This window comes from Brevibacterium sp. S22 (assembly GCF_004745485.1).
In the GTDB taxonomy this organism is placed as follows: domain Bacteria; phylum Actinomycetota; class Actinomycetes; order Actinomycetales; family Brevibacteriaceae; genus Brevibacterium.
Genome location: NZ_RHFG01000012.1, coordinates 57,672 through 115,342 on the forward strand (window position 1 = coordinate 57,672; position 57,671 = coordinate 115,342).

The 57,671-nt window shown below is 60.8% G+C and carries 50 protein-coding genes and 1 pseudogene (2 of these 51 cut by a window edge); 35 read left to right on the plus strand and 16 right to left on the minus strand.

Annotation, left to right across the window (positions count from 1 at the left end):
* On the minus strand, positions 1-218 hold the beginning of the coding sequence (locus EB835_RS11450; protein ID WP_135809602.1) for an SLC13 family permease. It extends 874 nt beyond the left edge of the window; the window shows 218 of its 1,092 coding nt (coding positions 1-218); it begins with the start codon at positions 216-218; the stop codon falls past the left edge of the window.
* Between the two features lie 31 nt (positions 219-249).
* On the opposite strand from EB835_RS11450, the gene EB835_RS11455 reads away from it, so the two are divergent.
* Positions 250-1,647 (plus strand): IS1380 family transposase, encoded by a 1,398-nt coding sequence (locus EB835_RS11455; RefSeq protein ID WP_135809603.1) that lies wholly within the window; start codon positions 250-252, stop codon positions 1,645-1,647.
* Between the two features lie 105 nt (positions 1,648-1,752).
* Here EB835_RS11455 and EB835_RS11460 read toward each other — a convergent pair whose 3' ends face one another.
* A complete protein-coding gene (locus EB835_RS11460; protein WP_135809604.1) occupies positions 1,753-2,094 on the minus strand; it encodes a transporter permease in 342 nt (113 codons plus the stop codon).
* A gap of 13 nt (positions 2,095-2,107) precedes the next feature.
* A complete protein-coding gene (locus EB835_RS11465; protein WP_168216716.1) occupies positions 2,108-3,292 on the minus strand; it encodes a CaiB/BaiF CoA transferase family protein in 1,185 nt (394 codons plus the stop codon).
* Positions 3,293-3,427: 135 nt separating this feature from the next.
* On the opposite strand from EB835_RS11465, the gene EB835_RS11470 reads away from it, so the two are divergent.
* Positions 3,428-4,312, plus strand: a complete 885-nt coding sequence (locus tag EB835_RS11470) for a LysR family transcriptional regulator (protein WP_135809606.1) — start codon at positions 3,428-3,430, stop codon at positions 4,310-4,312.
* Between the two features lie 10 nt (positions 4,313-4,322).
* Here EB835_RS11470 and EB835_RS11475 read toward each other — a convergent pair whose 3' ends face one another.
* Positions 4,323-5,030: an aspartate/glutamate racemase family protein gene (locus EB835_RS11475; protein WP_135809607.1), complete on the minus strand. Its 708-nt coding sequence runs from the start codon at positions 5,028-5,030 to the stop codon at positions 4,323-4,325.
* A gap of 121 nt (positions 5,031-5,151) precedes the next feature.
* Between EB835_RS11475 and EB835_RS11480 the strand changes: the two genes are divergently transcribed.
* From EB835_RS11480 to dctP, 4 genes are all read left to right on the plus strand, one after another.
* Positions 5,152-6,120 (plus strand): LysR family transcriptional regulator, encoded by a 969-nt coding sequence (locus EB835_RS11480; protein WP_135809608.1) that lies wholly within the window; start codon positions 5,152-5,154, stop codon positions 6,118-6,120.
* Between the two features lie 6 nt (positions 6,121-6,126).
* Positions 6,127-6,663, plus strand: a complete 537-nt coding sequence (locus EB835_RS11485) for a TRAP transporter small permease (protein WP_135809609.1) — start codon at positions 6,127-6,129, stop codon at positions 6,661-6,663.
* Positions 6,663-8,252: a TRAP transporter large permease gene (locus EB835_RS11490; protein ID WP_135809610.1), complete on the plus strand. Its 1,590-nt coding sequence runs from the start codon at positions 6,663-6,665 to the stop codon at positions 8,250-8,252. The genes EB835_RS11485 and EB835_RS11490 overlap by 1 nt, the downstream gene beginning before the upstream one ends.
* 157 nt (positions 8,253-8,409) lie before the next feature.
* Positions 8,410-9,690, plus strand: coding sequence for a TRAP transporter substrate-binding protein DctP (dctP, locus tag EB835_RS11495; RefSeq protein WP_135809611.1), 1,281 nt, complete (start codon positions 8,410-8,412; stop codon positions 9,688-9,690).
* Positions 9,691-10,584: 894 nt separating this feature from the next.
* Here dctP and EB835_RS11500 read toward each other — a convergent pair.
* Positions 10,585-11,955 carry a hypothetical protein gene (locus EB835_RS11500; RefSeq protein WP_135809612.1) on the minus strand — a complete coding sequence of 457 codons (1,371 nt, stop codon included), beginning with the start codon at positions 11,953-11,955 and terminating at the stop codon, positions 10,585-10,587.
* 392 nt (positions 11,956-12,347) lie between these two features.
* On the opposite strand from EB835_RS11500, the gene EB835_RS11505 reads away from it, so the two are divergent.
* Entirely contained in the window at positions 12,348-14,363 is a 2,016-nt protein-coding gene (locus EB835_RS11505) for an ABC1 kinase family protein (RefSeq protein ID WP_135809613.1), read from the plus strand.
* Between the two features lie 122 nt (positions 14,364-14,485).
* Here the strand turns inward: EB835_RS11505 and EB835_RS11510 are convergent, their stop codons facing one another.
* On the minus strand, positions 14,486-15,373 hold the full coding sequence (locus EB835_RS11510; RefSeq protein ID WP_135809614.1) for a hypothetical protein: 888 nt from the start codon (positions 15,371-15,373) through the stop codon (positions 14,486-14,488).
* A gap of 219 nt (positions 15,374-15,592) precedes the next feature.
* On the opposite strand from EB835_RS11510, the gene EB835_RS11515 reads away from it, so the two are divergent.
* A complete protein-coding gene (locus EB835_RS11515) occupies positions 15,593-17,134 on the plus strand; it encodes a nuclease-related domain-containing protein (protein WP_135809615.1) in 1,542 nt (513 codons plus the stop codon).
* Positions 17,135-17,168: 34 nt separating this feature from the next.
* On the opposite strand, the gene EB835_RS11520 is transcribed toward EB835_RS11515, so the two are convergent.
* Entirely contained in the window at positions 17,169-18,035 is an 867-nt protein-coding gene (locus tag EB835_RS11520; RefSeq protein ID WP_135809616.1) for a hypothetical protein, read from the minus strand.
* 88 nt (positions 18,036-18,123) lie between these two features.
* On the opposite strand from EB835_RS11520, the gene EB835_RS11525 reads away from it, so the two are divergent.
* Both EB835_RS11525 and EB835_RS11530 read left to right on the plus strand, forming a co-directional pair.
* Positions 18,124-19,062, plus strand: a complete 939-nt coding sequence (locus EB835_RS11525; RefSeq protein ID WP_135809617.1) for a patatin-like phospholipase family protein — start codon at positions 18,124-18,126, stop codon at positions 19,060-19,062.
* A 109-nt stretch (positions 19,063-19,171) separates the two neighbouring features.
* Complete coding sequence (locus tag EB835_RS11530) at positions 19,172-21,235, plus strand: PQQ-binding-like beta-propeller repeat protein (RefSeq protein WP_135809618.1); 2,064 nt, start codon at positions 19,172-19,174, stop codon at positions 21,233-21,235.
* 218 nt (positions 21,236-21,453) lie between these two features.
* On the opposite strand, the gene EB835_RS11535 is transcribed toward EB835_RS11530, so the two are convergent.
* On the minus strand, positions 21,454-22,113 hold the full coding sequence (locus EB835_RS11535) for a TetR/AcrR family transcriptional regulator (protein ID WP_240688699.1): 660 nt from the start codon (positions 22,111-22,113) through the stop codon (positions 21,454-21,456).
* A 206-nt stretch (positions 22,114-22,319) separates the two neighbouring features.
* Here EB835_RS11535 and EB835_RS11540 point away from each other — a divergent pair.
* From EB835_RS11540 to EB835_RS20650, 4 genes and pseudogenes are all read left to right on the plus strand, one after another.
* Positions 22,320-23,687, plus strand: a pseudogene (locus EB835_RS11540) (cytosine permease); the annotation flags it as partial.
* On the plus strand, positions 23,684-25,297 hold the full coding sequence (locus tag EB835_RS11545) for an amidohydrolase (RefSeq protein WP_135809619.1): 1,614 nt from the start codon (positions 23,684-23,686) through the stop codon (positions 25,295-25,297). The pseudogene EB835_RS11540 and the gene EB835_RS11545, both read left to right, overlap by 4 nt.
* Positions 25,298-25,361: 64 nt before the next feature.
* Positions 25,362-25,781 (plus strand): patatin-like phospholipase family protein, encoded by a 420-nt coding sequence (locus tag EB835_RS20645; RefSeq protein ID WP_346763151.1) that lies wholly within the window; start codon positions 25,362-25,364, stop codon positions 25,779-25,781.
* On the plus strand, positions 25,782-26,063 hold the full coding sequence (locus tag EB835_RS20650; protein WP_346763150.1) for a DUF6363 domain-containing protein: 282 nt from the start codon (positions 25,782-25,784) through the stop codon (positions 26,061-26,063).
* Positions 26,064-26,139: 76 nt separating this feature from the next.
* On the opposite strand, the gene EB835_RS20655 is transcribed toward EB835_RS20650, so the two are convergent.
* A complete protein-coding gene (locus tag EB835_RS20655; protein WP_240688702.1) occupies positions 26,140-26,538 on the minus strand; it encodes a MaoC/PaaZ C-terminal domain-containing protein in 399 nt (132 codons plus the stop codon).
* A gap of 553 nt (positions 26,539-27,091) precedes the next feature.
* Between EB835_RS20655 and EB835_RS11560 the strand changes: the two genes are divergently transcribed.
* From EB835_RS11560 to EB835_RS11580, 5 genes are all read left to right on the plus strand, one after another.
* On the plus strand, positions 27,092-27,793 hold the full coding sequence (locus tag EB835_RS11560) for a TetR/AcrR family transcriptional regulator (protein ID WP_135809621.1): 702 nt from the start codon (positions 27,092-27,094) through the stop codon (positions 27,791-27,793).
* Between the two features lie 131 nt (positions 27,794-27,924).
* On the plus strand, positions 27,925-28,392 hold the full coding sequence (locus EB835_RS11565) for a hotdog family protein (RefSeq protein ID WP_135809622.1): 468 nt from the start codon (positions 27,925-27,927) through the stop codon (positions 28,390-28,392).
* Between the two features lie 34 nt (positions 28,393-28,426).
* Positions 28,427-30,067 carry a class I adenylate-forming enzyme family protein gene (locus EB835_RS11570; protein ID WP_168216717.1) on the plus strand — a complete coding sequence of 547 codons (1,641 nt, stop codon included), beginning with the start codon at positions 28,427-28,429 and terminating at the stop codon, positions 30,065-30,067.
* A gap of 2 nt (positions 30,068-30,069) precedes the next feature.
* Positions 30,070-31,563, plus strand: coding sequence for an APC family permease (locus EB835_RS11575; RefSeq protein WP_135809624.1), 1,494 nt, complete (start codon positions 30,070-30,072; stop codon positions 31,561-31,563).
* A gap of 127 nt (positions 31,564-31,690) precedes the next feature.
* Positions 31,691-33,019, plus strand: coding sequence for a hypothetical protein (locus tag EB835_RS11580; RefSeq protein ID WP_135809625.1), 1,329 nt, complete (start codon positions 31,691-31,693; stop codon positions 33,017-33,019).
* Between the two features lie 112 nt (positions 33,020-33,131).
* Here EB835_RS11580 and EB835_RS11585 read toward each other — a convergent pair whose 3' ends face one another.
* Positions 33,132-33,908 carry an IclR family transcriptional regulator gene (locus tag EB835_RS11585; protein WP_135809626.1) on the minus strand — a complete coding sequence of 259 codons (777 nt, stop codon included), beginning with the start codon at positions 33,906-33,908 and terminating at the stop codon, positions 33,132-33,134.
* Between the two features lie 76 nt (positions 33,909-33,984).
* Here EB835_RS11585 and EB835_RS11590 point away from each other — a divergent pair, with 76 nt between their 5' ends.
* From EB835_RS11590 to EB835_RS11610, 5 genes are all read left to right on the plus strand, one after another.
* Positions 33,985-34,965 (plus strand): 2-dehydro-3-deoxygalactonokinase, encoded by a 981-nt coding sequence (locus EB835_RS11590; RefSeq protein WP_168216718.1) that lies wholly within the window; start codon positions 33,985-33,987, stop codon positions 34,963-34,965.
* Positions 34,958-35,572 (plus strand): 2-dehydro-3-deoxy-6-phosphogalactonate aldolase, encoded by a 615-nt coding sequence (locus EB835_RS11595; protein ID WP_135809628.1) that lies wholly within the window; start codon positions 34,958-34,960, stop codon positions 35,570-35,572. Before EB835_RS11590 ends, EB835_RS11595 begins: the two co-directional genes overlap by 8 nt.
* Positions 35,554-36,765, plus strand: a complete 1,212-nt coding sequence (gene dgoD / locus EB835_RS11600; protein WP_276606001.1) for a galactonate dehydratase — start codon at positions 35,554-35,556, stop codon at positions 36,763-36,765. The genes EB835_RS11595 and dgoD overlap by 19 nt, the downstream gene beginning before the upstream one ends.
* 10 nt (positions 36,766-36,775) lie before the next feature.
* The gene (locus EB835_RS11605) at positions 36,776-38,080 is read left to right on the plus strand and encodes an MFS transporter (RefSeq protein WP_135809630.1); all 1,305 of its coding nucleotides are present in this window, start codon (positions 36,776-36,778) and stop codon (positions 38,078-38,080) included.
* 385 nt (positions 38,081-38,465) lie between these two features.
* Positions 38,466-38,984: a hypothetical protein gene (locus EB835_RS11610; RefSeq protein WP_135809631.1), complete on the plus strand. Its 519-nt coding sequence runs from the start codon at positions 38,466-38,468 to the stop codon at positions 38,982-38,984.
* A 689-nt stretch (positions 38,985-39,673) separates the two neighbouring features.
* Here EB835_RS11610 and EB835_RS11615 read toward each other — a convergent pair.
* The 3 genes from EB835_RS11615 to EB835_RS11625 all read right to left on the minus strand — a co-directional run bounded on the left by EB835_RS11615 (position 39,674) and on the right by EB835_RS11625 (position 42,843).
* A complete protein-coding gene (locus tag EB835_RS11615; protein WP_135809632.1) occupies positions 39,674-41,392 on the minus strand; it encodes a DUF2075 domain-containing protein in 1,719 nt (572 codons plus the stop codon).
* Positions 41,379-41,696, minus strand: coding sequence for a nucleotide pyrophosphohydrolase (locus tag EB835_RS11620; RefSeq protein ID WP_135809633.1), 318 nt, complete (start codon positions 41,694-41,696; stop codon positions 41,379-41,381). The genes EB835_RS11615 and EB835_RS11620 overlap by 14 nt, the downstream gene beginning before the upstream one ends.
* A 172-nt stretch (positions 41,697-41,868) precedes the next feature.
* Entirely contained in the window at positions 41,869-42,843 is a 975-nt protein-coding gene (locus tag EB835_RS11625; protein WP_135809634.1) for a quinone oxidoreductase family protein, read from the minus strand.
* 44 nt (positions 42,844-42,887) lie between these two features.
* Here EB835_RS11625 and argC point away from each other — a divergent pair, with 44 nt between their 5' ends.
* The 8 genes from argC (at position 42,888) to EB835_RS11665 (ending at position 50,839) form a co-directional block, all read left to right on the plus strand.
* Positions 42,888-43,997, plus strand: coding sequence for an N-acetyl-gamma-glutamyl-phosphate reductase (argC, locus tag EB835_RS11630; RefSeq protein ID WP_135809635.1), 1,110 nt, complete (start codon positions 42,888-42,890; stop codon positions 43,995-43,997).
* Positions 43,994-45,172 (plus strand): bifunctional glutamate N-acetyltransferase/amino-acid acetyltransferase ArgJ, encoded by a 1,179-nt coding sequence (gene argJ / locus EB835_RS11635; protein WP_135809636.1) that lies wholly within the window; start codon positions 43,994-43,996, stop codon positions 45,170-45,172. Before argC ends, argJ begins: the two co-directional genes overlap by 4 nt.
* A 17-nt stretch (positions 45,173-45,189) precedes the next feature.
* The gene (gene argB, locus EB835_RS11640) at positions 45,190-46,149 is read left to right on the plus strand and encodes an acetylglutamate kinase (RefSeq protein ID WP_135809652.1); all 960 of its coding nucleotides are present in this window, start codon (positions 45,190-45,192) and stop codon (positions 46,147-46,149) included.
* The gene (locus EB835_RS11645) at positions 46,142-47,446 is read left to right on the plus strand and encodes an acetylornithine transaminase (RefSeq protein ID WP_135809637.1); all 1,305 of its coding nucleotides are present in this window, start codon (positions 46,142-46,144) and stop codon (positions 47,444-47,446) included. The genes argB and EB835_RS11645 overlap by 8 nt, the downstream gene beginning before the upstream one ends.
* A gap of 26 nt (positions 47,447-47,472) precedes the next feature.
* Positions 47,473-48,396: an ornithine carbamoyltransferase gene (argF, locus tag EB835_RS11650; RefSeq protein WP_135809638.1), complete on the plus strand. Its 924-nt coding sequence runs from the start codon at positions 47,473-47,475 to the stop codon at positions 48,394-48,396.
* Complete coding sequence (locus EB835_RS11655) at positions 48,393-48,947, plus strand: arginine repressor (protein WP_135809639.1); 555 nt, start codon at positions 48,393-48,395, stop codon at positions 48,945-48,947. Before argF ends, EB835_RS11655 begins: the two co-directional genes overlap by 4 nt.
* 90 nt (positions 48,948-49,037) lie before the next feature.
* Entirely contained in the window at positions 49,038-50,459 is a 1,422-nt protein-coding gene (argH, locus tag EB835_RS11660; protein ID WP_135809640.1) for an argininosuccinate lyase, read from the plus strand.
* Between the two features lie 146 nt (positions 50,460-50,605).
* Positions 50,606-50,839, plus strand: coding sequence for a hypothetical protein (locus EB835_RS11665; RefSeq protein WP_135809641.1), 234 nt, complete (start codon positions 50,606-50,608; stop codon positions 50,837-50,839).
* Positions 50,840-50,853: 14 nt separating this feature from the next.
* Here the strand turns inward: EB835_RS11665 and EB835_RS11670 are convergent, their stop codons facing one another.
* The 3 genes from EB835_RS11670 to EB835_RS11680 form a co-directional block, all read right to left on the minus strand.
* On the minus strand, positions 50,854-51,339 hold the full coding sequence (locus EB835_RS11670; protein WP_135809642.1) for an RES domain-containing protein: 486 nt from the start codon (positions 51,337-51,339) through the stop codon (positions 50,854-50,856).
* Positions 51,340-51,584: 245 nt separating this feature from the next.
* Complete coding sequence (locus tag EB835_RS11675; RefSeq protein ID WP_135809643.1) at positions 51,585-52,193, minus strand: hypothetical protein; 609 nt, start codon at positions 52,191-52,193, stop codon at positions 51,585-51,587.
* Between the two features lie 633 nt (positions 52,194-52,826).
* Positions 52,827-53,570, minus strand: coding sequence for a LysR substrate-binding domain-containing protein (locus tag EB835_RS11680; RefSeq protein ID WP_240688703.1), 744 nt, complete (start codon positions 53,568-53,570; stop codon positions 52,827-52,829).
* Positions 53,571-53,880: 310 nt separating this feature from the next.
* Between EB835_RS11680 and EB835_RS11685 the strand changes: the two genes are divergently transcribed.
* The 3 genes from EB835_RS11685 to tyrS form a co-directional block, all read left to right on the plus strand.
* Positions 53,881-54,915 carry an MBL fold metallo-hydrolase gene (locus tag EB835_RS11685; RefSeq protein ID WP_135809645.1) on the plus strand — a complete coding sequence of 345 codons (1,035 nt, stop codon included), beginning with the start codon at positions 53,881-53,883 and terminating at the stop codon, positions 54,913-54,915.
* 7 nt (positions 54,916-54,922) lie between these two features.
* Positions 54,923-56,326: an MFS transporter gene (locus EB835_RS11690; protein ID WP_135809646.1), complete on the plus strand. Its 1,404-nt coding sequence runs from the start codon at positions 54,923-54,925 to the stop codon at positions 56,324-56,326.
* A 115-nt stretch (positions 56,327-56,441) separates the two neighbouring features.
* Positions 56,442-57,671, plus strand: the 5' portion of a protein-coding gene (tyrS, locus tag EB835_RS11695) for a tyrosine--tRNA ligase (protein ID WP_135809647.1). Its footprint extends 57 nt past the window's final position; the window shows 1,230 of its 1,287 coding nt (coding positions 1-1,230); it begins with the start codon at positions 56,442-56,444; its stop codon lies off the right edge, out of view.

Below are 57,671 nucleotides of genomic sequence, written 5' to 3' on the forward strand. Positions count from 1 at the left end.
AGTGGTGGCAGCGCGTAGCGGGCGGACAGACCTAAGGCGATTGGAGCTACGATGGCGGTGGCTGCTGCAGGCAACGTGCCGAAGGCAGTGAGGAGAGCGCCGGCGAAGAACGGCACTAGCGCCACTAACCTCGAGATTTCATGATTAGGATCGACCGGATGGTGGACTGACAGAAGAAAAGTGCTCCTGACCAGGGATAATGGTGTTTGCGAAGACATCAATATTCTCTGGAAAAGGAGCACTCTCAGAGTGAAGCCTACCCGCACCTACCCTCGCTTGCACATCGATGCCGCGCCCAGCAACGCCCTCGGGCAAGCCGGAGGCATGCTGCTCACCGAAACCGTGCACACCAGCGGGCTCGGCCATCACCTGAAGCAGGCTCTGGCGGCATGGAAGAGGCCCTTCTCCATTCACGACCCAGCCAAGATCCTCACCGATATCGCGATCACCCTCGCTCTCGGCGGCGACGCTCTTTCCGATAGCTCCGTCCTCCGCGACGAACCCGACCTCTACGGTCCAGTGGCATCGAACCCGACGATCACCCGCCTCATCCGCACCCTCGCCGACGACGCCGACCAAACCTTGGCCGCCATCAACACCGCTCGGGCAGCCGCCCGCGCCCACGTGTGGGAACTCGCCGGAGCTCACGCACCCAACCACGACACAGATGCTCGAACTCCGCTGATCGTCGATATCGATGCCACCCTCGTCACCTCCCACAGTGAAAAAGAGCACGCGTCACCGACCTACAAGAAGGGGTTCGGGTTCCACCCCCTGCTGGCGTTCATCGACCACGGAAGGCCAGGCTGCGGCGAACCTGCCGCCGGACTGCTGCGTCCCGGCAATGCCGGATCGAACACCGCCACCGACCACATCGGACTGGTCAAAGACGTTCTCGCTGGCCTGCCCGGCGGGAAGACTCGTCCGGGTAAGAATGTGCTCATCCGCACCGACACCGCTGGCGGCACCCATGACTTCCTGAACTTCCTCACCCGGAGGCGCCTGTCCTATTCGGTCGGGTTCATGCTGCCGACGACGATGCCTATTCTCTACCGCAAACTCACGAAGCTGAAAGCGTGGGAACCCGCCTACGACACCAGCGGCGACCCCCGCGACGGGGCCGACGTCGCCGAACTCACCGGAGTCCTCGACCCGGGCGACTGGCCGGCAGGGATGCGAGTCATCGTCCGTCGTGAACGCCCACATCCAGGCGCTCAACTGCGTTTTGATGATGTCGACGGATACCGTCTGACGGCATTCGCGACGAACACAGTCGGCGGACAGCTGGCTGACCTGGAAGTTCGCCACCGGTCGCGGGCCAGGTGCGAGGATCGGATCCGGATCGCCAAAGACACCGGGTTGGCCAACTTCCCACTCAAGGGGTTCGACCAAAACCGAATCTGGTTGGCCATCATCGCTCTTGCCGGGGATCTCCAGGCCTGGAGTGGGCTATTGGCCTTCGCCGATGATGAGATTCGACGGTGGGAGCCGAAGCGACTGCGCATGCACATCTACACGATCCCGGCCACGATCGCCAGAACGGCTCGCCGGGTGGTGGTGCACATGAAGAACACTGCCCGCTTTGCTCAAGACATCGTCGCCGGCCTCAACCGACTGCGCGCTCTACCAGGACCCGAACCCGGATGACGAGAACGTGTCCGTGTTCGTTCGAGTCGAGGAAACCAATTGGGGTCGGAGTCCCCGCCGAACCGTGGCGACACACGGTGGTCGCGTCATACCCGAGTGACAAAATCAGAAACGAATGCGCTCCGCAGCGCGAGAATCACGGGCACGAGCCACACCGTGAAAAATCGAGGCTAACGTCGCATTGCTGCGAACCAGACGCAGAATGCCGTCAAGCATCCAATCGAGTGTTCCATTGAGGTGGGCAACTCCAAAGAGTGCAGTCACCCCGACGATCATGATGAAGAAGTCACCTGGAAAAGCCTCGATGACCTTCTCCACGTCGATGCCGGCCAATACACTGACACCGAACGCCGCGGCGAATGCGCCCAACCCCAAATTGAACCCTTTGAGGGCGGTACCAGCAAACAGCAGAATGAGGACAAGAATTGAGATGTCTGCGAGAGTCATCGTCAGGCTCCCCTCAGATTACGTTTCGTGAACGGAGATCGGCGATATCGTCAGTGTCGAGACCGCCAAGCTCTTCGAAAACCGCATCGGTGTTCTCTCCCAGCATTGGGGGAGGCCCGCCGAGAGTGCTCGAAAATCCAGAGAACCGACCTGCCGGTGCCTGCACCAAGCGCGTACCGCCAACTCCATCGTCGACTTCGACGATCGAACCACGCGCTCTGATATGTGGATCGTTGCACACTTGCTCAGCAGAATTGATCGGACCTGCGGCTACCCGCGCCTTCGAAAGCTTCTCCAGGAGCTCCTCGCTGTCGTGAGCCCGAACGAAGTCTGCTACTCGGGCTTCGACTTCGTCACGATGTTCGAGCCGGCTCGACAGCGAGCCGTAGTCTTTCAGCTCCGGTTCTTCCATAACATCCACTAGTCGTTCCCACATGCGTTCTGTGGAGGCCGGAAGTGCTATCCACTCGGAATCCCGTGTCTGATACATACTATTGGGACTGATGTGCGGATTCTTGTTCCCCTGCCTCTCTACGCTGGCACCGGTCACCCCATAGTCGGTGACGAAGTCTTCCATCATTCTTAGAAGTGGTTCATATAATGGAATGTCTGCGAGTTGAGGTTCGCCGGTGAGATCCCGTTGACGCAACGCGAGGAGTGCGGCGAACGCCGCATATATCCCAGTCACTCCATCCGCTACTGGGTAGCCTGCAAACATCGGTGGTCCATCTGAGTCTCCCGTGCGGTAGGTGAGTCCAGCATATCCCTCCGCTACGCGTGCGAATCCGGGCCTATGGGCGTAGGGGCCGGAGCGGCCGAATGCGCTGATATGAACCATGACGAGGTCGCTCTTGTGCTTCACCAGATCTTCAAAGTCGATGCGAAATCTCTTGAGCGTGGCAGGACGAAAGTTCGTCACGACAACATCAGCTTTTTCTGCCAACCGTCCGACCAGGTTAGGCGCTTCGTCGTGACGAAGATCGAGCGTGACGCTCTTCTTGTTGCGGCCATGCATCGCCCAGGCTGCCGACAGATCGCGGATCAGGGGCGGGTAATGCCGCGCAGGATCTCCGTAGCCAGGCTGCTCGATCTTGATGACATCTGCACCGAAGTCTCCCAGCAGTGACGCTGTGAGCGGGCCTGCAATGATTGTCGATAGGTCGAGAACACGCACGCTCGACAGTGGCTGATCTGGCATAAGTGTTTTCCTTCCACACCGTTGTGAGGTCATTTCAGCGAACATTCGCCACATCACAGTTTCGACTCTGTGGACCCAGCCGGGAAGAAGTGCACACTTCGAGGGGGAGATAGGTAAAACCTTTATAGTTGGTCTATGAGAGTCCAACGTACGCGCTATTTTCTTGCTGCAGTCGACACCGGGTCGTTTCGTGCGGCGGCATCCCAGTGCGAAATCAGCCAGCCGGCTCTGCGCGAGCAAGTCACTCTTCTCGAAGAAGAACTCAACGTTGTCCTCCTTGTCCGGAGTCGGTTCGGTGTGCATCCGACGGCAGCTGCGGAAAGCCTCATCCCCTATTTCACCCGACTGATCGCCGCCGAAGAAGCAGTCCATCGGATGGCTGCAGAACTGAGCGATGTCTATCGAGGGCGTGTCACAATTGGTTCGATCGCCACCTTGGCTGAGGCACTGCTAGCTCCAGTCACATCGCGGCTCCTGTCCCAGCACCCGAAATTGCGATTCGAGATCTCGGAAACGAGTTCAACTGAGATTGAGACTGCTGTCCTTGCAGGAGATTTTGACATCGGGGTGATCACGTCGCCACGGACTCGCGCGATCGGTGGGGTCACTCGCACTCGAATTGCGAGCGCGAGTCTGGGAATCCTCGTTCCCGATCACCACGTTCTCGCCGAGCGTCGGACGGTCGAATGGCAGGATCTGGAAATGTGGCCAATCGTCACGATGCGGCCGGGGACCGTAGTCGGGCAAGAGGTTGCCGATCGACTCCCCAGCGCTGAAGTAGTCGTCAGAGCTGCATCCGGACGAACTGTGAAAGTCATGGTGCAGAAAGGTGCCGGAGTAGGTGTATTGGCGGCAGTTGATCTTCCTGGCCTCGACACGTCACTGCGATGGATTCCGCTTTTGGATACCCCTCCGCTTGAGATCTGCCTCGTGCATCGAAGCGACAGTCAGCCGTCTGCTTCCGCCCTCATCGTCCGGCGATTCCTTGAAGAGCAGAGTCTCGCCCTCTTTGCTTCCTGACCGTTCGAGCTCACACGGTTGTCAGCGCTTCCGCCATCATCCACTCGACGATCGCGGCCACATGCGCATCGACCGAGTCGACGGCGGGCAGGGGAGCGGTCTCCGGTGGGACCAGGAGGCCGATCTCCGTGCACGACAAAGCGACCGCGTCCGCGCCGCGCGCCTTGAGATCGTTCATGATCTCGACGTACCGCTCACGCGAAGCATCGGTGAAGAAGCCCTGGGTGAGCTCGTCGAAGATGATCTGATCGACCTCGACGCATGTCTCCTCGTCCGGAACTAGCGTATGGATACCCTGCGCCTCTAGGCGGTCGGTGTAGAAGCCGTCGAGCATCGTCCACTTCGTGCCGAGTACCGCCAGAGTCGAATACCCATGACGCTTCGCCATCGTCGCGATCGCATCGACGATGTGAATGAGTGGGGCTTCGACCGTAGTCTCAATCGCTGGTGCACACTTATGCATGAGGTTCGTCGCGATCGCCACCGCCTCCGCGCCTCCGTCAATCAGACGCTGCGCCGTCGCCGACAGTGCCGTGTCAGCCCCTGCCCAATCCTCCGCGAGCTGCAACTCCCTAATGTCGGCAAAGTCCGTGGAATCGAGGAGGATGCGCGCCGAATGATGGCCGCCGAGCTGCCTCGCCACCGCATCGTTGATCTTCGTGTAGTACTCGATGCTCGAATGCCAGCTCATGCCACCCAGCAGACCGATCCTGCGCATACTCTCACTCCTCATTCCGCCGACTTCCTCGACGTCCAAACCTGTCCTTGACCTCCAGTCTGACCCGATCCGACAATGCTCGGTAGACCCAGTTCTCTCTGCATTGGCATAAGCTGGGCTTATGTCCAATGTGTTCGAGCACGCCCTCGACCTCGGCGAGCCTAAACGCTTGCTTATCTTCGGTGCCATCGCCGAATCCGGTAGCATTGGCGCCGCCGCCCGCGAACTCGGCTGGTCCCAGCCGGCTCTCTCCCAACACATGAACGCGTTGGAAAAGGACCTCGGCGTCATCCTCTTCGACCGCACCCCACGCGGAATCCGACTGACCACTGCCGGCCAACTCGCTCGCATCCGTGCCAGCGAGATAGCCGCCTCGGTGACGGGACTGCGCGGCGACCTCGCGAAAGCCTTCGGCCTCGGCGGACGCAATGTCCGGCTCGCCGGATTCCCCAGCTTCGTCATCGGACCTTTGGCCGCAGCTCTCGGCAGGCTCGAAGCCAACGCCGGCACAGGAACCGAAACCCCACAACACCACTCCTACGAAGTCGCCGAGGCAGAACCACCCGAAGCCATCACGATGCTCGAGAGCGGCAACATCGACATCGCGTTCCTCTTCCACCACGAAGACGAAGCACCACCTGAACTTTCCGGCCACACCACCGTCGACCTCGGCGCCGACCACCTCGACCTCCTCGTCCCCGAACGCTGGAACCGAGCCGGACAGATCCAACACCTGAACGACGTCGCCGACCTGCCGTGGATCATGGGCTGCGTGCGCTGCCGCTCAACCGCCGAACGCCTCTGTCGCAATGCCGGCTTCGAACCGCGCACCCGCCACATCACCGACAACCCCGGCGCCATCCAATCACTCGTCTCCAACGGGCTCGGCGTCGCCCTATTGCCTCGCAGCGCCCGGCGCTACAACCGCGTGGCCGGCATCGACCCGATCGCCGTGGACGAAGCCGGTGCCCGCCGAGTCACCGCCATGATCCCCGACGGCCTGGCCGACGCCTCCGAGGTCGGCGACCTCCTCGACGCGCTGCGAGCGGTGGAAGTCACAGCCAACTCCACCGGGCGACGGCTACAGTGACTCGTGATGCTCACGTTCACGAAGGTCCTCGAAAAGTGCCTGACGGTCACCACCGCCGCGGCGATCATCATCATGATGCTCCACATCGTCCTTCACGCCCTGACCCGGTCACTCTTCGACGCACCGATCTACGGCACCAACGAGATCGTCGAATACTGGTATCTGCCCATCGTCGCTCTGCTCGGGATCCCGGCGGCTCAGCTGCAGAAAGAACACATCACCGTGACCATGGCCATCGAACGGGCCAAACCCGCGACCGCCTCGGCGTTCAAAATCTTCGCCTGCATCCTCGGAGCACTCGTCTCCGTCGGTTTCGCCTGGTTCGGCTTCACCCGCGCTCTGACCTACATGGACATCGGGCAGACCGCCGATGTCTCCTCGGTCATCACCTGGCCCGTGTATTTCCTCGTTCCTGTCGTGTTCCTGCTCCTGGCCGTGCTCTACGTGCTCGATGCGATCGTCATCATCCGCACCGGAGAACCCGACCTCGACCTCTCCACCGGCGAACCCGCCGAGACCGACCTGGAGAACCGAAGCTTCTAATGAGCGAGCCGAAGCCACCCGCGAAAACGTCCACTGACACGCTCGGTGCGAGCCTGCCCGTCGACGTCGCCCCGAACACGAACACCCTCTTCCCGACCGGCACCCGCCGCCAACGTCCCGGCGTCGTAGCCCTGACCATCGGCTTCGGCCTCGTCGTGGTCTGTCTTGTCGGCCTCTTCACGAGCCCGAACGCAGCCGTCGGTGGTGCCTGGTGCATCGCCATGATGCTCGTGCTCATCTTCCTCTCCGTGCCGGTGGCCATCGCCCTGTCCGTGCCCTCGATCGTCGGCGTCTACGCGATCAGCGGAGTACCCGCTTCGATGAACGTGCTGGCCACAGCCCCGTTCAACGCGGTTTCGGACTGGACGATGAGCGTGCTGCCGATGTTCATCTTCATGGGCATGCTGCTCACCCAATCCGGCCTGTCCGGCAAGATCTACCGCGTCGCCGACCACTGGTTCTCCTGGCTGCCCGGCGGCATCGGCATCGGCACTACCTTCGCCGGCGCGGGTCTGTCCGCGGTCACCGGATCGACCATCGGGATGACCTATGCGTTGGGTCGGGCAGGCATCCCCGAAATGCTCAAGGCCGGCTACGACCGCCGCATGGCCGTGGGCACGATCATGGTCGCCGGCATGACCGGCAACCTCATCCCACCCTCGATCCTCATGGTCATCTACGCCGGCATCGCCTCCGTGCCCGTCGGCCCCGCCCTCATGGCCGGAGCCCTGCCCGGCATCCTGCTCGCCGTATGTTTCGCAGCCTTCATCTTCGCTCTCGGTGTCATCGCCCCACGCCTCGTCGGCCGCACCCGCAACGCAGCTACTACAAGCAACACCACCGACCCAACCCCCGCCCGCCCCCGCACCACCTGGCGCGACCGCTTCACCTCACTGGCCGGGGTCTGGGGATTCGCGATCATCCTCATCGTCCTCTTCGGCGGCATGTTCTCCGGCATCTTCACCCCCACCGAGGCGGGAGCCGCCGCTGCACTCTGCTCGGTCCTGCTGTGCCTGTGGGAAAAACGGCACGAGACACCGTGGCGCAAGGTCGCGGAATCGGCCATGGATACGGTGGCGGCCACCTCGGCGATCTTCTTCATCATGATCGGCGCGACCATGCTCACCAGTCTGCTCGCCATCACGGGACTCGCCCCCATCCTCACCGGATTCATCACGAGCCTGGGCCTGTCCACGCTGGGATTCCTGCTCGTCCTCATCGTCCTCTACATCGTCATGGGCATGTTCTTCGACACCCTGTCGATGATGCTGCTGACCATCCCGATCCTCCTGCCCACGCTCGAGACGATGGGCGTGAGCGCGCTGTGGTTCGGGGTTTTCGTCGTCCTCCTCGGCGAGTTCGCCATGGTCACCCCGCCGGTCGGCATCATCCCCTACATCGTCCACAGCATCGTGAAGAACCCCGACGTCAACCTCGGCCACACCGTGACCTTGCGCGACATCTTCATCTCCCTGCTGTGGTTCCTGCCCGTCGTCGTGATCTTCCTCGTCCTCATGGTCACCGTGCCCGGCATGACCGAATGGCTGCCTGACCTCATCGAACGCACCAGCGGAGGCATGTCCGGCTGATACTCGCCGAGGTGGCCCTTTAGTTCACGTCAACGCCGCGATCCGTGGCTGCCGCCCTGGATTTGCGGGTGCGCGGTGTGAGGGGAGTCATGGTTAGGGTGACCTCATTCGGACATATGATTGGAGGGAATTCTCAGGCATTGTTCAAAGGAGTCCCATGAGTCGCATTCGTTCGGCGGCAGGCCGCCCCGTCAAAGCCGTCGCCATGGTCGCGTCGCTGGCATTGCTGGCCGGATGCGCCGGCTCCGTCGGTGGCAGCGGATCGGACTCCGGTGATGATGCGGGGGAGGGCTTCGCTTTCGATGCCTCGCAGGATGAGATCGATGAGGCTCTGGCTGACCTCGACCCGGTGACGCTGAAGTTCCAGCCGTCATCGATGTCGGAGAAGTCGATCCTCGCGCCGAACGGATTCGACGTGAAGAAGGCCATCGAGGAGCGCTCGGGCGGGAAGATCACCGTCGACATCGTGTGGGGTCAGGCGATCGCCAGCTACGCCGACGTCGATGACGCCCTGGCCGATGGCCGAGTCGACCTCGCCTTCACCCTGCCGTCCTACACTCCGGCCGAATACCCGGCCTTCGACGCGATCGGCACGGCCATGTCGACGCTGCCGTCCTCGCCGGTGGCCAGCGACCTGGCGGCGAACGCGGCCGGTGTCCAGGCGGCGTGGGAGACGCCCGAGGTGCTCGCCGAATTCGAGGACAAGAACCTCGTCCCACTGATCCCGATGCTCGCTGCTGGCGATTACGCGACGATGTGCTCGAAGCCGATGACTTCGGCTAAGGACTGGAAGGGCAAGCAGATCCGTGTCGGCTCGGCCGCTGCCGGCAAGCAGGTGACGGACCTGGGTGCGACTCCGGTGTCGCTGTCGTTCCCGGAGACCTATGAGGCGCTGCAGCGCGGAACTGTCGACTGCGACCTCGGTCAGCTGGCTCCGAACGTCGAGGCCGGCACTTTCGAGGTGGCCCCGAACATCGGTGTCGCTGCCGATGCGGGCATCGCGCGTTCGGCCGGTGCGATCACAGCGGGCAAGAAGTATTCGGAACTGCCGGTGGCTTACCAGCAGGTCATCTTCGACTCGATGTCGACGACGTTCTCCACGATGATGGAGGTCGTCATCGGGGCGAAGGCGCAGGCGGTTGAGCAGGCGAAGGACAACGACGGCAAGGTCGAGCCGTTTGACGATGACGTGCAGGAGCAGATTGCCACGTACGCGAAGACGCTGTCGGACAAGACCGCGAAGAAGGCTGAAGTGCCCGACGCTCCGGAGACGCTGAACGACGCGGCGAAGGAATGGCAGAAGGCTGTCACCGATCTCGGCTACGACGACAAGGGCGACTTCGCTGAACTCGACGAGTGGTACCCGGAGGACGCGAACTACGACAAGCTCGGCGACGAACTGTTCGAGAAGGTCATGAGCGAACACCGCCCGGAGTGATCGCTGAAGTTTAGAGTTCGACGGCCCGGTTGATTAGGTTGAGCCGGGCTGTTTTTGAACTCGACCCATCGTTCGCGGAGAGAGTGGCCGATATGAGGTGTGGGAATGCTGGCGGTCGGCCACTGATCCAAGTGGAATTATTCAGACGTCTCTTTGCAGCAAAAACTTCGCGAAATGAAGCAGTTGTTTCAGTTCTTATGGAACCGATGAATGCTGTCGGCGGCTGCTGTAGGGAAGTGGCTTCCGGTAGCGCGCGTGTACTGAAACGGTAGCGGCAATGTACGCCGGGTAGCAGCAACCAAACCTGATGAATCATGCATCAACCGGAGTTGTTCTGCGCTGCCATGCCCAGCTCCTGTATCCGCGACAACGGGAACGGACCGCCCATTGCACTCGTGACCCTCTCTTCGGGTCTCTCGCGCGCGGTGTGGGCGACGTCCAGGGAAGTAGAAAGAATGTCTAGATCGTCCGGTCCACCAGCAATTCCACCGAGGGGCTCCCGTGGAAAGTGCCTTCGCGATGCAGTTGAGCCTGAGCGCGAGCTGCCCCAAAGACTGCGGTACTTGTAGGTGGTGCGCAGCTGATGTTGGTTGGCAGACACTCGACCGCATACGGCAAGTGAGGTCGGCTATGGGGGCAGGGTCAGAACGCCGATTAAACGCTTTCACATAGCCGCACAACCGCTACCGCTTCATTGCACGCGCGCTACCGATTACCCGTTCTATACAGCTGCCAGCAGGAAAAACTCGAACTTTCCTCAGTTGTTGACGAACGCGGAATCTACCGCCCATCAGATGACTAGTTCGGCATTGTTATGAGCTCGAGTCATCTTGTATGTCTTAAGACTGGACCTCAAAGCAGTTCTAAAATTTGATCCGATCTGTTACTGACTGGTCATAGATGAAACCATCCTAATTTTGGGCCATAGAAAGCTATTAGCAGCATCGCTAAAGCTTCCAAGACGGCGACAATTATGGGAATTATCCATCCCGCAAAGTGCAATCCTCCCGACTGGTCGGAGGAGTACTTCCGATGCCAAGTGGCGCTTGCGGACAGAAATATTGCTACGAACGGAATGGGGCTGAATAGGATTGCCGATCCTGACAGAATTTTCCAGGTCTCGCTGTCCGAGTGATGGTGTTTCTTCTCCCGCTCATATCGTTCTATGAGAAGTCGAACTTGGTGACGTGCGAAGTCCAACATTGCTGCGGGGTAGTCTTTATTGATTCGCAGCGTGCAGAGAAGCGTCACTGTGGCAAATGACGGAACGGCAACCAGCATTCCGTAGGCAATGGGCGGTATGTAGTCCTCTGGTCCGGGGGACGACCTCACAAAGGGCAACGCGAGGGTTATAGCCTGCAGGGAGACGAGTGTAATTGCAAGCACTGGCAAGAGGGCCTGGAAGATTGCTTCCATGATCCGGCCCCGAAGGATTGTCGGTATTGCCTGGGCGCCGACAAAAATTAGACCTGTTGTGCATAGGCTCGACAACACTGCAAATGCAAATGTAAGCAATGGTTGCTCAATAAGCATCCACGCAACCCCAGTGCTAATTGCGACAAGTATTGAACCGAGAATAATACTGTTCCAGATGAGGGCTGCACGTGGCCTATTCCGTGCTGTTCCGTAAATCTTCTCCTCGGTGGCTCTCAGAGAATCGATTCTCGCTTGTCTAAGTTTCTGTGCGAGTTGTTCCTTGCGGGCTTCTTCTGAAACTATCGTTACTGCATCAGAAGCAAAGATCAGTGCAAGTACCGCCACAAGTGGAATCCCAATGGCTGAGGCAAGATTCAGGATCCCTGAGGATGTCGACGATATTATGCTGTCAATTAGCACGTAGGGGACTAGGAATGCCGAGCCGACTGCGATTAAAGTGGCGACGGGCCCCCAGAATTGGCGCTGGGAGACGGCATCGTCCTTTGTGAATCTCTCGGGGTCACGAGGAAGTCGTAGGAAGACTTGTACCGCAACGGCGGCAGTGATCAGAAGAGTTACAGCAACTCCTGCGGCTTCAAGATTTGCTGAAGGGTACTGGATTGTTGGCGTCGATGTGCTCGTATTTGTTTTGTTTGAAATCAGCGCAAGAAACCACTGGATGACATATAGCCCTCCAGCGGCCACACTTACGAATCGGAATGTTGAATACATCGATCTCGAGTACTGATCAATCTCATTATCTGGTACCTGAGACTCCTCCCCACCTGGGTTGGGAGGTTGTTTTGCGTTACGGCCTCTTCGCAAGATGTACCGGTGTCCTCTCGTCATCTAGTCAGCATATACAACGGAACTTGTGTTTTTGCTTGTCCGAGCGTTGAATGTCCTCGGTTCTGAGATGTTCTTTGAAGAGGATGCTTCGGTTTCGACACGTGTGTGGCCGCCTACATAGGTCGGGCGAAGTGTCTGGCCTAAGTTTGAACATCTGAGCCGAAGTGTGGGTGACAAACGGACTCTCGGTGGGGAAGACCTCCAGCATCGCTACGTCCGGCGAAGTTGGATGCGTACGTGGCATTAGAGATGTTCACGTCCACCGGTCAGCATGCTCCAATGCAAATTTCCGTTGGGTTGTTCTGGGATCTATTAGGCTGGTCACTGTGTCCAGCTTCGGTCCGCCTCCCGCGGACGGCGGCGCAGACCACAGACGACAGAAGGGCTGACGGGTGACGATCCTCTACACCATCGGACTGGGCGTCCTCAGCGCGCTCATCGTCGGATTCCTCGTCCGGCGGATGATGCTCACCGGCACCGGTGCCGCCCGCAACACCATCGTCTCCCTCATCATGGGCCTGTCGATCTGGCCGATCACCCTCCAGGCGTACAAACTGCTCGGAATCTCCGAATCCGATCAATACCCAAACCTGTCGATGAGCTTCCCGGCGATCATGGTCTTCCTGCTCCTCTTCGCCTGGTTCATCGTCATCCAAATGTTCGTCCTCCTCGCGATCGAACTCATCATGCCCTCGGGCACGCTCAGCTCACTCATCCGCAACGCGCCGAAGATCCCTACCTGGTACCGTCGCCTCAACCGACTCGCACAGATCCAGAAGATCCTCATCAAGTTCGGACTCGCCCGCTACCTCAAACCCCGGATCCCGACCCTGCGGGTGTCCTTGCGTGAGATCGCCGCGACCACCCGCGATGCCCTGGCCGCCTCGGGGGTCACGTTCATCAAGCTCGGCCAGTTCATCGCCACCCGCGGCGACATGATCCCGCACGAGTTCGTCGAAGAGTTCTCCACCCTCCAAGCCGGGGTGAAGCCCGTCCCGTTCTCCGAGGTCAAGGACCAGCTCGAGTCCGAATGGGGCAAGTCCGTCACCGAGGTGTTCGCCGAGTTCGACGAAATCCCCTTCGCGGGTGCCTCCGTTGCCCAGGTCCACCGTGCCGTGACCTGGGAAGGCCAAGCCGTGGCAGTGAAGGTGCAGCGACCGAAGATCCGCAAGCAGGTCCGCGCCGACTGCGATATCGTCCTCACTCTCGCCGACCGACTCGAGCGCACTACGGAATGGGCGAAGAAGATCGGCATCGGCAAGCTCGCCCGCAGCTTCGTCGACTCCCTCCAAGGTGAACTCGACTACCGCGGCGAGCTCGCCCACATCGAGGCCCTCCGGCTTGCCGATGAGACCGGTCGGTCGACGACGAAAACCGACTCCACCGTCCATATTCCGCACGTGTACAAGCACCTGTCCGGCGAGTTCGTCCTCGTCATGGACCTCGTCGAAGGTGTTCCCTTATCCCACGCCGCCGAGGTGGTCGACCACCTCTCGGACATCGCTCGCCGAGAGATCGCCCAAGACCTCTTCCTCATGGTCGTGCGACAGGTGCTCGGCAAGGGCATCTTCCACGCCGATCTGCACCCCGGCAACATCGTCATCTCGAATGCCGGCAGGGCGGGCCTTGTCGACTTCGGTGCCGTCGGGCGCATCGACAAACGTGACCGTCGCGCCATCGCTCTATTGCTTATGGCCTTCGACTCGCAGAACTCTCAGGCCGCGACGGCCGCGATCCTCGAACTCCTCGGCACACCGAGCGACGTGAATCTGCGTGAACTCCAGCGTGAGATCGGGCAGATCATGCTCAAGTACGGGGACGGTCTGCCGGGTTCCACCTCGGCGGCATTGTTCGGGGAGCTCATCGATTTCGTCGTCGACTTCGGGTTCCCGATGCCGGCCTCGGTGGCGACAGCATTCCGGGCGATCAGTACCCTCGAAGGTTCGATCACACGTCTTGTCCCCGAACTCAATCTGCTCTCACTGGTCACCCAGAACGGGAAGATGCTGCTGCGCGAGGTCGGGGGACTGGGCATCGACCGACAAGAGCTCGCACTGTATGCGGCGGCGACCGCCCCGCAGATCGCCGAGCTGCCTGGACAGCTCTCACGTATCGCCGGACACCTCCAGGACGGCACCCTCGACGTCGGCACCAGCGGTTTGAACATCTCGACGATCAAGAACCTGCTCGTCTCCACCGTCGAGCAATTCATTCAGGTGATCGTCTCGACGGCGCTCATCCTTGGCGGGGTGCTCCTCATGGCCGCCGACTTCGGTCCGGCACTGGCACCTGAACTCAAACTCTTCACCTACTTCGGTGCGTGGGTGTTGCTGGCAGGCAGCGTCATCGCCGCGCTGGTCCTCGCTCCCGCACTCAGGCAGCGAATGATGTGGGAAGGTTTGGGATAGTCCGACTCACAGTATGCTCGTGTAAGTTCAGTACCCAGCGTCTGGGCGTTTGCGAGACCACCAAACGCAATAAGTCCGGAGATCAGAACAAGCGAGTCAAGGCATCCGTTGGGTTGCGCGCGTTATCCCTGTTCGAGTTCTGGCTCCATGAGGTTGTACGAAGCCTGCATGACCGACCACGTGTTGGAGTTGGCTTCCTTAGAGCCCGTGACGACCACCGCCCGCTGACTATCCATGCGCAGGACCGTTACTTTCCAACTCGTGGATCGGCCAGTGGAATCTGAGTATTCGAGAAGCTCACCTTCAAATTGGGACGGCGCGGGCACTCGTGCGATCGCGGATGACCGGACGGCAGCTGGCAGCGCACCGAGAGCGCGGGAGGCATCAGGGAATTTCTCCGACACAGTACGTTCGGTACCGGAAGTGCTCTCCCCGTCGTTTCCGCTTGAGGTAACACGATTGGAATCGGCCGTTACGGATCCGGTTCTTTTCGCAGCTTTCCCGCTGACTTCCTTAAATGTACGTCGTAGCTCAATCAGCCACGGCCCTGCCGGTGAATATGTGCCGGTGGGATTCTTCCTCAACTCACGTTCTGCAACTGTAATGATGATGCGGTCGGGGGTTGCTCGCCACCCGATACGACGTTGCACTACTCTGCCAGATGAATTTCGTGGCTTGTCGAGTTGATTCACGCACGAAGCAATCTCGTCTCGCTCAATTCGCCGTACAGATGCTTCGTCCTGAGGTGCAAGGCTGGTGATGCTCGAGGCATCCGCGCGAACGACTTCGCCGCCGACATTTGCCTGGCCATTGCCCTTCTGTAGGGCCATTTGAGTTGACGCCTTCGCGCCCGGCCGAAAGGCCTTAGGCATGTCGGCAGAGTGTTCGAGAACCCGACCTTCGAAGGTCAACTCTGAAATTTCGGTCGCCTGTCCAGCATCAACGGTGTGGTTGCCTTTGCGAGCGATTCCACCAGTACCAGGTGCTCGACGTTCCAGATGATTAGACATCGTTTCCTCTTCAACAGAAGGTCGTCAACGGATTCAGGCTAGCAGTTCCCGGTTGCACAACGGCGGTTGTCGTGTGAAATCAAATTGCGGACCTCCGCTTCAAGTTCTGTTGCGATAGGGTGATACGGAAATCGAATCTGTTACGAGCGAGCAACTGTCGGCAGGTCGGCTCGCTCAGATCCGCAACCTCCTGAGTGAGGGTCGGGAGAAGAAGGTCACATGCCAGAACCTACGCATTACGAGATCCTCGGAGTGGCAGAGAACGCTCCCGACCACATCATCAAATCAGCATATCGCGCTCATGCGAAACACAGTCACCCTGATACTGGCAGGACCACGGATGCAGACTTCGGCAGCATCAACGAAGCATACGAGATTCTCAGTGACCCCGTGAAACGCGCCGCTTACGACAAGCAGCTAACCGGGGACTCGGGGAGCACCGCTGATAGACAGGAGGGCGCAGCCGATATCGGCTCTGATGACTTCGAAGATTCGTGGGGCAACGAGGATGCCTGGTCTCCGGAATACGAGTACGAACCGACTGACTTCGCTACTGAGGATCCACGCAAACTTGCCGGGTTTGACGCCTGGAAGACCATGCCGATTACGCCAGATCAAGTCGACTGGCTGCCGGATGCGCGACGCTCTCAGATGAACTACGTTCCTCTCGACCGGCCTTTGCAACCCATTCAGCAACCTCCGGAGGGTGCCGGAAACGATGGCTCGACGGGCAAACCTGGAATGAAATGGCTTGTGTGGAGCATCATCTGGTTTGTTGTCGCTATTGCCTACTCAATAATCACCGGAAGAGTCAACGCTGGACTCTTCGGGATGGGGGCATTCGTTGGTGCTGGCATCTTTGGTCTGCCCTATGTGTTCGGCGGGCGAAACGGATTCGTAAAGTGGCTGACTGTCGGATACTACGTTTTCGCAGTTATCGGACTGCTCATTGGTACTCTGCTGGCGACGGCGGCGCCGGATCTATCTTCAGACGGCGACACGACATCGTCAATTCCTCGAATCATTGCACTAGTAATTGCATCGGTCGCGATCAGCGTTTCTTTCGGTTTTGCAGCTCACGAGGGGAACAAGGCCTTGACCGCTCGATCGCTTCGTAACGTACAAGCACAATCGGCTCCAGCTACCGCCGCCCCGATCTACTCCGGGCCTTTGATTCCTCCAGCTCAGGCCGAACATACCAAGCAGTGGGGTACGCCTGGGAGAGGTCTCAATGACGCAAATGCGACTCCATTCACGGAACGGAATGCGGAGCTAGGATTCGGCGGGGAAGTGCTCACCAGTCAGCTCATGGACCCGATGATGGAAATTCCAGGAGTGCGACTCGTGCACGGAATCAATCTTCCGGGCTATGGCGAAGCAGATATCGATCATGTGATTCTCTGCGGTGATCTTCTCGTTGCAGTTGACTCCAAACATTGGCCCGGTGGGAACTATTACTGGCTGAGCGAACAGATCATGTGCTCCACTCCGCGTGGCAATGAACGACGAGGCAATCCCATGTCTTGGGGGCTTCCCACCTTGCAGCAGAACTTTCCCAACAAGCGTCTGATACCCGTCGTAGTGATACATTCCCATGATGGTGGTGCGGTCGCCACGAACAATCGCGACCGCGGCACCAATCCGGTTCTGATGACACCGTTGCAGTTCGTCCAGGAAGTGGGCCGGCTCTGTGTGGACCAGCATGCGAAGTCCGTCGATCCGGTGGCGTTGACGAAGCTAGTGAACATGATGGCCAAATGAGCATACGAGGGCTCTGAACCGACCTAGGTCCCGGTCAAGAAGGCTCGTTGCTTGCCCTCACCCTCGCGTCTTCGAGCCGCTTCTGCCGACGTTTCAGATTTGACCTACTGACCGAATAGGCGACGAACGCCAACAAGGCGATTCGCACAGTGGGCCACACCCAGTCGGGGACATCGAATGGCAGCTGGAAGCTCGGCACCCATCCGAACAGAAAGTCGATGACCCGACCGATGAACCGGCCGATCGCCGTCAACAATCGACCGACCGGCTCCAGCAGGTGACCAAGCCAGGCGAATATCGGTTCGAGTATCGGCGTCAGGTGCTTTGAGAACCATTTCTTGATCGGTTCGGTGATGAAGGCGAACAGTGCCCCGAGGCCAAGCAGAGGAACGATGAGCCGCGTCGCGGTCGTCAGCCCAGCGATCAGCGCAAAGGTGTTCGGTTTCGCGGAACGTTTGAGATCGCGCGCCTTTGAGCGACTCCCAGGCTCCGGGAGAAGCGGTGCGACACTGAGCCCTGAGTGGACTTCCACCTCGCCTGCACCGCCGAGGGCCGCCGTGCTGACATGGATGACTTCATCGTCGTTCAGCTCTCCTTCGTCATTCGGTCGCTTCACTGTGATGCGAACCGCGAGCCATCCGCCCACACGCACTTCGACGTTCGATTGCGCAGCTTCAGGGATGGCTTCGTCAATGGGACCTTCCGCTAGTGGGAGCTCTGTGTCTGTCTGATCGGAATAGGGCGGGTCTGGCTCAAGTTGCAGTTGCTCATTTCCATCGATGCTGAGCGCCACGACCTTCGTCCGCCAGGGGGAGTGGCGGACTGTGATCGTGTAGTCGTGTTGGCGTGTGTACCCTGTGTACGTGGTGGTGGAACTGAAGCGTAAGTGGGGATCGTTCATCGGCCCGAGTCTACAAGCCGTATTGCTGAAAAGGGGATATGGGGTCCACTCGACCGAAGCGCAGTGATCACTCGATAAGATAGTGACCATGACGAGCACGGAGCAGGGGACGAACACGGCACGAACGACACGCATCAGTGATACCGCACTGATCTTCGAAGGCGGTGGGATGCGTGCCTCGCTCACCAGTGCCATGGCCGTCACCCTGCTCAAGGCCGGTCTCGACTTCGACTGGGTCGCCGGCATCAGCGCCGGTGCCTCGAATGCTGTGAACTACCTGTCCCGTGATGCGTGGCGGGCCCGCCAGTCGTTTGTCGATTTCGCCGCAGACGAGCAGTTCGGCGGATGGCGCTACTTCGCCCGTGGACAGGGCATGTTCAACGCGGAGTACATCTACCAGCGGGCCGGTGCTCCTGATCAAGCGCTGCCGTTCGACTGGGAGACATTCAGCTCGAACCCCGGCGATATGCGTATCACCGCCTTCGATGCAGAGTCCGGCGAGGAGGTCGTGTGGTCGTGCAAAGACACCCCGCACATTGATGACCTCATGGTCCGAGTCCGTGCCTCGTCGACGATGCCCGGTCTCATGCCACCGGTGCACTTGGACGGACACGTCTACGTCGATGGCGCCATGGGGGAGGACGGCGGAATCGCTCTCAGCCAGGCCCAGCGCGAGGGTTTTGAGAAGTTCGTCATCGTCCTCACTCAGGAACGCGGGTATCGGAAGATGCCGCAGCGCTTTTCAGCTGTTTATCGCGGGATCTTTCGCAGGTACCCGGCTTTGGCGGAGGCGCTGTTGACGCGGTGGAAGCGGTACAACGAGACCCGTGAACGCATCTTTGCCCTCGAAGCCGAAGGCAAGGCCCATGTTTTCGTTCCCGAACGTATGCCCGTCGACAACGGCACCCGCGATCTCTCACGGCTCGCGGCTGCCCATCGGATGGGGCTGTCGCAGGCCCGCAGGGAACTGCCGGCGATCCGGGAATTCGTGAGTGTGTCAGGTAACGCAGTGTCATCGAGTCGATGACGACGTGGGTTCCTCGAAATCGTCGACAACAATTGCGATCTGACAACATTTCAGTCCTGCACTACTTTTCATGTAGTTGCGTCAGGGCTTCCTGCTAGATTTTCTGAGTATGAGCGACCACCCGAATTTCCGTGAATCACAGCCCCCGCCCGAGCAGGTTCTGACGAAGAAATCGAAATCCAAACCTGTCCTGCTCGGCGTTGCCGCGGTCGCGGTCGTGGTGCTCATCGCCGGAGCTTCGTTCGCCTTCTTCTCCGGGTACAACCCCTTCGGTGCCCCGGAGCCCAACTACGCGCAGACTCCCAGTCAGTCCGATGTCATGGACTTCAGCGGATTGAGTCAGGACATGCAACTCAACGGCGCGCCGCTGACCGCCTCAGCCGAACCGAGCGAGACCTCTTCTCAGATCCTGCGGTTCATCGGATCGACCACATCGATTCTCACCCGAGTTGGTGACGACGATACGCCTTCGTGGACGGTGTCCATCCCGCATCAGGACATCGACACCGGCGAGACCGAGCCGCTGGACGAGGCGATCGACCCTGACGCCTCCGAAGACACCTCCCACGAAGAGGAGGACAAACTGGCGGGCACTCCCGCCGCATGCCGAGTCACCGGCGGCGCTGTCCAATGCGGAAACCGAGAGGTCACACTCAGCGACGGGTCGATGACGAAGGCAGAGAGCAAGGCCGATGTCGACCCCGACCCCGCATCGTCGAGGGTTCCTCTCGACGTCGATGACGAAGGGGTAGTGACCGGGCCGACCGATCAGACCTATGATGGTCTGAAACTCGATCCTGAGGCTCATGTCTCGATGATCGTAGATCCGCAGGCGGGGGAGGCCGGACCGTGGGTGGTCTCCGATGGTCAGACCCTTGCCGGCGTCGATTCCGACAGCGTCCTGTGGACGCAGGGCCTCGATTCCTCCGCCGCCGAGGTGACCGGACTCGGTGATAAACGCGTCGCTCCGTCGTGGGTGGTCGTCGATGGTGTTCTCATCATCGGAACCTCGGACGGGGTCACAGGCCTCGACGTCTCGACCGGTGACCAATTGTGGGCAGTGTCCGCACCGACCGACGGGTTCGCGGTCACCGGCAGTCAGCTGCGCATCCAGCATGAAGGGGCAGTGAGCTCGTTCGACTTCACGGACTCTGCGGACGACGAATCAGTGGCGGCCGACAAAGGATTCGATGAGAGCATCTCAGCGCTGCCGTCACCGAAGCTTCCATCGGAGGACGACATCCGGAACGCGAACCTGGAGGTCCCTCCTGCCTGTGCAGACTTAACTATGGCCGAGGGAGCGAAGCAGGATTTCACGGACGGCAAGGCCGCAGAAGGAGAGTACGGGTCATCGATCGCCATCAATGACGTGACAACGTCGTTGGCCGCACCGAAGCCGATGGTCGCGATCGACTTCGTCTGCTATACGGGTGGGAACTGGGTGACGGATTCGGTCGGTGTCTATGACCAGAATCTTGACCTCGTCACCTCGATCGAGCCGTGGAGCGAGGACTCGGATTTCCAGCAGCTCGCCGATTTCAACCGGAGCATCGTCTCTTCGATCGATATGACCGGTCCCTATATGACAGCGAGGGTGAGCAATATCGCCGTGTTCGGGGACGAGGACTTCAACGCTGCAGAGCGCACGGCGGATGCGGAGCTTCGCTTCGTGTGGGCGAAGGGAGGGTACGAAGCTCAGGATGTGCTGTTCACCGCCGACGGAGCGACTGTTCGAGTCCCAAAGGTCGATGAGGTTCAGAAGTTCGTCGATGCGGCAGCCAAAGGCGACGATGACGCCGCCGGTGAGATGGCCACTGATGCGGTGATGAGAGACCTGGACACAGTCATCGGAGACGCGTCCGCGAACCCACCGATGACCTATCGCGAACTAGCTCTCCAGGACGGGACAGAAGTTGACACCTGCGAACTCATCGGAGTCGTGGACGAGGAATACGGTGACTACACAATGAGCAACGGCGTTGAACTGATGGAAGGAATCGGCGGTTTCGGCGCCGATTCCATCAAAGCCGGCGACGTCATCTGCGGACTGAAGGGGCCAGGCGAGACGATCGACCCAGACGAAGAAGGCAGCTGGTACGCGGCGCACCTGCTGCTGAAAGGCAATAAGGCGGGAGCGGTCAAAGTTTACTCGGTATCTTCGTACACCGGGTGACGACAAACTGACCCCCGATGCTAGATATCTCTGCTTAATCGTGCCGGTATGCAAGCATCACCAAGATCTCCTTTAAAGAATCCGCCGCATTGAGAAGACACTGCGAAGGGCAGCCGGCCCGGGGGCACGAACGATTTGATGCCTGCAACAAATGAGATTGCAGCGGCGCCAGTGAAGAGGACAACTCGATTCAGCGCGTCGGCGCAGCGTTTGAAGAGTCAGTTCGGATTGAATGCCCGTTCGTCGTTCGGATGTGTTCTCAGAGTTCCCGGCGCTAGGCCGAGAGCCCATTCGGCGACATCGGATACGAAGAATTCGTAGGCGTCGTGACCGAAGGGCAGCGGATTGTTGGCATAGACTCCGTAGCCATCTATGGCCATGTAGATACGCACACAGGCTGCTGTGGCATCGACTCCCTTGAACTCGCCGGTTCGAATTCCCTGTTCTATCAGATCGATCATTCGTGATCTTCCTGACTCCTCCAGCTCTTCGAGGGCCATTGCCATGGCAGCACTGGTCCGGCTGAAGTTTCGGGCTGATGACCACAGCCGGTACTGAGCTTGCGCTTTTGCTTCTCCCAGGCCCTCGATGATTGCTGCCAGCCGTGCGGCGGGTGATCCGGGAATTGTCTGCGTATCGAACTGTCCGTCTTTAGCCGCAATCGTAAATGCTTCGATAACCAGGCTATCGACGGCGGGGAAGTAATGGCTGACGAGCCCGGGCCGCACATCCAGTCGGGAGGCCACAGAGCGCACAGTAATTCGCTCCAATCCTTCATTAAGAGCGATCGAAGCTGCGGACGCAAGGATTTCGGCACGGCGTTCCGACGCGGGCTTGCGAACTCTGACGCGGTCTGAGCTTGACATCATGTTAGCCATGATATTGGATTAGTGACCAATAGGATATTGGTCAAGCGGCCAATAAAGGTTCGACGCAGGCAAAGATGCTTGTGACATCGAAAGGAACCTCCATGACCAACCGCGCTCCCTCCAGATTCGTTGATTCGGCGAAGACCCCGGAAGTCAGGGGCATCGAAATCGTTACCGAAGGCGAAAGACATGGCAGAGCATGAGATCTCTTCGCAGTTTGGGCCGCGCCGAACATCAGCGTTCTCAATTTCACTGTTGGTGCGAGTCTGACCATCATGGGGCTGGAGGTCTGGCAGTCTATTCTCATCAGCATCGCCGCAAGCCTGCTGTGGATTCTTCCGGGAATCGTGGCGATCAGCGGTCCTTCCGCTGGAACGTCAGGCTCGGTCATCCAGCGCGCAATATACGGAATCCGCGGGAACAAGGTCGTCATCGCGTTCTATGGATGGTTTATCTCGGGAGTCTTTCTCGCGCTGAATTGGGTCGCCTCATCGTTCATGGGCGCCGAGTTGCTCTCACGCTGGGGATGGTTGCCGAAACCGGCCGCCCTTGTCATGGTCACGATCGTGGTGGCTGGCATCACCCTTCTCGTGGCCATCTTTGGTCACGGACTGATTCTGCGGGCGTACGGCTTCATCACCATCGGCCTTTTCGTCATCTTCCTCGTCGTCTCTGGTTTCATCATCAGCGACATCGACTGGAGCTTCGTGCAGCCTGAGCCGCTGCATGGAGTCGCACTATGGTCGGCAGTGTCGATCGGCTTCGCCATTCAGGCGTCAAGCCCCCTCTCTTTCTCCAACAGTGCGGACATGGCACGATATCTGCCGAAAGACACCAAGCCGTGGGGAATCATCGCAGCAACCGCCTTGGGCGGTGCCCTTCCCGGAGCACCCTTCTACATCATCGGCGTCTTCATTGCCACGATCGTTCCTCCGGCCAGCCTGGACGCCGGTATCGAATTCGCTCTACTTGACATGATCCCGGTCTGGCTGGCTCCGGTCTTCGTCATCGGGGTGATCACCACAACGATCGCGTTGAACGGGATGACTACATATACGGCGTCGATGGCATTCCAGTCCATCGGCATTCCGATCCGGCGCATTCCATCTGCCATCGTCATCGGGGTTCTCGGTGCTGCCTTCACGCTCTATTTGGTCAATGCCACCAGTCTGCTCTCTGCCGTCAATCTCATGTTGCAAGTGCTGATCCTCATCTCTGCACCAACCATGGCGGTCTACGTTTCCGATATCTTGCTGCGCCGGAACCGTTATGACGGCCCGGGCCTGTTCATCGAGAATTCCTCGGGTCCGTTCTGGTTTCACGGCGGATGGTCATTGGCCGGTATGAGCGCGGCGATTGCCGGCGCGGTCACCGGCTCGCTGTTCATGGCCACAGAGATCTTCACTGGTCCGATTGCGGCGGCGACAGGATCTGTCGATCTCTCCGTGCCCGTATCGCTGATCATCAGCGCCGGGCTGTACATCGCTTTCGCTGGCAGAGGCGTGCAGCGACAGCTTGCCGCACGTTCGCAGTCAGAAAATTGCACCATGACAACCAACACCACTCAAGGAGTCACTTCATGAGCAAGAAGCTCTATGTTAACGCCTCATTCTTCACCGCAGACACCCGTGCGTGGGCGGATGCCCTGCTGATCCGCGATGACCGCATTCTTTATGTCGGCGACGAAGCAACAGCGCGCAGACTCGGCAACGATGCGCAGACCGTCGATTTGGGCGGGCGACTCGTCCTGCCCGGCTTCGTCGACGGACACGCCCACGTGATCGGGACAGGAGAAGCACTGGGGCAAGCCGACCTCAGCGGCGCTGCTGATCCCGACGAGATTCGGGCACGACTTTCCCAGTGGCACAGGGAACGCACCGACGCGCCTCGCATCCTGGCGATGGGGTGGCCGCATGGCGCGATTCCGGGTGGGCAACCCCACCGTGCCATGCTAGACGAGCAGTTTCCGGATATCCCTGTCTACGCGGTCGCGTACGACTATCACTCGATCTGGCTCAACACTGCCGCTCTGAACGAGGTCGGCATCACTGCGCAGACAGCCGACCCGTTGGGTGGGAGATTCCATCGGGACGCTGACGGGCAAGCGACCGGTTTTGTCGACGAGACTGCCTTCCACGGCATTGTCGGTCCGTTCCTCGACGAACTCGTCGATGCCTCCACTAGTGCGATCAATCTCGACCGTGTGCAGGCAGCTTACAGGAAGACAGGTGTGACGACTTCCTGCGATATGGGCTTCAACGAAACCGACCTCGAAACCTTCTTGGCGGCAGAACGAGCTGGGAGCCTTACGAGTCGGCTGAAAGCCTATTGGAGAATCAACAACACAGGCGATCGCGAACAGAACCTCGCTCAGGTCGCTCGAGCCGTTGAACTGGCTGAGAACGTCTCTTCTCCACTCCTGGACGTTGTCGGGGTCAAGGTGATCATTGATGGGACCGTCGACGGTTGCACAGCTGTTCTCGGAGTACCCTACGCCGACGGAAGCAACGCGGATCCCATCTGGCCGCTGGACGACCTCGCGCCTGTCGTGGCCGCTGCAGATGCTGCCGGGTTGAAAGTCGCCATGCACGCCATCGGCGATGAAGCGGTGCGAATCGCGATCTCCGCCGTTGAGCACGGAATCAGGGTCAATGGTGTCCGCTCTCGCAGGCATCGCATCGAACATCTCGAGGTCGTCGATCGAGCTGATGTCGAAAGGCTGGCTTCCCTGGGTATCACGCCGAGTATGCAGCCGGTCCACGTCGACCCGCTCAACGCTCCCTTCTGGCGTTCCCAATTGGGAGATGTCCGCGCCGATCAAGGATTCCCATGGCCTTGGATGACTGAAGCCGGTGCCCGACTCGCTTTCGGCACCGATTCGCCGACTGCGCCCCACCCTCCACTGCCCAACATGTACATGGCGGCTACTCGCAAATCCCCGTCCGCTCCTGCAGTAGTGCCGAACGTCTCCGAGTTCGCGGTTCCGCTGGCTGAGGCGGTTGTGCATGGGTCCTCCGACTCTGCATGGACGTGTGGCGCTGAAGACGAGATAGGGCGGTTGCGCGCCGGGTTGTACGCAGACTTCATCGTCCTTGACACCAACATCTTCGAGCGTCCGGTGGATGACTTGCTCACCACGTCTGTGCTGATGACAGTCCTGGGCGGACAGGTGGTACATCAAGCCGATCAATGACCGGCCCGGGCAGTTCGGGAGTGAGGGGCGGGACTCAGCATGAGGTATCAAGTCCTCACCACCAATCCCGAGTCACGCTCAGCACCCATCAAGCAGCGAGAACTGCCACGAATTCGCTCGTGGACAGGGCATGTTCAACGCGGAGTACATCTACCAGCGGGCCGGTGCTCCTGATCAAGCGCTGCCGTTCGACTGGGAGACATTCAACTCGAACCCCGGCGATATGCGTATCACCGCCTTCGATGCAGAATCAGGCGAGGAGGTCGTGTGGTCGTGCAAAGACACCCCGCACATTGATGACCTCATGATTCGAGTCCGTGCCTCGTCGACGATGCCCGGTCTCATGCCACCGGTGCATTTGGACGGTCACGTCTACGTCGACGGGGCCGTGGGTGAGGACGGCGGAATCGCTCTCAGCCAGGCCCAGCGTGAAGGCTTCGAGAAGTTCGTCATCGTCCTCACTCAGGAACGCGGGTACAAGTAGGTGCCACAATGCTTCCCTGCCGTCTTTCGTGGAATTTTCCGTCGCTATCCGGCGCTGGGGGAGGCGCTGTTGACGCGGTGGAAGCGGTACAACGAGACCCGTGAACGCATCTTTGCCCTCGAAGCCGAAAGCAAGGCCCATGTTTTCGTTCCCGAACGTATGCCCGTCGACAACGGCACCCGCGATCTCTCACGGCTCGCGGCTGCCCATCGGATGGGGCTGTCGCAGGCCCGCAGGGAACTGCCGGCGATGCTCGAGTTCCTTGAGGTGGATGCGGGGTAATCAGGCCGAGGACTCAGCCGCACCAGCGTTTGCACCTCGTTCGTTTGACCTTGATGGGCTACGGGTAGGCGACCTATTACCTGAACCAGACCATCCCATTGCGGATTGCCGCCTCGTCATCCTCGTTGCGCAACTCGAAACGGACTCCGTTGTCGGCCATGGCCGTCTTCAGCACGGTCGTCGAAGGACAGCACACCATCGCCGACAGGCTGCCGCTGAAACCGGCGATCCGGTCAGGCTCCCCATTGCCCTCGGCATTGACGATTGCTGAAAGTACTCGCGCAAAGGTGCCGGTCCCGTGCATGATCATCCCGGGAAGTCCGGCTGACTCGGCAACTTTTCGATCGGTGTGAATGGCCCCGTAGTCGCGCGCGCACTCGGAGAACACATAAGGCGCGAGCTTGTCGAAGACGATGTCCTCGTCCCGGGAGAAATCTCCCGCCGGTGCTTCGACGGGCTGCGGCAGATCCGGCACCACCTCGGGGCCGTTGACTCCAACCCCGCGGAAAACCGTCTGAGTGAAAGACGTTGCGACAACTGTCCCTTGCGAAGAGGTCTCGGTCCGATAGGTCAAGCGTGCCCCGGAGCGTCGCTGCTCGACACCGACGAGTGTTGCCGAGCATTCGAGTAGATCGCCAGACCTGATCGGCGCCCCGAGATCCGTCCGATTCCAGCTGTGCACTCCTCGTGAACGTTCCTCCTCGGACATATCGAGATGGGCCGTCAACGCGCCGATCGCATCCCATTCGAGGTGAGAGACGTACGCCGGGTGAACGGCTGGAGATCCATGACGATTTTCGAAATAGAGATCGTTGAGGTCGCCGACCGAGGCAGCGTAATTGCTCAGCCAACGGTCCTTGACCAGATCGGTGACGGCTTCGCCCTGTCGTCCTGCAGAATCAGAATGAAATACCATTCGTATGCTCACTTCCTATGCACCCAGGCCCCAATCGGAATCCAAGTGATCACTTGATATCGACTATTATCACGAGGAGCAACGGCGCCACAACCGCGAAGGAGAAGTCGAAATGACCATCGGACGCCCGACTGATGAAGCGGCACAGATCGACTATCTCACCGAAGGGGCACCCACCTATCTGGTCAAGGTTCCCACTCAGAAACGAGCCCGAGACACCTTCAATCGAATCGTCGCCGCGGCAGTCGACCTGCTGCTCGAGTCCGGTTTAGCGTGTCTCAACACCAATGCGGTGTCAGAGCGCGCAGGTGTGAACGTGGCCTCGGTCTACTCGTACTTTCGCAACAAGGAGTCGATCCTCTTCTTCCTCGCGGAATTCTACGAGAACTCTCGCGTGGCTCTGGTCGCAGCAGGTGCCGATCGCATGCTGTCCGCACCCGAATGGGCAAGCGCCTTGGCTGAGATCATCGACTCCTTAGTCGTGTTCCGCATCGAGCACCCAGGCTGCGTTGTGGTCCGCAGGGCGATCGAATCACTCCCTGATTCCCCTGATTTCGACGGCGCATCGACGCAGCAGGCGGCCGAGATTCTCACTCGTGCCTTCTCGCAGTTGAGTAGGTCGGTCTCGCCGGGGCAGCTGCAGAAGATCGCTCACTTCTACACGGATACGGTGACCGCCACCGTCGACCGCGCCTTCTCCGCGGAGCCGCACGATTCCGAGGCCATCGAATTCCTCAAAGAGATGTCGACCGCCTGGCTGGCTATCTTTCTGACGAGCGGGACAGGGCCTGACCTGATCCACGCCCAGAGGTGACGTCATATGAAGAAATTCGTTGACGGATCTGCCCCTCGACTCTAAGCTCCCAGATAAGCAAACTAAGTAATCACTTATATATCGGCGAATCAATCGTCGGTGATTGCTGTCGCACGCGAAGGAGCTGGAATATGCCGTCAAGTCTGTCGAGCGAACTGTCGTCATGGCCCGGAACATCGACGGTCACCGACCCCTTCGCTATCGACGCGGAGCACCTGGCCGAATTCGGCCATTCGACCTACTTGGATCCCGCCTACGTCGACCTGACCATCAGCAAGAACAATGTTCTCGGCCCCGACCTGATCGATGGATTCATGCTCCTGTCGATGCTCATGCACGTCGAATTCTCACAGCAGTCACTGAAACGAGAAGGCGTGTATGGCTTCAACTACGGACTCGACCGAGTTCGGTTCACCTACCCAGTGATGGTCGGGGAGCAGATCCGCTACCACCGCACCATCACCGAGGTGGACGAAAGAACACCTACCCGTTTCGTCATTTCTTCGCAGAACACGGTCGAGATATGCGAGTCAGGCGAAATCGCGATGTACGCCGAATGGAAGACGATGCTCATCGACGGGCATGCAGAAGACGAGTGATGACGACCCACCCACCAGCAAAGGACGGACGAGCATGACAGATCACGACCATCAGTGGTGGCTCTCGGGAGATACCAGCCGCTTTCGCCCCATCTTCGCCGACGTCGAAGAATGGTCGAAGACGAATCCCAATGACACCGCGGTGATCTTCGGCGACCGGACCTGGACATACGCCGAGCTGGCAGCAGACGTCGACGCTTTCGCCCGCGCGCTTCTCGCCGCAGGAATAGCCCCCGGCGACCGTGTTGCAACCATGAGCACTCCCCGCCCGGAGTTCCTCATCAGCTATCTTGCTGCGACATCGATCGGAGCCATCTGGCAGGGCCTCAACCCGAAGTACACCGAGCGCGAACTCGAGCACGTCGTGGGCGACGCCGGTCCGTCGATTCTGTTCGTGCTCGGTCCCGATCTCGAGGACGGATTGCTTGACAGGCTCGAATCCACAGTGGTCAGAGTCGGACTGAACTCTTCCGTCGTCATCTTCGGAGACGACCCCAACAGCCAGACCCATGACGGATCGCGTTCACTCATTGCATCATTTCTGGCGACCGGGAACGACCTGCCGAAAGAACGTCTCGACCAAGCACGCGCAGCAGTGTCGCCGGACGACGCGTCGATACTCGTGTACACCTCCGGGACCACCGGAGCGCCCAAAGGGGCGATGGTCCGCCACTCAGGACTGTCGCGACTGGCTCATATCCAGTCACGCAGGTGGGGGATTGAACGCCCACGCATCATCATCAACCAGCCGATCAACCACATCGGTTGCGTCGGGGACCTGTGCAGCGTCAGCCTGCACGCGCGCGGCACGCTCATCTTCACCGATCGATTCGACCCGGCGGAGACATTGGAACTGATCGGGACACACGAAGTGAGCACGCTGTTCCAGATCCCCACCCAGCTGCAGATGCTGGCCTCACACGAAGACTTCGCCACAGCCGATCTGTCGTCCCTGCGCGCAGTCGGATGGGGTGGAGGAGCGTTGAGCGAGAAACTGATTGACGAATTCCGCAGCCGTGGAATCGACGTGCAGAACACCTACGGTCTGACCGAAGTGACCTCCTCAGTGACCTACAGTCGGCAGGGAGCCTCGAACGAAGAGCTCAACACCACCGTCGGACAGCCAGACCCCCAGCTGCAGCTGCGGTTCCTCCGCGAAGACGGGGCCTGGGACTCGGAGAACGGCCCCGGCGAGGTGTGTGTCAAACACCCGACTCTGATGCTCAGCTACCTCAATTTGGAGGAGAAGACCGCCGAGGCGTTCACCCCGGACGGATGGCTGCGCACTGGCGACATCGGCGAGCTCGACTCGAACGGCAACCTCCGCCTCGTCGGTCGCACCCACGAGATGTTCAAGTCCGGTGGGTACAACATCTACCCGCGAGAGGTCGAGGCAGTGCTCGAAGCCCTGCCGGGAGTGCTCGCCGCTGCTGTCGTGGCACGACCAGATGAGAAGTTCGGCGAGGTCGGAGTCGCCTTCGTTCAGGGTGCACCTAGTCTCGATGCCAAAGTCCTCCGAAACGAGGCACGGAAGGAACTGGCGAACTTCAAGGTTCCGAAGGAGATCCACCTCGGAGATCTGCCACACCTGCCGAACCACAAGTTCGACAAGCAGCTCCTGAAAAGTCGTGCAGCGCAGCACCCGCTGAGAGACACCCCACGGACGGAGAAATAGTCATGGCCGAACTCAAGAAGACTCTCGGTGCAGGGACACTCATCGCAGTCGGAGCCGCAGGAGTCATCGGATCGAGCTTCCTCTACCTTTCCAGCGAATTCTTCACGGAATTCGGTGCCGGCGGTGTCATTCTGGGAATGATCGGCGCGACCTTCCTCGCGGCATGCGTCGCCCTGGCCATCAGCGAGCTGACGTCGGCGTTCCCACGCGCCGGGGGTGAGTTCGTCTACGCATTTGCGGCGTTCAACCGTCCTGTCGGCTTCCTCGTCGGGTGGACCGCGATCGCCATCTACGTAGGCATCGTCGCCTTCTACGTCACTGCCGCCGGCTTCCTCCTGGCTCAGGTCATTCCGAGTATGGAAACCATTCCTCTGTACACGATCGGCGGGGAAACCGTCTTCCTTCCCGTGCTTGCGCTCGGCGTGCTGCTGATGCTCATCATGCTGGGGCTGAACTGGTTCGGCGCTCAGCTTGCCTTCTCTGCTCAGCTGATTCTCTTCCTCGTCATGGTCGCACTGGGAGCAGTTATTGTGTTCGTCGGCTTCTCTCATGGAACCGCAGACAACTTCTTCCCGGCGTTCAAACCGGAGGATCAGAACATCCTCGGCGCACTGATCTCGTCGACGAAGTTCATTTTGCCGGCCCTGGGGTTCCTCACAGGGTTCAGCATCGTGGCAGTGATGGCCGAGGAAGCGAAGATCACCCCGAAGAAGGTCGGATCGATCGTCATCCTTGCTGTTGTCGTTGCCGGTGCCTTCTACGCGATCATCTTCGCTGCCACAGCATGGGTGATCCCGTGGACGAAGACGGCTGGACTGAGCGCGGGAACGATCGATGCTTTCCGAGAAGCAGGCTTCGGCCCCGTGGCGATGGTCGCCTTCGTGATCGGTGTCCTCGGGATCGTCACCACATTCTTGGCCGTGTTCTCCGCGGTGTCGCGTCTGCTCTTCTCGCTTTCGCGTGCTGGAATGCTCCCGCGATTCCTCAGTACAGTGGACTCAAAATACGGCGTGCCGCGCAATGCGCTTCTCTTCACCGCAGCGACAGGTCTGGCCATGGGCTGGATCGGTCCCGGGGGACTGACCTGGTTCCTCAACACCGGCGGAGTGAACCTTGCTTTCATGTGGATCTTCACAGTGGCAGCGTTCTATCGTCTGCGTCGCACTCATCCTCATCTCGACAGGCCGTACCGCGTTCGCCAGATGTGGATGCCGGCTCTCGGCGGCGCTGCCGGTGTGCTCCTCGTCGTTGTGAGCCTGATTCCGGGCACCCCGCTCTCGCTTGGGAGCATCGCCGAATACATCATCGTACTGGCGTGGCCCGTGCTCGGGTTCATTCTGTACGGTCTGACGAAGAAGCCCGCCGATCCAGAAGACAGCCTTCGGGAACTGTTGGGTGAGTACTACGGGGAGTTCCGGCCCGAAGCGAAGGTCACTCTTGCAGGAGCGGGGGATGACCGCCCCGAGGAGCTGAAGCACAATGATGAGCAAGCCTGACCCCGTGCTGCTGTGGCAGCGCCGCCAGATCGACAATCAGATCTTCCGAAGGTAGAAGCTCAGGTCCCGAGGACCTCTTCATCTGCCCCAATCCCCATGCAAAGCACTGACTGACGAAAGGCTGATCATGACCACATTCGACAACGGACTCGCTGCGATCGAACTGACAGGCAAGGAGCGTGAAGCGCTCAAGGAACTGTCTGAGTTCCCCTTCTACGAGGCGGTTCTCGGTCGCCGCTCACGACGGTTCCCCGTCGGCGGAGAGATACCGGACGGAGTCCTGGCATTCAAGAGTCGTAAGGACTCCCGCCCACTGACCGACCTGCAGCGTGCTCTTGTACTCGCTACAGTCACCGGACAGACCGGATGGCACTTCGGAATCACGCGCCACCCCGGGTACCAACCTCAGTTCCCCAACTACAGCGGATCGGCGATCGGTCGCACATTCCCCTCGGCTGCGGGCTTCCACACGACTCAGTTCTTCTTCACCGACGATTCGGGCACGTATTACCTCCCGACGAGGGACGGCGTGCTTGATGAACAGCTCGACATCAACACCTTCGACTCGGACGATGCCGTGGAGAACGCCCTCAATGCTGTTCTGGCACGTGCAGTGCGCATCAGCGACGAACGGCTCTACCTGCCGCGGGAACAGCCCTATTTCGAGGGGCACAATACGTGGATCGGCAATTGGCCAGGTTCGCTCCTCGTCATTCCTGTGGCTGATCTGGCCCAACAGACGCTGCTCAATATCGCCTTCTTCTCGCAGAACGGTTATGTCATCTACGACGACATCAACGATCGTCCGATCCCCGGCCTCGAGAAGTATCGGCATCGTCTAGACCATTTCGACGATCCCCAGCCGTTGAGCTTCGTCGAGCAGTACTCGCTGGCAGAAGCCAGCGCCGAACTCATGACCTCAAGCTATGTCGGCCACCTCGCTTTGGGTGCGATCGGTCTGGGCGGATGGAGCTTCGACGGCATCGACCGCAACTCTGTTCTCGGTGCCTCCGGCAATCCCGAAGTGCCAGGTCTGGGCTTCCGTTATGACACTGACGACCGGTGGTCCATCCCCAACCCGACGGGTCGCGACGGAGTCTTCGAGTCGTACACACGGCAGCACTTCGGATCGATGCGGAAAGTGGTCGAAGCGCTGGTCGAACGGAAGTTCGGCCCGGGCGGACCGTTCAATCCGAGCACGCCAGGACCGTGGAAGGACTCCAAGAAAGTCCGAAGTGCAGCGGCACCTTTCGACGATGAGTTCATCGAACTCCTCACAGCGCAGGCCGAATACGTCGATGAGACATTCGGAAAGTTCCCCGGCACTGTGCCCTCTGTGTGGATTATGAACTATCTTCAGGCTCAGCATCTCGATACAGACTTCTATGACGAGAAGTTCAACCCCGGCGCATACCTGGGCACTCATGCGCGCGAACAGGAACGGTGGAACAGCTGACGGAAGCGAGATCTGCTCTTCTGCTGAGCGGCGGCGTACACACCCAGACGGATGTGCGCCGCCGCTTGGGAGCTCTCACTCGCTAGGAAGGATCCGGCCGAAAGCGATCATCCTATCCCTGCCGGAACCCCAACTTCACCGAGATCTCCCGCGCTGCTGACTTCATCACAGGGACCAACGCCTGCATCCGGTCCTTCGGCATGAAGGGACGCGTCGCTGACAGCGAAATGCCGGCCACGATGTCTCCGCTGCCATCACGAATAGGAGCAGCCACACACCGGATCCCCGGCTCGTTCTCTTCGAGATCGAGCGAGGCTCCATCGTGCGTATAGCCCTTCATTCTCTCGATGAATGCGTTCACCGCGGCGGAGTCGGCACCGGGGTTCTCTGCAACGAACATACGCTCCCACCGGTCATCTTGCCCCAGCAGCAGCGCCTTGCCGACACCGGTGCGCGTCATCGGCATCCTATGGCCGATCCGGGACCGCATCTCGGCCCCACGGGTTCCTGGGATCTTATGGAGATAGAGCACCGACTCACCATCCTCGACCGAGAGATGGATCGTGTCCTGAGTCCGTTCAGCCAAAGCCTCCAAGTTCTCCCTGGCAACAACTGGCAGCGGATCCTGATTGAGCGCGGTAAAACCATACTCAATCAGCGTCGGCCCCAGCCGAAACTCTCCCGGCGAACCATGCCGCAGATACCCCATCTGAACCAACAGCTGAATCATCCTGTGCGCGCTCGACCGACCGATGCCCGTGGAATCGACGATCGACTTCAGTGTCGTCGAGCCATGAGCGACGGCGCTGACGATCTGCAACCCTCTGGCCAGGGTCTGAGTGCCCTGCGGAATGGCATCACTGACAACAGTTCCAGAATCCTCGATCATCACCCCATTATGTCATCTATCCCACATATAGGGACACCGGTGGCGTATGATGGAACACGTGCCCATAGTGGCTCTTATGGCAAAACTGGCACCACCCGAGGCCCCACAGATGATCGGCCTCGACTGGGGAACAAGCTCACTGCGAGCCTTCCTCATCGACAGCGACGGACAGGTCCTCGCCGAACGCAACGGTTCCGACGGCATCATGGCCGTCAGTTCGGACACCACAGACCTCCGGGGTGACTTCTCCCGAATCGCTGAAACCGCGGTCGGCGATTGGCTCACCACCCACGGGCCCCTGCCGATGCTCGCCTGCGGAATGATCGGCTCAACACAAGGCGTCGCCGAGGCGGGCTACCTCGAACTGCCCACCGACCTCAGCGACATGGGCGAGCAACTGACGACGGTCGAACTGACGACCGGTGACCTGCACATCGTCCCCGGCCTGAAGAAGACACCGACCGAAGCGACCGCACCCGATGTCATCCGCGGGGAAGAGACCCAACTGCTCGGCCTCCTCGGCGCGGACGAGAACGAACCCAACACGGTGATCCTCCCCGGCACGCACACCAAATGGGTGAGCTGCCACGGGCAACGCGTCACCGACTTCACCACCTCGATGAGCGGAGAGCTCTTCGGCCTGCTGAGCACCTCATCGATCCTCAGCCGCCTCGCCGAACCCACCAAGGGCTTTCACCCCGAGGCCTTCGACTGGGGACTGAGCGTCGGAGCAGACGACCCCGCCGCCGTGACGTCCTCAATCTTCTCCGCCCGAACTTGGGCTCTCGACGGACGTCTGCGTGCCGAAGAAGTCAACGACTACCTCTCGGGAATGCTCGTCGGCGCCGAGGTAGCCCACCAGCTCACCGTGGTCGCCGAGTCGAGTGCCCCTGTGATCGTCTGCGGAACCACAGACCTGACAAAACGCTACACCCGCGCACTGCACCGAGCCGGCCGAGAGACGATCAACGCGAATCCGCGTGCGGCCGCCACCGGTCTCTTCCGCATCGCCGAACAATCCGGTCTCGTACCGACCAAGGAGCACACTCATGCCTGACACCGTCCCCTCCAACCTCATCGCCATCCTCCGCGGGGTCCGCCCCGATGAAGTCCTCGACATCGCCGAAGGCATCGTCGCTGCTGGATTCTCCGCCATCGAAGTTCCGTTGAACTCGCCCGACCCGCTGACCTCGATCGCCGCGTTGATCGAGAAGTTCGGCGACAAAGTGGATATTGGCGCTGGCACAGTGCTCACTGCGGACCAGGTTCGTGACTGTGCACAGGCCGGTGCCCGCATCATCGTCGCTCCCAACACCGATTCCGAAGTCATCTCCACTGCGGTCGAGCTGGGACTCACTCCGTATCCGGGAGCCGCGACCCCGACCGAGGCGTTTGCAGCCGTCAAGGCAGGTGCCACCAAGGTCAAACTCTTCCCCTCCTCGGCGGTGGGGATCAACGGGATGAAGGCCTGGAGTGAGGTGTTGCCTGCCGGCACCGAACTCTTCCCTGTCGGGGGAGTAGGGGCCGACAACGCCGCCGAATGGCGCAACGCCGGAGCCGCAGGCCTGGGCCTGGGGTCCTCGCTCTATCGCCGAGGCGACCGCCCCGACGACGTACGCGTGCGTGCCGAGGCGATCGCCTCGGCGTGGGCGCACACCAACTGAACACCGCTCCATCAACGACAACACCCGAACGAAAGGCCAGACCAATGAAGATCACGTCGATGACGACGTACACAGTGCCGCCTCGGTGGCTGTTCCTCAAGATCGAAACCGATGATGGGATCGTGGGATGGGGCGAACCCATCATCGAAGGCAAGGCCGCGACCGTCGCCGCCGCCGTTGATGAGCTCTCCGACGTGCTCATCGGCAAGGATCCTGCGAACATCGAGGACCTGTGGACGATCATGTACCGCGGTGGCTTCTACCGCGGTGGCCCCATCCTCATGAGTGCGATCTCCGGAATCGATCAGGCACTGTGGGACATCAAGGGCAAGGCGCTCGGCCAGCCGGTGCATCAGCTGCTCGGCGGGAAGGTCCGGGATCGAATCCGCACGTACTCGTGGATCGGCGGAGACCGCCCAGGCGACACCGCGGCCGCCGCACTCGAGACGAAGAACCGCGGCTTCACCGCCGTGAAGATGAACGCGACCGAGGAACTGCAGTTCATCGACTCCTACACCAAGGTCGACCAGGTCATCGAAAACGTCCAGGCGATCCGGGAAGCCACCGGTGAGGACTTCGGCATCGGCGTCGACTTCCACGGCCGCGTGCACAAGCCGATGGCCAAGGTCCTCATCAAGGAACTCGAACCCTACCGTCTGCTCTTCATCGAAGAACCGGTGCTCTCCGAACACTTCGGCTCACTGCGCGACGTCATGGCGAACACCCCGACGCCGATCGCGCTGGGGGAGAGACTCTTCTCTCGGTGGGACTTCCGTGAGGTGATCGCCTCCGGCGCCGTCGACATCATCCAACCGGATGTCTCTCACGCCGGCGGCATCACCGAGACGCGGAAGATCGCGATGATGGCCGAAGCCTACGATGTGGCGCTCGCGCTTCATTGCCCCTTGGGGCCGATCGCGCTCGCATCCTGCTTGCAGGTCGACGCCGGCAGCTACAACGCCTTCATCCAGGAACAGAGCCTGGGCATCCACTACAACACGAGCAACGACCTGCTCGACTACGTCACCGACCCGTCGGTGTTCAATTACGACGACGGCATGATCGACATTCCGTCTGGCCCCGGACTCGGCATCAATGTCAACGAAGAGTACGTCATCGAACGCTCCGCCGAAGGCCACCGGTGGCGCAACCCGATCTGGCGCCACACCGACGGCTCCTTCGCGGAGTGGTGAGGAGAGACCAATGACGAAACTCGACACCGCGGTCACCACCCGCCCCACAAGGATCCGCTATATCATCGCGGTTCTGCTCTTCATCACCGTCGTCATTAACTACATGGACCGGGCCAACCTGTCCATCGCGATGCCGGCTCTGTCTCAGGAGTTCGACCTCACCACAGGACAGCAGGGACTGCTGCTCTCTGCTTTCGGCTGGACCTATGCGGCAATGCAGCTGCCCGGCGGGTGGCTCGTCGACCGCGTGCGACCACGCGTGCTCTACGCCTCGTGCCTGGTGCTGTGGTCCCTGGCCACACTGTTCATGGGAATGTCCGGCGGATTCGTCGCCCTCATCATCCTCAGGCTCATGGTCGGTGGGTTCGAAGCGCCGGCCTATCCCATCAACAACAAGGTCGCTACCGCGTGGTTCCCGGAGCGCGAACGCGGACGCGTCATCGCCTTCTACACCTCGGGCCAGTTCATCGGTCTCGCGCTGCTCACTCCGGTGCTGTCGTGGCTGCAGACGGTGCTCACCTGGCATTGGGTATTCATCCTCACCGGTGTCGTCGGCATCATCTGGGCCGCGATCTGGTGGTTCGTCTACCGCGAGCCGCGTGACAAGTCGGGAGTCAACCAGGCTGAGATCGACCTCATTGCTTCTGGTGGGGGATTGGTCGATGTCGAGTCCGGTGCATCGAAGGAGACGAAGCCGAAGCTCAAGTGGTCGGACGTGAAAGTCGTGCTCTCGCGCCGGAAGCTCTGGGGAATCTACCTCGGCCAGTTCTGTCTGACCTCGACACTGTGGTTCTTCCTCACCTGGTTCCCGACCTACCTCGTTGACTACCGCGGAATGGACTACATCGAGTCGGGATTCATGGCCTCGCTGCCGTTCATCGCAGCACTCGTCGGTGTGCTTATCTCCGGGTGGGTCTCCGATCTCATGGTGAAGAAGGGGCTGTCGCTGGGTACGGCCCGGAAGCTGCCGATCATCATCGGCCTGGCAATGACAGTGTTCATGCTCGGCGCCAACTACACGGACTCGTCGGCTCTGGTCATTGTGTTCATGTCGATCGCGTTCTTCGGCAACGGTTTCGCCTCGATCACCTGGTCGCTGGTATCTGCGTTGGCACCGGAGCGACTGTTGGGTCTGACCGGAGGCATGTTCAACTTCATCGGCAATCTGTCATCGATCGCCACTCCGATCGTCATCGGCTTCCTCGTCACCGACGTCGACTTCGCCCCGGCGTTCGTCTACATGGCCGCAGTCACCATCGTAGGTGTGCTGTCGTACGTGTTCCTCGTTGGGAAGGTTGAACGCGTGGAAGAGTGACGCGAAAAGTTTTGCTTGGCTGGAACGAAGGAGTGCCTCTTCATGATCGGAAACTGTATCCGACCACGGCGAGCCACTCCTTCGCGCTGTTACACGCTTCTGATGTCGAGACGACGGGTAGCATCGTCCATCTGCTTCTATAGAAGTTCCAGATCCGTCGACAAGCTTTTATACAGACGACTCTTCCAACATACTGTGATCGAGCGTCCGGCTTGCCAATCACCTATCACGCTGACCTTGGCGTCATTTCTCTGGCCCACTCGATTCGGACACCGCGGACGGGATGATCTCTCATGTAGCGAATGACCTCCGCGCTCGCATCGGAGTGATGTTTTGAGTTCCTCTATTCCAAGCTTCCAATCCCCTGATGACATAAGGTTGCGACATGAGCGATACGCCGAGTCGAAAGCCAGACGTCCCGCGCGAGATACTGGATGAATACGCAAAAGTTGATCCAGCGTTAGCACGTCGCATCAAAGTACTCACCACGCAAATGAGGAACGAGCAGGTGAGACGCGAACGCCGGATGGCAAAGCTGGAGAGGGCAGCTGAAAGTGTAGCTACATTCGTGGCACCTGTGCTCGTCATGGCCGGAACGCTCTTCGCGATGACTATTCTGCTGTTCCCCGAAGTTGGCACCTTTATAGGAATTTCCGTTTCAGCAGACGAGTCACCTTCAGAGGCAAGCGCAATTGTTTCTGTCCTGGGAGTGGTGACTAGTTTAACTGTTGCAATACATGCAACCATTATTTCGCGTCGAATGCGGAATTCTCATTATTTGAAGTTTCTCCCTCCGCAAATTCAACGATTTGGAATGGAACTCGATCGTCAGCGTTCAGAGCTCAGATATTATCTAAATTCTCGGGTAGCAACCCGGCGGGTGGGGAAACAATCTAGTGACTAGCGATAATCTGAACACGCCAAAAAGAAATGTTCCGAACAATCCCATTAAATCTAGTCCTTACGTAAATGATCCTGGTTTGCGGAAAGCTCTGGAGAACTTTGACCGTGCGGCGGGATCTAAAGGTGTTGCCGATCTGTCTGAAGACGCAGTCGAGAGGTTATTGGATCTGCATGCCAGCTACATAGATGATCTTCTTGTGGGTGCGGCGCAGTCATCTCGAAGGCAAAAATCTGACATCGTTTCTAAAATCGATGTTGAGTTCGCCGATAAGGCCCTTCGCCTTCCCCGGGGATCCTGGGTTGCCGAACTGTGCACGGGTACGGGGGGAGTATTCGCAGGAGGCGGATTGTCGTCTCTGTTGAGTCTGTGGTCCACCAACTACGAAGGCCTATCTGGTTATATTATTGCTATGTCCTCATTGGTTGTCGGTTGTAGCATGCTGGCATTCTCGTTCCGTCGTTAAATGCTGCTGTGTATTGTCCCGTCGCAATTGCCCGATAGCTTAATTGACGGCAATTAATATTGACCAGGCAGGCAAGAAAATATTGTGACTACTTCGTTCCTGTTGTCGACAGGAACTAGCGCGGAGCAACGCCGCTCGAATAATAGTCTTTCCGCGTCTCAAAACTGTATTGTCTCACATCTATTAGGTTGCGGAGTCGGCGTAACGGGTCGTGATGATTGACTCTTTAGAAGGTTGATTGGAGACGTTCTCGCAATGAGAGGTCGCTTACGTACACGTATGTTCCCCTAATTCCTCGCGTGAGAAGCACGCTGTAAATGTTCTTCACGTACTCGAGCAAGTCTTCGTCGGAGTATTGGATCCCTAACTTCGGATTGTTCTCCTTGCCCTTCTTGTCGTGATAGTTCGAGCGATCGAAGGTGAGCTTGCCCGCTACGGGGTCGTAACGGAGGTCGTTACCGATAATGACGCCAACATAGTTGAGGTCGTAGCCCTGAACGGTGTGGATCGAACCGACTTCTTCGACTGATTTTGGTGAGTTGATCCAATCTGTCGTGGTCGTGTTCCATCGCATCTGTTGACCGTCGAGCTCGATATCGTAGGCGCTCTTGTCGTTTTTGCTTTTCCATGGCCACGCATAGCCAGCTACCAATCGAGATAGCCCGTGCTCTTCCTCGCGTTTCTGAAGTTCCCGCCTCATCTCGCCGAGGTCAGTGAACATGTGCAGGTCGTAATCTCCGAAGTTTTCGCGTGATGCTGGTGGATGGTCGCTGAGCACCCGGCGAATGTATCCGACGTAATCTTTGTCAGCCGAGATCCGCATCTGAGTTCGAAGAGGATAGAGGCGGCCAGCGGCGTACGCTTGTGCTGAGAGTTCCTTAGTTTTGGCTGTAGGAAGATCTGCGGGACGAACCGTCTGCCCGACATCGAGCATGAGGATTGAATGTCGACTCTGCTGTCTGATCCAGTCCAACTGTGTCTTATACGGGTCGTCCCAGCCGAACAGTCTTTCGTTGATCTCAGTAAACTTCTTGTTGAGCGGTCCCGCTGCCTGATTTGCTCGCTGATTGAGTCGATGAGCTTCATCGACAACGAGAAGATCGAACGGTTCCGAGCTCTGACCGACCTGAAAAGGTGTCAGCACCATGTCTTTGTGCAGTCCAGGCGTTAACTTGAACACCTTCGCAATCGAATCACGCAATGATTGCTGAGGAACGACGATTGCGAACTTCAGTGTCTTCAGCAGCTCGGCATGTCCGGGAGTGAAGTAATCGCTGAAAATGGAGTCAATGTCCAGAGGCTCTTCCGGGTCATGACTGCGAATGTCTTCGAGAAGTTTGAGCAGGTAGATCGCGACCACTGTCTTGCCGGTGCCCGGGTTGCCCTCGACCACAACAGTGTTGTCGACTCCACTATCGAGATCGTCGAAGAATCCCTCAAGAACGTCATCAACAGCGACCGCCTGGTCGTGGTTGAGCGCCTTGAAAGGCGAGAGCTTGAAGAGGTCGCTGTTGATGATCTGAGGGATCGTGCGTTGGAAGAGCTCTTCTTTGGTCCGCAGCTCTTCGAAGATCCGGTGGAACGTCTTGTTGTAGTTGTCTCTGTCGTAGTAATCGGCGTCAGTGATGCCGGCGTTGAGATTGAGGACCTGTCTGCTAGCATCTCCATGGAACATGCGGATGAGAAATGATTCCAGGTCAAGGCATGCGGATTTATTGAAAGTGTCATCGAGAACGACTCTCACTGACTTGAGGCTTTGTTTTGAGTCAGACTCGAGGTGCTGCCGCATTCGTCCCTCGACATTGAGGGATTCGCCGACGTAGACCTCGTCTTCATTGTTCATGACATAGACGACGGGCCAGTTCCGATGACGCGGATCGACGGATCCCCACGCCCGGACCCCGTCTGCTTCGAATGGGAACTGTTCGACCTTAAAGCTGGTCATACTTCACGCTCGTCCCTTTAGCCTTTTCAACTGGGTACTTCTTGTCAGTTTTGGCGAGTTTCTCGAGCACGATTGTGTCGGGGTCGAGATCCAGCTTGTCCGCGAGCAACATGCAGTAGGTCAAGACATCGGCCAATTCGTCTTTCGCGGAGTCGAGGTCAGCACCACCCCATTGAAAACATTCGAGCAGCTCTGCGGCTTCAATGGAGACGCTCTTCGCGAGATTCTCGGGTGTGTGGAACTGTTGCCAGTCCCGCTCGGCCATGAAGCTTCGCAATGCATCGCGAACAGAGTTCTCATACATAACTTCAAGGTATCAGCGACTCACGACAGATGGTCTAAGCATTCGAAAGTTGGCGCGTCACTGGCGCCGATCAAATCCAGTACGACCGATCGAGTCGCGCCTTGACGCGCGAAATGGGGCTCAAGATCTCATCACATATTGAGAGTCTTGAGCCCCAGGCGCTACCAGTGAATCACACCGTCAGCACAACCTTGCCGGTCGTCTCCCGCCCTTCAAGCGCCCGATGCGCATCTGCGGCATCGGCCAGCGCGAACGTCGCGCCGACGCGGAAGTTCAGCCAGCCGTGTTCGATGCCGTTGAAGAGCATTGCCGAACGCTTCGCCAGCTCCTCCGAGCTGCGGACGAACCATGCCAGTGACGGGCGGGACAGGAAGATTCCGCCCGACGAGTTCAGACGCTGAATGTCGAACGGCGGTACCTGACCCGAGGCCCCACCGAAGAGCACCATCGAACCCAGCGGCTTGATTGACGCCAACGACGCATCGAACGTGTCCTTGCCGACGCCGTCATACGCGACATCGACACCCTCACCGTCGGTGAGCTCCTTGACCTTCACCGTGATGTCCACGCCCTCGCCATAGAGGAACACGTCATCCGCGCCGGCCTTACGCGACAACTCCGCCTTCTCCTCAGTGCTCACCGTCGAGATGACATTGCCGCCCAAGTGCTTGATGATCTGAGTCAGCAGCAGCCCGACACCACCGGCACCGGCGTGGACGAGTGCCGTCTGGCCCGGCTTGATCTCATGCGAGCTCGTCGCCAGGTACTGTGCCGTCAGACCCTGCAGCGGCATCGCCGCAGCCACCTCGGCGCTCACGCCCTCCGGCACCCGCAGCAGACTATTCGTGTTCACGACGACCTGCGTCGCATACGATCCGGGAGCCTCATGCCAGGCGACACGGTCACCGACCTGCCAGGACTCGACACCCTCGCCCACCTTGGCGATGCGACCCGTGCCCTCGGACCCGACGATATGCGGGTACTCCATCGGATACACGCCCGAACGACGATACGTATCGATGAAGTTCACGCCCGCCGCCTCGACATCGACGAGCACCTCACCGGCACCCGGCTTCGGGGTCGGAACCTCACCGAACTGGAGCACCTCGGGTCCACCAGCCTGCATCGCACGCACTGCCTGGGTCATCACGCCTCCTGCATATAAATTAATTGCCTGGTATGGTTATACATATGAACGATCTTACGGTTGCCGTCTCCGGTGCCACCGGATACGCCGGGGGAGAGGTCCTCCGGCTGCTGAGCACTCACCCTCACTTGAACGTCACGACGGTGTGCGGACATTCCACTGCTGGCGAGAAGCTCGGCCGACATCAACCCCATCTTGCCCGATATTCCGACTTCGTGGTCCAAGAGTCCACCGCCGAGGTGCTCGCCGGCCACGATGTCGTCGTCCTCGCGCTCCCGCACGGACAGTCCGGACAGATCGCCGCCGAGCTCGAATCCACGAGTCCGGACACCCTCATCGTCGACCTCGCCGCCGACCACCGCCTCATCAGCGCCGCCGCCTGGGAGAAGTTCTACGGCTCCGACCACCAGGGCACCTGGACCTACGGACTGCCCGAACTCCTCACCTCAGGCGGCACTAAGCAGCGTGAGGCCCTGAAGTCCACGAAGCGCATCGCCGTGCCCGGCTGCAACGTCACCGCCGTGACGCTCGGCCTCGCACCGCTCATCCAGGCGGACCTCGCCGCACCTGCTGGACTCAACGCCGTGCTTGCCAATGGTGTCTCCGGAGCCGGGAAGGCACTCAAGCCGCATCTCACCGCAGCCGAGATCCTCGGCAACGCCTCCCCATACGGAACGGGCGGCACCCACCGGCACGTGCCCGAGGTCGAACAGAACCTCAACGGAGTCCTCGGCGCCGACGCGGCCGAGGGCCCCACCCGGATCTCCTTCACCCCGACCCTCGTGCCCATGGCCCGTGGCATCCTCGCGACCATCACCGCCGATGTCGGTGAAGGCATACCTCGGACGGCCGATGGACTCCTCGATGCCGCCGCGCTCAAGGACCAGTTGGCCGCGGCCTTCGCTCAGGCTTACGGCGACGAACCGTTCGTCCGCGTGCTGCCCGAAGGCCAGTGGCCGCAGACCGCAGCGACGACCGGGTCGAACGTGGCCCAAGTCCAGTTCACCGTCGACGAACGCGCCGAGAAGATCCTCGTCGTCGTGGCCTTGGACAACCTCGTCCGCGGCACCGCCGGACAGGCACTCCAATCCATCCACCTGGCACTCGGCCTCGACGAGGCCACCGCACTTCCCCTCGAAGGAGTCGCCCCATGAGCGTGACCGCACCCCTCGGCTTCAGCGCCGCAGGACTGACCGCCGGACTCAAACCCTCCGGCACCAAAGACCTCTCCCTCGTGGTCAACACCGGGCCGTCGGACGCCGTCGCCGCCGTCTATACGTCGAATCGGTGCAAGGCCAACCCCGTCCTCTGGTCCCAGAAGGTCTCGGCAGACGGGCACGCCCGCGCCGTCGTCCTCAACTCCGGGGGAGCCAACTGCTACACCGGCGACTTCGGGTTTGAGACGACCACCCTCACCGCCCAGACCGCCGCCCAGCTGCTCACCGAGACCGGCACCGACACCAGCCCCGAGGACATCCTCGTCTGCTCGACCGGACTCATCGGCGTCGGCGGCCAGGACTTCCGCGACGCGATCGTCGACAACCTCGCCCCACTCGTCGCCGCCGCCGACACCAGCGTCGAAGCCGGCCAGGCCGCGGCAGAGGCGATCATGACCACCGACACCGTCGCCAAGACCGCCACCCGCGAAGGTGCCTCCGGGTTCACGATCGGCGGCATGGCCAAGGGAGCAGGCATGCTCGCACCCGGTTTGGCGACCATGCTCGTCGTCATCACCACCGACGCTGCCGTCGACCAAACTGTGCTCGATGCGGCACTGCGGTCAGCGACGAACCAGTCCTTCGACCGCCTCGACACCGACGGATGCATGTCGACGAACGACACCGTCATCCTCATGTCCTCGGCCGCCCACGACGCCACCGTCGACACCGGTGAGTTCACGACCCTGGTCAGAGAGGTCTGCCTCGACCTCATGCACCAACTGCACGTCGACGCCGAAGGCGCCCACCACGACATCGCCATCACCACCCAAGGCGCGGCCAGCGAAGACGACGCCGTCACTGTGTCTCGCTCCGTGTCCCGGTCGGCCCTGTTCAAGGCCGCGATCTTCGGGGAGGACCCGAACTGGGGCCGCGTCGTCGCACAGGTGGGAACCACCTCGGCGGAGTTCGATCCCACTCAGATCGACGTGATCATCAACGGCATCGAAGTCTGCCGCGCCTCGGGACCGTTCGAAGACCCCGAGAAGGTCGAGTTCCGACGACAGGTCGACGTCGTCATCGACCTCCACGCAGGCGATCACACCGCCACGGTCTGGACCTCGGACCTCACCCACGATTACGTCGAAGAGAACAGCGCCTACTCCACATGAGCAGCAACCCGCACGATATGTCCACGAAATCCACCGCCGCCCGGCTCGCGGCCGCCCAGGTCAAGGCCGAAGCGCTCACCGAAGCGCTGCCCTGGATCAAGACCTTCGCCGGCGCCACCATCGTCATCAAATACGGCGGCAACGCGATGATCTCCCCGGAGCTCCAGCAGTCCTTCGCCGACGACATCGCCTTCCTCCGCTTCGCCGGCATCCGCCCCGTCGTCGTCCACGGCGGCGGCCCCCAGATCTCCGCAATGCTGAAACGTCTCGACATCGAATCCGAGTTCAAGGCCGGGCAGCGCGTGACCACCGAGGAAGCCGCCGAGGTCATCCGCATGGTCCTGTCCGGCCAGGTCAACCGCGACATCGTCTCCCGCATCAACCAGAACGGTGACGCCGCGATCGGCCTGTCCGGTGAGGACGCCGACCTCATGCTCGCGCACAAGACCACCGCCGAGGTGGACGGGCAGACCGTTGATCTCGGCCGGGTGGGCGAGATCGCCCAGGTGAATACGACCGTCCTTACCGAACTCCTCGACGCCGGACGGGTGCCCGTCATCTGCTCGATCGCCTCGGAGATCGGGGGAGAAGCGGGAAAGCCGCTGAACATCAACGCTGACCTGGCCGCCTCGGCGGTGGCGAAGGCACTGAAGGCGGACAAACTCATCATGCTCACCGATGTGCCCGGCCTCTACGCGAACTGGCCGGACACGTCCTCGCTCATCTCCCGCATCGGCCCGGCCAAGCTGCGCGAACTCCTGCCCTCACTGGATGCGGGCATGATCCCGAAGATGACCGCCGCCCTCGAAGCGATCGAGGACGGCGTGCAGCAGGCCCACATCATCGACGGCCGGATGGCGCATTCGCTGTTGCTCGAGGTCTTCACCTCGGAGGGCATCGGCACCATGGTCGAGGACACCATCGTCGAACCCGCACCGCTGGGCGACGGACACACCACGGAGGTCAATCATGACTGACACGACAGAGACACAGGGACAGGACGTTGCCGGATCGGCTACTGGTCAGGCTGCGGGCGATCGGGTGCAGGCCGATCAGGTGTATGCGGATCAGGCGCAGACGTGGCGTGATGACTTCTCCCGCGTGCTGTCCCCGGTGTTCGGGGCCCCGCAGCTCGACCTCGTCCGCGGTGAGGGCTCCTATGTGTGGGATGCCGCGGGCAAGCAGTACCTCGACCTGCTCGCCGGCATCGCCGTCAACGCGCTCGGCCACTGCCACCCCACCTGGGTCCAGGCCATCACCGAGCAGGCCTCGACGCTTGGGCACATCTCGAACTTCTTCACCTCCCCGGCGCAGATCGGCCTGGCCGAGAAGCTCCACGACGTCCTCGACCTGCCCGCCGGGTCCGCCGTGTTCTTCTCGAACTCCGGCACCGAAGCCAACGAGGCGGCCTTCAAGATGGCCCGCCGCGCCGGGGGAGGGGGACGCCCCTTCATCATCGCCATCGAGGGTGCCTTCCACGGCCGCACCATGGGAGCCCTGGCGCTGACGGCGAAGGAAGCCTACCGGGAACCCTTCGCCCCCGGTGTGCCCGGAGTCGTCCACGTCCCCTACGGTGACCTCGACGCCCTCGAGGCCGCGATCAACGAGAACACGGCCGCCGTGTTCATCGAACCCGTCCAGGGCGAGGTCGGAGTGCGCACGCACCCGGCCGGCTACCTCACTGCCGTCCGCGAACTGACGACGAAGGTCGGGGCACTCATGATCCTCGACGAGGTGCAGTCGGGCATCGGCCGCACCGGCTCCTGGTTCGCCCACCAGGATCCCGAGATCGGCGAGGGAGTCGTCCCCGACATCATCACCTCGGCGAAGGGACTCGGCGGCGGCATGCCCATCGGCGCGACCATCACCGTCGGCGATGCGAACACGAAGCTGCTCGAAGCCGGTCAGCACGGCACGACCTTCGGTGGCAACCCGATCGCGTGTGCCGCCGGACTTGCTGTGCTCGAGACCATCGAGTCGGACAACCTGCTGACCCATGTCGCCGAGGTCAGCGACTGGCTCAAGGCCCAGCTGGCGGACGTCGACGGCGTCGGTGAGATCACCGGCAAGGGACTGCTGCTCGGCCTCGAACTCACTGCCGGTGCTGACGGGCAGGTGCCGGACTCGAAGGCCGTGGCCGCCCGGGCGCTCGAGGCCGGGTTCATTATCAACCCCGTCGCTCCCGGCCGTCTGCGCCTGGCCCCGCCGCTGACCATCACCACGGAGGAGCTCACTCCGTTCGTCGAGGCTCTGCCCGGGCTCATCGCGGGCTGAACTCACTCTTCACCGAAGGACACGTTATGACACGCCACTTCCTCAAGGACACGGATCTCACTCCGGCCGAGCAGGCGCAGGTCCTCGACCTCGCCGTCGAACTCAAGGCCGCCCCGTACTCGCGGACTCCGCTGGCCGGCCCGCAGACCGCCGCGGTCATCTTCGACAAGACCTCGACGCGGACCCGCGTGTCCTTTGCCGCCGGGATCGCCGCGCTCGGGGGACAGCCGCTCATCATCAACCCCGGTGAGGCGCAGCTCGGGCACAAGGAATCCATCGCCGACACCGCCCGCGTGATGTCGCGAATGGTCTCGGCGATCATCTGGCGCACCTACGCCCAGTCCGGGCTCGAGGAAATGGCCGAGTACGCCACCGTGCCTGTCATCAACTCCCTGTCCGATGACTTCCACCCCTGCCAGATCCTCGCCGACCTGCTCACCATCCGCGAACACCGCGGCGACGTGGCCGGACAGACCATGACGTATTACGGGGACGGGGCGAACAACATGGCGAACTCGTACGCCCTCGGCGGAGTCACCGCCGGAATGCACGTGCGTATCGCAGCTCCGGCCGACTACCAGCCCGCCGAAGCGATCGTCGCCGAAGCCAACGCCCTGGCCCAGACGACCGGGGGATCGCTGACCGTCACCGACGATCCAGTAGCCGCCGCCCACGGTGCCGACGTGCTCGTCACCGACACCTGGGTGTCCATGGGCCAGGACTCTGCTGGCCGTGACGACGAGGCCTCCCCGTTCACGAAGTACCAGGTCAGCCAGGAACTCATGGAACTCGGCAACGACCCGATCTTCCTCCACTGCCTGCCCGCCTACCGCGGCAAAGAGGTCACGGCCGAGGTCATCGACGGCCCCGCCTCGGTGGTCTTCGACGAGGCCGAGAACCGCCTCCACGCGCAGAAGGCGCTGCTGACCTTCCTCCTGGAGAACCGATGAGCGAAAACGTGAGCGGCGGGACCGGCGGGGCGAGTGGCGGATCGAATTCGGCACCGCTGACGAAGACGGCCCGCCAGCAGAAGATCATCGACCTCATCACCCGCCAGTCCGTAAGGTCCCAGATCGAACTCGCCGAGGCGCTCGCCACCGACGGCATCACCGTCACCCAGGCGACGCTGTCGCGCGACCTCGCCGAGGTGGGGGCCGTGAAGATCCGATCAACCGCCGGATCCGTGTACGCCGTTCCCGGTGAGGGCGGGGACCGATCCCTGCAGCAGTCGACGGGAGAGTCCCTCGATGCGAAGCTGCCGCGGATCCTCGAAGAACTCCTCGTCTCCGCGGTCGCGCAGGACAATATGGTCGTGCTGCGCACCCCGCCGGGGGCGGCACAGTATCTGGCCTCGGCGATCGACCGGTCCTCAATGACCGGGATCTTCGGCACGCTGGCCGGCGACGACACGGTGCTCGTCATCGCCGACTCCTCGGTCGGGGGAGAGACCGTGGCCGAGACATTCCTCGAGTACGCGGCCGGCGGGCTGGCCGAGGGCTGAGCGCCACGGCAAACCTGGAACAATGACTAACGAATTTCATGACAATGATCGGACCGGCGCGGGAGCGTGTCGGTTGAGAAAGGACGAGCTGTGAGCGAACGACTGAGCCTGTGGGGCGGACGATTCTCCGACGGTCCGGCCGATGCCCTGGCCGCGCTGAGCAAGTCCACGGACTTCGACTGGCGCCTGGCGAAGTACGATATCGCCGGCTCCAAGGCCCACGCGAAGGTTCTCCACCACGCGGGCCTGCTCAGCGAGGATGAACTTGCCGGCATGACCGATGCGCTCGATGAGCTGCTGCGCCGCGTCGAGACCGGCGAATACGTGGCTGCGGAATCCGACGAGGACGTGCACTCCTCGCTCGAGCGCGGACTCATCGAGATCGCCGGACCCGAACTCGGCGGCAAACTGCGGGCCGGACGTTCACGCAATGACCAGATCGCGACGATGGGGCGGATGTACCTGCGCGATCATGCCCGTGAGGTCGCCGGCCTTGTCCTTGATGCCGTCGAGGTGCTCATTGCTCAGGCGGAAGCTCATCCCGAGGCACCGATGCCGGGACGCACCCACCTCCAGCACGCCCAGCCGGTGTTGCTGGCTCACCATCTGCTTGCTCATGCGTGGCCGCTGCTGCGCGACGTCGACCGGTTCGTCGACTTCGACTCACGGGCCGGGGTCTCCGCTTATGGTTCGGGTGCTCTGGCCGGGTCGTCGCTCGGGCTCGATCCGCAGGCCGTGGCCGCGGACCTCGGGTTCAACGATTCGGTGGAGAACTCGATCGACGGGACGGCCTCGCGCGACGTCTTTGCCGAGTACCAGTTCATCACGGCGATGATCGGCATCAACCTCTCGCGTCTGTCCGAGGAGGTCATCGCGTGGGCAACGAAGGAGTTCTCGTTCGTCACCCTCCACGACTCGTACTCGACCGGGTCGTCGATCATGCCGCAGAAGAAGAACCCGGACATCGCCGAGCTCACGCGTGGCAAGTCCGGTCGCCTGATCGGCGATCTGACCGGTCTGCTGTCGACGCTCAAGGCGCTGCCGCTGGCGTACAACCGGGACCTGCAGGAGGACAAGGAACCGGTTTTCGATGCCACGGACACGCTCGAACTGCTACTGCCGGCGTTCACCGGGATGATCGCGACGCTGACGTTCAACACCGAACGCATGGCCTACCTGGCACCGCGAGGGTTCGCGCTGGCCACAGACATCGCCGAGTGGCTCGTGCGTGAGGGCGTGCCGTTCCGTGTCGCCCATGAGCTCTCGGGCGCCTGCGTGCAGCTGGCCGAATCGCGTGACGTCGAACTGTGGGACCTGACCGACGAGGACTTTGCGGGGATCTCCGAGCATCTGACCCCGGCTGTGCGCGAGGTGCTCACGACGCTCGGGTCGATCGATTCCCGCAATGCGAAGGGCGGGACCGCCCGGTCGGCCGTCGACGCGCAGATCGCCAACGCCAAGGCCGAGGTCGCTCGCCTGCGCGAATTCGCTGGGTCTGCCCGGAGCGTGTGAGGACCGGTCGCATTGGAGCTTCCCCATTGAGGGAAGACTCATTGTGATAATGTGCGGACCGGTGTCCCGTGGGCAGCTGAGTTTGTCCTCAGCTTCTCCCGTGGCACCGGTTCTGCATATCGACGGTTTCTCGGGGAGGTCCCGACATGCGAAAGTTCCTGCTCACCAGCGGCTTTGCCCTGATCGTCGGCGGTGCGGCGATGTACGCGATGGGACTTTACGACAACACCAAACCGACCGGAGGCGGCGCCAACATCGGAGCCGGCATGCTGGCGGTGCTCGGTGAGGCCCTCGGAATCATCGGCGTCTGCGCTGTTGTCGCCTCAGGCATTACGACGTTGGTCGTCTGGTTGAGGAAGCGCGCTTCTGCGCACCGGTGAGTCGGGATACGGCCTCAGCTGAGAGGCGAGATTACGGTAACGCCGAGGTCCTCGAGCAGCTCGTCTAAGACGATGCGTCCGGCGCCTTCGCCGATCGATCCGACCGCTGTCAGCGACTGAGTGAGAGCCAGAGCATCGCGGCCTTTGGCCAATCGGTCGGCGAACAGGACGAGGGTTTCGGCATCGGGGCGGTGGCTGATCTCAGTCTGGCGAGAGTGCCAGACGATTCCCGCAAGATTCTGCGCAGACGCATGGATGGCCTTGGCAATGGTGCGCGTGCACGGGTAGTGCTCTTGCGCTGAGGACGCGATTGCGGGACGTGGGATATTCAGCTTCGTCAACGTCGAATTGCGCAAGTCGGCCACATCTAGGGTCTCGGTCGTCTCCAATCCGACGTGAAGCTGCCCATAGAATCGGGCCTCGGAGACCTCGCGCACGACCCAATCGCCGACGTCGCGCAGCACCGTCTCCAGTAGGGCGGCGTGGGGAGTCTTCGCCAAGCAGACAGTCGGAACTCGGATATCAGTTCCTGCCTCGTTGAAGGGCGAGAACCTTGCGTCACCGTACCCGGGGTTGGCCTCGGTATGACCGAACCGTGAGCTGTAGACCCGATGCCATGTGCTGCCTTCGCTGATTGTGCACGTCGGCAATTGCCCTGAGCGCGCGAGTTCAGTCAGGGCATCGGTGGCGACGGGGCAGTGGTCTGGTGCTGGGCACTCGAGGTCTTCGGGTGCGAAGACAAGTCTCATGCGCCGACAGGAAAGGTGAGGTCGGCAACCTGACGCTCGACGGCACGAATGACTCGTTTCCGGTCCGTGACGATCGCGTCGGCGGGGATCTCCCCGCTGAGCAGTCCGGTAGGACTGGTCAACCACGACCACAAGGACCACGGTTCCATACCTGCAGCCAACAGCGGTTTGACGAGCTGCTCGCTGACGAGCTCGTCGAGCTGCCCGTCCGCGGAGAGCTGGATGGAGGGGATGAGCGTCTTCCCCTTGACCTCGACGGTGAACAGCAGATTGTCTCTCCGAAGCCGATTGACCCACGACCGTGCACCGCTTTCTCTGGTTCCACGGAGCTCTGCAAGAGTCTTGTAGGTGGCTGCGCCTTCGACTTCGATGAGTCGGACACGTGCGTCGGCGGTGCGAACTGCCTGCTTCTGTGTGGCCTCAGAAATCAGAGGGAGGTCGTTGACATAGGCCCGGTCCACTGTGGCGCGGAGCTCGGCTCGCGCTTGGATCCGGAGCTGGACGTGTTTGGCATGAGCTTTGATCACGTCCTGAGCCTCAGCCTGAGTCAGCCCATATAGATCGAGCTTGGCCGTCTGCTCCGATTCGTGCGCTTGAGCGGTCATTGTTGCCTCCTCGAATACATTCAGTCTAACAGTTGCAACATGCCACAATCTAGTGTTGCGTGGAATTTGGATCCGGAGAAGCGGGCTCTACGAGACACCAAACCGACCTGAGGAAACGAACTTCGTGCAGCTTGTCGTGAGCGGCGCCGTTCTGGCGGTGCATGACGGTCCGCGGTCGGTGATGAAGAGCGGACGCATCTGGCTCTTCGGCACGACGAGTCCGATCGTCAGCTCGCAGGGCGGCGAAGATCAGCTCCGGAAGGAACCGGATCTCCCGCTCGGTGATCAATGACCTTGAAGTATGGAAGCTGCGATCAGCACATAAATCGCGAAGACAGCGTGTACTTGCGAGGTTGCCGACAGCGTTCTGCGGAAAGGCAATCAGCGTGATCTCCATCGTACGGATCGACTCACCGTTCTCTTGAACCGGACTGTGGACGTGTCTGGGATGTGGGCGCCTCTCGGTTCGATGCAACGGTGCGCTCGACACAATGACCCGGACTCAGGCGCCTGATATATTTCGATTCGTGAATGCGCTTGAGGTCTAGCTGCATTCATCGTGATGATCGGGACGGAGAGAACTGCACGGACCGAATGGCGTAACTGATGCCCCGTGGACTAGTGAGTATCTCCTCAGCTGCTCTTGATTTGTTCCTGTACTTTCCACCGATGGGGATCGGTATCGGCAGCGATCCGCCGAAGGACGTCCAAAGCTGCAACCAGCTTCTTCGACAATCTGGCACCGGACATCGTCACTCCAACGATCGTGTTCGCGAATTCCGGATTCGTGACCGGCAAGTACCGTACCGGCATGCCCTGAAAGGTCAAAGTGTCAGGGTGAGGAACTGCGTTGGCGAGGGAGAATCCGAGACCCCAGCCCACCATCGACCGGATTGTCTCTGCGTTGGGGATCAGCCAACGCACGGATGGCTCATGGCCGACTCCGCGGATCTGACTGACCAGCAGATCTGCTGTCGGCGGAGAATCAAGCAATATCAGCGGATCGTCGATGAGTTCGGCAATATCGACCCCATCTTTGTCCGCTACAGGATGATCGGCCGAGACTACGGCGTGGAGTTGCACTTCGGCGAGGTCGTGCCTGGTGACCCCCTCGATCTGAATCTGTTTGCGGTACATGACTGCGACATCGACCTCTCCGTTGAGAACCATCTGCTGGATGGTCATGGGGTGGGCCTCGATGAAACTGAGGTCGATCTTCGGGTGATGCTTGGCTATCTCAGATGCGGTGGCGGGCAGCATGCGAGGTGCCGCCGTCGGTATGCAGCCGATCCGCAGTGGCCCCTGCAGGAGAGACGACTCGTCATTGAGTGATTCGACAGCTTCCGAGACGGTGGACAGGATCTCCCTGGCACGCATTCCGAACTCTCGGCCGGCACTCGTCGGGCGGGCTCGCCGAGCCGGACCACGTGCGATGAGCGTGACCTTCAACCTCTTCTCCAGCTGCGCCAGGGCTGCAGAGACCGTTGCCTGTGACACGCGACAATCCTTCGCTGCGTCGCTCACCGATCCGCGATCGAGGACAGCGAGAAAGTACTCGAGCTGGCGAAGCGTGATGTCAGTCATAGTCAGAGTCTATATTCAAGCCAGTAAAATTTTGCTTTTCTTTTTAATCCCGAGAAGAAAGACTGAGAGGGTCAAAGACGCAGCAACTCGAAAGTGGCAGTTCATGAACGATTCGAAGATGAAGGTAGTCACCCTGGGTACCGCCGGGGGCCCGCGCTGGTGGAAGGGAGATCGCAAGGACAGGGCGGGGATCTCGACGGCGATCGTCGTCAAGGATCGCTTCTACCTTGTCGATGCGGGTCATGGCGTCGGCCGCAGAGTCCGGCAGGCGGGCCTCGAACTCGAGAACCTCGGCGGAGTCTTCATCACCCATCTGCACTCTGATCACACCATCGACGTGCCATCGCTCATCGTCTTCGGCATGCACGAACTGCAGGAGCGGGTCGACGATCCCGTCGCGCTCGTCGGCCCCGGGCCCCGCGGTGCGCTTCCCCCGATCTCCTCCCGGGCCGAGGTGATGCCGCAGCCCGTCGCCCCGGACAACCCCACCCCCGGGATCGCTGGCATGTTCAGCAACATCGTGGCCGCCTATGCGACGGACCTCAACGATCGCGTGCTCGACTCGCTCCGTCCATCTCCCGAGCTGCTCTTCGACCCTCGTGAGATCGCCGTCCCCGACTCCGCCGGATACCATCCGAACGACGCGCCGACGCCGGACATGGAACCCTTCGTCGTTTTCGAAGACGACCTCGTCACCGTGACAGCCATTCTCGTCGAGCATCCTCCGATCGCCCCGGCCTTCGCCTTCCGCTTCGACAGCGCCTACGGTTCGGTGACGATCTCCGGCGACACCTGCGAAACCCCGAACCTCGTCCGACTGGCCCAGGAAACTGACCTCCTCCTCCACGAAGCCATCGATTTCGAGTGGGTCGACTCGATGTACGCGCACCGCACCGACGACGAAGGACGGGCCTCCCGCGACCACCACTACAAATCCCATACCTCGGTCGAAGGGGCCATCCGCATGGCCGCGGCGGCCGGGGCACGCACGCTCGCGCTACACCACCTCGTCCCCGGCTCCGCAGACGACGCAGTCTGGGCACAGGGAGCCGACTTCTTCGACGGGGCTTTCCTGGTCCCCGAAGACCTCGACACCATCGACATCTCGACACCCGCCTACTCGATGACCAGGAGCTGAGAAGACCATGCAGGACAACAAGGGCGTTGCTGACGGGGACGGTCTCCAGACCTCCCTGAGAACACCGGAGATGCGACGAATCCTCACATCGAGCTTCGTCGGATCGGCTATCGAATTCTACGATTTCATCCTCTATGCGACAGCTTCGTCGATCGTCTTCGCGAACCTCTTCTTCGCAAGCCTCGGACCCGGACTGTCGTTGTTCGCCTCCTTCAGCACCCTGGCCGCAGGCTATCTGGCCCGACCGCTGGGCGGAATCGTCTTCGGACATTTCGGTGACCGAGTCGGCCGGAAGAAGGCGCTCATCGTCTCCATGGTGATGATGGGAAGCGTGACGGTGATCATCGGACTCATGCCTGCGACCGCCTCGATCGGCATCATCGCACCGATCTCCCTCTTCACTCTGCGCATTATCCAGGGCATCGCAGTTGGCGGCGAGTGGGGCGGTGCGGCGCTGATGGCGCTCGAGCATGCGCCGAAGTCCCGGCGCGGACTGGCCGCGGCCTTTGCGAACGCAGGAGGGCCGGCAGGAGCCATTCTCGCGACCCTTGTCCTTTCGCTCACGGCGGCGCTGACCGGGGATGGCTTCGCGACGTGGGGATGGCGTCTGCCGTTCCTCCTGTCGGCGGTGCTCATCGTCATCGGTCTCGTGATCCGCCTCAAGGTCAGCGAGACGCCCGCATTCAGGCAGCTCGAAGTCGAGAGCGAAGAGAGAAAGGTGCCGCTTCTGACAGTGTTCAAGAGCTATAAGCGACAGGTTCTCATCGCCCGCTTCGCGACGATGACGATCTATGTCACGCAGGGCCTGACCACCGTGTGGGGAGTCTCTGTGGCCGTCGCGGCCGGAGAGGATAAGTCCGAGGTCCTCAATTGGAAAGCAGTCGGCGCGCTGACGACGCTCATCGTGACGTTCATCATCGCTCGACTCAGTGATCGCATCGGTCGCAAGCGGACCCTCATCGCCGCGCACGTCGTGGCGGCAGTCCTTGCCCTTCCGCTCGTCCTGCTCATCATCAGCGGCGATATCAACCAGTACGCCCTTGCGATCATCGTCGGCAACGGCATCGTCCAGGGCCTGTGTTTCGGTCCGATCGCCGCCTATGTCTCTGAACTGTTTCCGGCGGCCGTGCGCTACACGGGAGCCTCAGTCGGATACCAGCTCGCAGCCGCCCTTGGTGCCGGTTTGTCCCCGATGATCGCCTCGGTGCTCATCATGGTCCCAGGGGCCGGCCCTTACCTCATCGGCGGCGTGTGGGCTCTCGTCGCACTCGCTGGAATCGCTGCTGTCGCACTGGGACGCCCATTCGATGAGACCAGCTCGACTGCGGAGACCAGCTCGGATCAGGTGCCCGACCACGGGCATGAGGTGGAGGAAAGCGCTGCGCCGCAGACTCTCGGTGCTGAGCGCTGAGGAAGAGCATCATCCTCCCTCCTTTCAGGCGCGGCACCGACCACGGACGTCCACCCCGTAGAATTGACCGCGTCGGCCCTGAGCCGACACACCACACAGATTCGAAAGGACCGAAGTGACCGACATCTTCAGCGAACTCAAGGCCCGCGGGCTCGTCGCAGTTTCCACCGACGAGGCCGCCCTGCAGAAAGCCCTGGCCGAGGAGTCGCTGACCTATTATGTCGGTTTCGATCCCACCGCCCCGAGCCTGCACATGGGCAATCTCGTCCAGCTGCTCACCGCCGCCCGCCTCCAGCGGGCCGGGCACAATCCGCTTGCGCTCGTCGGTGGTGCCACCGGACTCATCGGCGATCCGCGCATGTCGGGGGAGCGGACGCTCAACCCGCGTGAGGTCGTCGAAGAATGGGTGAACAAGATCCGCGCCCAGGTCGAGAAGTTCCTCGACTTCGATGGACCCCATGCCGCACAGATCGTCAACAACCTCGACTGGACCTCGGGGCTGTCGGCCATCGACTTCCTCCGCGACATCGGCAAGCACTTTCCGGTCAACCGGATGCTCGCGAAGGAATCCGTCTCCGCGCGCCTCAACAGCGAAGCCGGCATCTCCTTCACCGAGTTCTCGTACCAGATCCTCCAGGGCAACGACTACCTCGAGCTCAACCGCCGCTACGGCTGCACCCTGCAGACCGGCGGCTCCGACCAGTGGGGCAACCTCACCTCGGGCGTCGACCTCATCCGTCGTGTCGAGCAGAAGTCCGTCCACGCCCTGGCCACCCCGCTGATCACGAAGGCCGACGGCACGAAGTTCGGCAAGACCGAATCCGGCACCGTGTGGCTGGATTCGTCTCTGACCAGCCCGTACGCGTTCAGCCAGTTCTGGCTCAACGCCGATGACCGCGACGTGGTGAAGTACCTCAAGGTCTTCTCGCTGCGCCCGCTCGACGAGATCGAGACCATCGAAGCCGAGTTCACCGCGGCCCCGCACACCCGTGTGGCGCAGAAGGCCCTCGCCGAGGATGTCACCACCCTCGTCCACGGGCGCCAAGCTTACGAACAGGCCATCGCCGCAGCCTCCGCACTCTTCGGCGGCGGAGAGCTCGCCGGCCTCGACGGCGCGACCCTGGGCGCCGCCACTGCCGAGCTGCCCCGCGGCGACGTGGCAGCGTCTCAGCTGTCCGAAGGTCTGCCCGTGGCCGACGCTTTCGTCGCCGCCGGCATCGTCAAGTCCAAAGGCGAGGCCCGCCGCGCTATCAAGGACGGCGGAGCGTACGTCAACAACGTCAAGGTCTCCGACCAGGAACAGACCCTGACTTCCACCGAGGTGCTCCCGACCGAAGCCGGAGGA

What these genes read in the sequence shown, in the direction of transcription:
- EB835_RS11475 (WP_135809607.1), bottom strand. Translation starts at nt 5,030, where the DNA reads ATGCGCAGGATCGGTCTGCTGGGTGGCATGAGCTGGCATTCGAGCATC.
- EB835_RS11530 (WP_135809618.1), top strand. Translation starts at nt 19,172, where the DNA reads ATGAGCGACCACCCGAATTTCCGTGAATCACAGCCCCCGCCCGAGCAG.
- EB835_RS11575 (WP_135809624.1), top strand. Translation starts at nt 30,070, where the DNA reads ATGGCCGAACTCAAGAAGACTCTCGGTGCAGGGACACTCATCGCAGTC.
- EB835_RS11655 (WP_135809639.1), top strand. Translation starts at nt 48,393, where the DNA reads ATGAGCGAAAACGTGAGCGGCGGGACCGGCGGGGCGAGTGGCGGATCG.
- EB835_RS11610 (WP_135809631.1), top strand. Translation starts at nt 38,466, where the DNA reads ATGAGCGATACGCCGAGTCGAAAGCCAGACGTCCCGCGCGAGATACTG.
- EB835_RS11680 (WP_240688703.1), bottom strand. Translation starts at nt 53,570, where the DNA reads ATGCGTGCCAGGGAGATCCTGTCCACCGTCTCGGAAGCTGTCGAATCA.
- dctP (WP_135809611.1), top strand. Translation starts at nt 8,410, where the DNA reads ATGAGTCGCATTCGTTCGGCGGCAGGCCGCCCCGTCAAAGCCGTCGCC.
- EB835_RS11620 (WP_135809633.1), bottom strand. Translation starts at nt 41,696, where the DNA reads ATGTATGAGAACTCTGTTCGCGATGCATTGCGAAGCTTCATGGCCGAG.
- EB835_RS11480 (WP_135809608.1), top strand. Translation starts at nt 5,152, where the DNA reads ATGTCCAATGTGTTCGAGCACGCCCTCGACCTCGGCGAGCCTAAACGC.
- EB835_RS11490 (WP_135809610.1), top strand. Translation starts at nt 6,663, where the DNA reads ATGAGCGAGCCGAAGCCACCCGCGAAAACGTCCACTGACACGCTCGGT.
- EB835_RS11525 (WP_135809617.1), top strand. Translation starts at nt 18,124, where the DNA reads ATGACGAGCACGGAGCAGGGGACGAACACGGCACGAACGACACGCATC.
- EB835_RS11645 (WP_135809637.1), top strand. Translation starts at nt 46,142, where the DNA reads ATGACTGACACGACAGAGACACAGGGACAGGACGTTGCCGGATCGGCT.
- EB835_RS11535 (WP_240688699.1), bottom strand. Translation starts at nt 22,113, where the DNA reads ATGGCTAACATGATGTCAAGCTCAGACCGCGTCAGAGTTCGCAAGCCC.
- EB835_RS11470 (WP_135809606.1), top strand. Translation starts at nt 3,428, where the DNA reads ATGAGAGTCCAACGTACGCGCTATTTTCTTGCTGCAGTCGACACCGGG.
- argJ (WP_135809636.1), top strand. Translation starts at nt 43,994, where the DNA reads ATGAGCGTGACCGCACCCCTCGGCTTCAGCGCCGCAGGACTGACCGCC.
- EB835_RS11615 (WP_135809632.1), bottom strand. Translation starts at nt 41,392, where the DNA reads ATGACCAGCTTTAAGGTCGAACAGTTCCCATTCGAAGCAGACGGGGTC.
- EB835_RS11585 (WP_135809626.1), bottom strand. Translation starts at nt 33,908, where the DNA reads ATGATCGAGGATTCTGGAACTGTTGTCAGTGATGCCATTCCGCAGGGC.
- argB (WP_135809652.1), top strand. Translation starts at nt 45,190, where the DNA reads ATGTCCACGAAATCCACCGCCGCCCGGCTCGCGGCCGCCCAGGTCAAG.
- argF (WP_135809638.1), top strand. Translation starts at nt 47,473, where the DNA reads ATGACACGCCACTTCCTCAAGGACACGGATCTCACTCCGGCCGAGCAG.
- EB835_RS11580 (WP_135809625.1), top strand. Translation starts at nt 31,691, where the DNA reads ATGACCACATTCGACAACGGACTCGCTGCGATCGAACTGACAGGCAAG.
- EB835_RS11485 (WP_135809609.1), top strand. Translation starts at nt 6,127, where the DNA reads ATGCTCACGTTCACGAAGGTCCTCGAAAAGTGCCTGACGGTCACCACC.
- EB835_RS11625 (WP_135809634.1), bottom strand. Translation starts at nt 42,843, where the DNA reads ATGACCCAGGCAGTGCGTGCGATGCAGGCTGGTGGACCCGAGGTGCTC.
- EB835_RS11595 (WP_135809628.1), top strand. Translation starts at nt 34,958, where the DNA reads ATGCCTGACACCGTCCCCTCCAACCTCATCGCCATCCTCCGCGGGGTC.
- EB835_RS11590 (WP_168216718.1), top strand. Translation starts at nt 33,985, where the DNA reads ATGGCAAAACTGGCACCACCCGAGGCCCCACAGATGATCGGCCTCGAC.
- EB835_RS11465 (WP_168216716.1), bottom strand. Translation starts at nt 3,292, where the DNA reads ATGCCAGATCAGCCACTGTCGAGCGTGCGTGTTCTCGACCTATCGACA.
- EB835_RS11685 (WP_135809645.1), top strand. Translation starts at nt 53,881, where the DNA reads ATGAACGATTCGAAGATGAAGGTAGTCACCCTGGGTACCGCCGGGGGC.
- EB835_RS11520 (WP_135809616.1), bottom strand. Translation starts at nt 18,035, where the DNA reads ATGAACGATCCCCACTTACGCTTCAGTTCCACCACCACGTACACAGGG.
- EB835_RS11460 (WP_135809604.1), bottom strand. Translation starts at nt 2,094, where the DNA reads ATGACTCTCGCAGACATCTCAATTCTTGTCCTCATTCTGCTGTTTGCT.
- EB835_RS11500 (WP_135809612.1), bottom strand. Translation starts at nt 11,955, where the DNA reads ATGACGAGAGGACACCGGTACATCTTGCGAAGAGGCCGTAACGCAAAA.
- EB835_RS11545 (WP_135809619.1), top strand. Translation starts at nt 23,684, where the DNA reads ATGAGCAAGAAGCTCTATGTTAACGCCTCATTCTTCACCGCAGACACC.
- EB835_RS11690 (WP_135809646.1), top strand. Translation starts at nt 54,923, where the DNA reads ATGCAGGACAACAAGGGCGTTGCTGACGGGGACGGTCTCCAGACCTCC.
- EB835_RS11560 (WP_135809621.1), top strand. Translation starts at nt 27,092, where the DNA reads ATGACCATCGGACGCCCGACTGATGAAGCGGCACAGATCGACTATCTC.
- EB835_RS11515 (WP_135809615.1), top strand. Translation starts at nt 15,593, where the DNA reads ATGCCAGAACCTACGCATTACGAGATCCTCGGAGTGGCAGAGAACGCT.
- EB835_RS11570 (WP_168216717.1), top strand. Translation starts at nt 28,427, where the DNA reads ATGACAGATCACGACCATCAGTGGTGGCTCTCGGGAGATACCAGCCGC.
- EB835_RS11510 (WP_135809614.1), bottom strand. Translation starts at nt 15,373, where the DNA reads ATGTCTAATCATCTGGAACGTCGAGCACCTGGTACTGGTGGAATCGCT.
- EB835_RS11605 (WP_135809630.1), top strand. Translation starts at nt 36,776, where the DNA reads ATGACGAAACTCGACACCGCGGTCACCACCCGCCCCACAAGGATCCGC.
- EB835_RS11665 (WP_135809641.1), top strand. Translation starts at nt 50,606, where the DNA reads ATGCGAAAGTTCCTGCTCACCAGCGGCTTTGCCCTGATCGTCGGCGGT.
- EB835_RS11565 (WP_135809622.1), top strand. Translation starts at nt 27,925, where the DNA reads ATGCCGTCAAGTCTGTCGAGCGAACTGTCGTCATGGCCCGGAACATCG.
- EB835_RS11675 (WP_135809643.1), bottom strand. Translation starts at nt 52,193, where the DNA reads ATGACCGCTCAAGCGCACGAATCGGAGCAGACGGCCAAGCTCGATCTA.
- argC (WP_135809635.1), top strand. Translation starts at nt 42,888, where the DNA reads ATGAACGATCTTACGGTTGCCGTCTCCGGTGCCACCGGATACGCCGGG.